Raw genomic sequence first — 57,671 nt, 5'->3', positions numbered from 1 at the left:
ATCAGAAGAAATTTTACCAATACTTAATATAGCAGGTCCAATAACCGGATTAATAGTTCAGCCAATTATCGGAGCTATATCTGATAAAACTTGGTCACCTAAATGGGGTAGACGTAAACCTTTCTTTTTAATAGGAGCAATTATAGGAAGCCTCTGTTTATTTGCTTTTCCGTTAAGTCCTACGTTATGGTTTGCAGTTGGGTTATTGTGGTTGCTTGATGTTGGTAATAATATGGCAATGGAGCCTTATCGTGCTTTCGTTGGAGATAAATTACCTGAAAAACAATTAAGTTTTGGGTATCAAATGCAGAGTCTATTTGTTGGCGGAGGAATTTTATTGGCGATGGGTTCTATTATTTTATTTCAAGATTGGTTTGGTGGTGATCCTGAAACTGCTGGGGCTATTCCTAAGTGGCTTTATTATTCATTTTTTATAGGTGCTGCACTGTCCATATTAACTATTTTGTGGTCTGTTTTAAAAACACCAGAGTTGCCTCCGTCAGAAGAAGAGTTGGTGGAAATTCAAGAACACAAAGCACTTTCGTTTGCAGAAAAGTTCAAAATGCCATTTGTTGAAATTTCAAACGCAGTAAAAGACATGCCTAAGTTTATGTGGAAACTCTCTGCTGTTTATCTTTTTCAATGGTATGCTTTATTTATTTATTGGCAATATATAACTCCAATGATTATGTCTACCATGGGTTATGATATTTCTAATGCAGCATCGCAAGCTGCAAAATTAAGTTTAACGTATAATATAGTAACCGTTGTAGTAGCCCTAGCATTAGTTCCATTAACACTCAAGTTCGGTGGCAAGAAAATTTATGCTGCGAGTTTATTGGGTACAGGAGCAGCGCTTTTAATCATACCCCATATTGCTGATCCGGTTCTAATTTTAGTTCCAATGGTATTATTTGGTATTGGATGGGCCGCCATGATGGGTATTCCTTATACCATGGTTTCTAAAATTGTACCACAAGATAGGAGAGGGGTTTATATGGGTATTTTAAATATGATGATTGTAATTCCTATGGGAATTGAAACTGTAACCTTCGGATTTATTTATAAAAATTTTCTTGGTAGTAATGCCATTAATGCCATCCTATTTGGTGGAGCGTTTTTTATTATAGCTGCTATTTTGGCAATGCGATTAAAAGTTCCTAAAACAGAAGAAGTTTAAAGAATTTAATCTGTTGATTATATAATTGAAAAATTTTAGATCAATATTTTAAGGGGATATTGAAAATTAAGCATTAATTAAAAGTTAATGCTTTTTTTATTTTAATAACCGTAAGACTTCTAAAGAATACGTGTAAATTTGTTTTTCAATATATTATTTTATGAGTAAAGAATCTAAACGTCGTGAAGCATTAGTCTATCACGCTAAACCACAACCCGGTAAAATAAAAATTGTTCCTACTAAGCCTTATTCAACACAAAGAGATTTAGCCTTAGCCTATTCTCCAGGTGTTGCAGAGCCTTGTTTAGAAATTGCAAAAGACAAAGACAATGTTTACAAATACACTTCTAAAGGAAATTTAGTAGCGGTAATTTCTAATGGTACAGCGGTTTTAGGTTTGGGAAATATTGGACCTGAAGCATCAAAACCAGTAATGGAAGGAAAAGGTTTGCTTTTCAAGATTTTTGCGGATATCGACGGAATGGATATTGAGGTAGATACCGAAGATGTTGAAAAATTTATAGAAACAGTAAAGATGATAGCTCCAACTTTTGGAGGTATAAACTTAGAGGATATAAAAGCGCCAGAGGCGTTTGAAATAGAAAGAAGATTAAAAGAAGAGCTAGATATTCCAGTAATGCATGATGATCAGCATGGAACAGCTATAATTTCTGCTGCTGCATTATTGAATGCTTTAGAAATCTCAGATAAAAAGATTGAAGACGTTCGTATTGTAATAAGCGGAGCTGGTGCTGCTGCGGTTTCCTGTACAAGATTATACAAAGCTTTTGGAGCAAAGGACGAGAATATTGTCATGCTCGATAGTAAAGGAGTAATCCGAAAAGATAGAGAAAATTTATCTGCTGAAAAATTGGAATTTGCCTCAGATCGTAAAATAGATACTTTAGATGAGGCCATGGTAGATGCCAACGTATTTGTTGGTTTATCTATTGCAGATGTGGTTACACCAGAAATGTTACTATCTATGGCAGAGAATCCTATTGTTTTTGCTATGGCAAATCCAGATCCAGAGATTGCTTATGATTTAGCGGTAAAAACAAGGAAAGATATTATAATGGCAACAGGTCGTTCGGATCATCCTAATCAGGTGAATAATGTACTTGGTTTCCCGTTTATTTTTAGAGGTGCTTTAGATGTTAGGGCTACCAAAATTAATGAAGAAATGAAAATGGCAGCGGTTAAGGCATTAGCAGATCTTGCTAAACAGCCCGTGCCAGAGCAAGTTAATATTGCTTATGGCGAAACTAGACTTGCTTTTGGAAAAGAGTACATCATTCCAAAACCTTTTGATCCTAGACTTATAGCCGAAATTCCACCAGCAGTTGCAAAGGCAGCAATGGATAGTGGTGTAGCAAAAAATCCTATTGAAGATTGGGATAAATATAAAGAAGAGTTATTGCAACGTTTGGGTAACGACAATAAATTGGTGCGTTTGCTGCATAACCGTGCAAAAATGAATGTTAAGAAAATTGTTTTTGCTGAAGCAGAACATTTAGACGTTTTAAAAGCTGCACAAATTGCCTATGAAGAAGGTATTGCCATACCAATTTTATTAGGTAATAAAGAGGTTATTTTAGAACTAAAAAAAGAACTTGATTTTGATGCTGATATTGAAATATTAGATCCAAAGGGTAAAGAGTCTTTAAGCAAAAGAGACCAGTATGCTACAAAATACTGGGAAAATAGAAGAAGAAGTGGTGTTACCTTGTATGGTGCCAAATCTAAAATGCGTGAACGTAACTATTTTGGCGCAATGATGCTTATGGAAGGCGATGCCGATGGTATGATTTCTGGGTATTCTAGAGCATATCCTACCGTAGTAAAACCTATTTTTGAAGTAGTAGGTCGTGCCGCTAATGTTAAAAAAGTAGCTACTGTAAATATTATGATTACGGATCGTGGCCCGCTTTTCTTAGCAGATACATCTATTAATATTGATCCAACTGCAGTTGAAATAGCCGAAATAGCAAAAATGACGGCCAATGTTGCAACAACATTTGGTTTTGAGCCTGTTATGGCCTTATTGTCTTATGCAAATTTTGGTTCTTCTAGTCATCCACATGCTACTAAAGTTAGAGAGGCTGCGAGAATCTTACATGAAACTAATCCAGAATTAATTGTCGATGGTGAAGTGCAAATGGATTTTGCTTTGAATAAGGATTTGCATGAATCTAAATTTCCGTTTTCAAAACTAGCCGGGAAAAAAGTAAATACGCTTATTTTCCCTAATTTAGAATCGGCAAATATTACCTATAAAATGTTGAAAGAACTAAATAAGGCAGATAGTATTGGCCCAATTATGTTAGGATTAAGAAAATCTGTTCACATTCTTCAATTAGGTGCTGGGGTAGATGAAATGGTGAATATGGTGGCTATCGCAGTGATTGATGCGCAAGAAAGAGAAAAGCGCAAAAAGGCGAAATAATAATACTAGGTGTAAAAAAATTAGTGCAAAACATAAGGTTTAAGAAAGACCAAAACGAATAACGAACAACAATAATTTATACTTATGATTCACCATTTGAAAGGGAAATTAGTCGAGAAAAATCCTACTCACGTGGTTATTGAATGCGGAGGTGTGGGGTATTTTGTAAATATATCACTTCACACCTTCTCAAAAATTACGGATGCTGAAAACATTCAGTTGTACACACATTTACAAGTAAAAGAAGATAGTCATACCTTATTCGGATTTTCAGAAAAATCTGAACGTGAAATATTCAGATTGTTGTTGTCGGTTTCCGGTATTGGATCAAGTACCGCAAGAACCATGTTGTCTTCCATGTCACCAATGCAAGTGCGCGATGCGATCGCCACAGGAAATGTTGCTGCAATACAAGCTATCAAAGGGATTGGAGCTAAAACTGCACAAAGGGTAATACTAGACTTAAAAGACAAAGTTTTAAAAATTTACGATATTGATGAAGTTTCCGCCATTTCAAACAATACAAATAAAGATGAAGCGTTATCTGCTTTAGAAGTTCTTGGCTTTGTGCGTAAGCAATCAGAAAAGATTGTGGACAAAGTTTTAAGTCAAGATGCTTCACTAAGCGTGGAAGACATTATAAAGCTTTCGCTTAAAAATTTGTAATAAGTTTGAAAAATAGGGCAAAACCAATACTTAAATCAGTAAGATTTAAGCTACTAATCGTATTTATTATTTTTTTCGGAGTATCGCATGTAACCTATGCACAAGATACTAACGAACAAGAAACAGATTCTGTAAATACAGGGTATGCTCTTGGTAATATTAGATTGAAAAGCCCAGCGAGTATAGTTTCTAAATATACTTATGATCCTAAGTTAGATCGTTATATCTACTCCGAAACGGTTGGAGAATTTGACATTAGTTACCCTATTATCCTTACTCCAGCAGAATATCAAGAATTAGTTCGTAAAGAGAATATGAAGTCTTATTTTAAAGATAAGATCGATGCGTATTCTGGTAAAAAAGAAGGAAGTGAAGAAGCCAGGAAAAATTTGTTGCCTAACTTTTATGTAAATAATAATTTTTTCGAATCGGTTTTTGGCGGGAATACAATTGAAGTAATTCCTCAAGGTTCGATTGCAATGGATTTGGGTGTTATATGGCAAAAAAACGACAATCCATCTTTATCTCCTAGAAATAGAACAAATCTGTCTTTCGATTTTGATCAGCGTATAAGTTTAAGTATGCTTGGCAAAATTGGTGAGCGTTTGCAAGTAAACGCTAACTATGATACAGAAGCTACTTTCGATTTTCAGAATATTGTAAAATTAGATTACACACCAACAGAAGATGATATTATTCAGAAGATTGAAGTTGGTAACGTAAGTATGCCTTTAAATAGCTCTTTAATTCAAGGAGCACAGAGTCTTTTTGGTGTTAAAACACAACTGCAATTTGGAAAAACTACTGTAACTGCTGTTTTTTCAGACCAGCAATCTCAAAACAATACAGTTGTAGCGCAAGGTGGAGGAACGCTTAATGATTTTTCTATCACGGCATTAGATTATGAAGAGGATAAACACTTTTTTCTTTCGCAATATTTTAGAGATACCTACGATCAGGCATTAGCAAATTATCCTTATAAAAATACTCCAGTTCAAATTACCCGTTTGGAAGTTTGGGTTACAAACAGAGGACAAATAACTACCAATGTTAGAAATGTTGTAGCAATTCAAGATTTAGGGGAGGCCGAAGTTGTAAAAACAAGAATAGGACGTTTAAATGGTAATCCTCCAGGTTTTTTTAATTCATCAAGCGCTGGATTATTGCCAAGAAACAATGCAAACGATTTTGATCCTGCATTAATTGGTAATGGAGGTGCATTAACGGATCAGATAAGAGATATTGCAACAGTGGAGGCAGGGTTTAATGTGCCTGGTTATCAAATAAATCAAGGGTTTGATTATACTATTCTTGAGAATGCTAGAAAATTAGAAGAGACTAGAGACTTTCAATTTGACCAGCAATTAGGGTATATTTCGCTAAACCAACGTTTAAGTAATGATGAAGTTTTAGCAGTTGCTTTTCAATATACCTATAAAGGACAAGTATATCAGGTTGGAGAATTTGCAAATGGTGGTATTGATGCAACAACGGTTACTACAGGTGTAAATCCTACAGTAAATAATAATACTTTGGTATTAAAGCTTTTAAAAAGTAATATTACCAGCGTAGCCGATCCTATCTGGGATTTAATGATGAAAAACATCTATGCTACAGGCGCTTTTAGATTAAGTCAAGAAGATTTTAAGCTTAATATTTTATATACAGACCCAACTCCAAGAAATTATATAACTAAAGTTAATGATAACGGCTGGCCTGCCAATTTAGAAGAGCGTATTTTACTAGATGTTTTTAATTTAGATCGATTAAATGTTTATAATGATGTGCAACCTGGTGGGGATGGATTTTTTGATTTTGTGCCGAATATAACCGTAGATACTCAAAACGGACGAATTATATTTACAAAAGTTGAGCCGTTTGGAGAGTTTTTATTTGAAACTTTAGGAGGCGGAGTTTATGACGTTGCCAACGATCAAGGTTATAACGACAACCAAAAAAAGTATGTTTTTAGAAACATGTATTCCTTGACAAAGGCTGCAGCACTTGAAGATGCAGATAAAAACAAATTCTTGCTAAAAGGGCGTTATAAATCTGAAGGTAATAACGGAATTCCTATTGGAGCATACAACGTGCCTCGTGGTTCTGTGCGTGTTACTGCAGGTGGGCGACAATTACAAGAAGGTATAGATTTTACGGTGAATTATATTGCGGGAACCGTTCAAATAATAGATCCGTCATTGCAAGCGTCTAATACGCCAATTAATATTTCTGTAGAAAATACAGCAGTATTTGGCCAACAAGCGAGAAGATTCACTGGGGTGAATGTGGAGCATCAAATTAATAAAAACTTTATTTTAGGAGGTACATTATTAAACCTTAATGAACGCCCACAAACACAAAAAGCAAATTATGGCGTAGAGCCCGTAAATAATACAATTTTTGGTCTTAATGGTAACTTTTCTACTGAGGTGCCTTTTCTAACGCGATTGGTAAATAAGCTTCCAAATATAGATACAGATGTTCCTTCTAATTTATCGGTTCGTGGGGAGGTGGCATTTCTAAAGCCAGGAACGCCTAAAAATGATGATTTTAATGGGGAAACAACCACTTATTTAGACGATTTTGAAGGAGCGCAATCGTTAATAGATATTAGATCTTCTTTGGGTTGGTCCCTTGCAAGTACGCCATTGGAATTTGTTCCTGGAGGTCAATTAGCAGGTTCTTCACCAGATGATCCATCAAATTTAGAAAATGGTTATGGCCGCGCTAAAATGGCTTGGTATTCTATAGATCCAATATTTTATACCAATCAAAGACCTTCAGATGTGAGTGATTCAGATATATCACAAAACAATACTAGAAGAATTTTTATAGATGAGGTTTTTCCTGAAGTAGATCAGGCTCAAGGGCAATCTAGAGTACAAACTACTTTAGATTTAGCATATTACCCTAATGCAAAAGGTCCTTACAATAACAACCCTAATTTTACAGGTGAGCAGCCTAATGAAAAATGGGGTGGTATTATGCGTTCACTAAGCAGTACCAATTTTGAACAATCTAACGTTGAGTTTGTTCAGTTTTGGGTGTTAGATCCCTATGTTGATGGGATTGCAACGAGCCCAGGAGAATTGGTTTTTAACTTAGGGAATATTTCTGAAGATGTTTTAAAAGATGGTCGTAAGCAATATGAAAACGGTTTGCCAGGTGTGGATAGCAATGACCTTGTGTCGACAACATCTTGGGGTGAGGTGCCAGCAACGCAGTCTTTAGTTTATGCTTTTGATGTAAGTGAGACCAATAGAGTATTGCAAGATGTAGGTTTTGATGGTTTAAATGATGCCGATGAAGCTTCCGTATTTACAAATAATCCAGGGAATGACCCGGCATTGGATAATTATCAATATTATTTAAACAGAGAAGGTAATATTCTTGAGCGTTATTTAGATTATAATAACGTACAAGGCAATTCACCAACGCAAGTAACCAATACAAACAGAGGTTCTACAACATTGCCAGATGTTGAAGATATTGATCGCGATTTAACTATGAATACCGTAAATAGTTATTACGAATATCGTATAGCAATTAAGCCAAATACAACTATTAATGATAAATATGTGACTGATATCCGTACCAATGTATTATCGGGCACTGAAATTCCTGATGGTTCTACGGTTAATAGTCGCTGGATTCAGTACAAAATTCCATTAAGTGATTTTACCAATGCTGTTGGTGGAATATCAGATTTTAGATCTATTAGTTTTATGAGAATGTACCTAACAGGGTTCTCAAGTGACGTTTCTTTACGTTTTGCTACTTTAGATTTAGTACGTGGCGATTGGCGTACGTATACAAAAACTTTGCAGCCAGGTGTAGATGATACCCCTAGTGATGACAATACACTACTAGATGTTAACACAGTAAACATTACCGAAAACGAAAATAGAACACCAATACCGTATGTGTTACCTCCTGGGGTAATTAGAGAACAATTAAATAATAACAACACGCTTATTCGTCAAAACGAGCAATCACTTTCGTTAACAGTTGAAAATTTAGAATCCGAAGATTCAAGAGGTGTATTTAAAAATATCAACATAGATATTAGACAGTATCAAAAGTTGAGAATGTTTATGCATGCTGAAGAAATATTAGATGGTGATTATTTAGATGGTGAGCAACCATTAGTTGGTTTTATAAGATTAGGAACAGATTTTTCGCAAAACTTTTACCAAATAGAAGTTCCTTTGTCATTTACGGAATACGGAGCAACTTCAGCTGAAGATATATGGCCCGAGGAAAATGAATTAACTATTGCATTAAGTGATCTAAATAAGGTTAAATCTCTAGGGATTGCAAACCAATCACTCGATGATATTAATTATTATGAAATTATTAATGGAGATGTTATTCCAGTAACCGAGTTTGCGCCAAGAACACCTGGAGTAAATCGTATTGGAATTAAAGGAAATCCTTCTTTAGGGAGTTTAAGAAGTTTAATGGTTGGGGTTAAAAACCAAGATTCGCAAGCCGCTCGAGGGGAAGTTTGGTTTAACGAACTTCGTTTAGCCGGACTAGACAATAATGGTGGTTGGGCAGCAATTGCTGCTGTAGATTTTAATCTTGCAGATTTTGCAGATGTATCCGCAACAGGAAGCAAAAGCACGTCCGGATTTGGTGCTATTGATCAAATGCCAAATGAAAGAGCTCGTGAAGATGCTATTTCGTATGATGTGGTTACCAATGTAAATATGGGCCAATTACTTCCTGAAAAGTGGGGAATTCAATTGCCATTTAATTACGGTATTTCTGAACAAGTAATTACACCAGAATTTGATCCTGTTTATGATGATTTAAAATTAGATGATCGTATTGCAGCGGAAACAACACAAGAGGGTAAAGATCAGATTTTAGAACAAGCAGAAGATTATACGAAAAGAACTAGTATAAATCTAATTGGCGTTCGTAAAAATAGAAGCGAAGAAGCCGAGGAGAATTTTTATGATATTGAGAATTTTACATTTAACTATTCTTATAACGAAACCGATCATCGCGATTTCGAAATAGCTAGTCTTAAAGAACAAAATGTTGCAACAGGGTTTGTGTATAATCATAGTTTTAAGCCTGTAACGGTGGCGCCTTTTGCTAAGAAAGATTCCTTATTTACGGGAGCTTATTGGAAATGGTTAAAAGAACTTAACTTAAGTTTATTGCCTTCAACCGTTTCTGTAAATTCTAATATTAATAGAAGTTTTAATCAACAACGATTTAGAGATGTTTTAGAGCCAGGTATCGAGGCATTAGATTTGCCATTGTTACAGCAACGTAATTATATGTTTAATTGGCAATATGCATTGAATTATACGTTAACCAAGTCGTTAAGATTAAACTTGCAAGCATCTAATAATAATATTGTTCGTAATTATTTTAATCAAGATGATAATTCCGCATCTTTAATAAATCAGGAGTTAGAACTTTGGGATGGTTTTTGGGATATTGGCGAGCCAAACAGGCATGCACAACAAATGACCTTAAATTACGAATTACCGTTTAAATTAATTCCTGCACTAGATTTCATAAATGGGCAATATACCTATACAAGTAACTTTGATTGGCAACGAGGTGGTGATGCTTTAAATGAAGTGGCTGGCGAAAATATTAATACTGTACAAAATGCCAGTACACATAACTTGTCTGCAAATATGAACATGCAAAAGTTTTATGATTTGGTAGGCTTAAAAAAGGTAACGGGTAACGCTAGATCAAAAGCGGCAAGCTCAAAATCAACAGATAAAGATGCTTCTTTAAATAAAACTAGTCCATTGTTTAACACTTTTGTAGATGTAGTTACAATGGTGAAGAGATTGAATGTTACGTATAGCCAAAATAGTGGTACGGTATTACCAGGGTACACACAATCTATAGGATTTATTGGAACAACCAGACCATCTTTGGGTTATGTTTTTGGTAGTCAGCAGTCCGATGTGCGTTTTGAAGCTGCAAAAAATGGTTGGTTAACAACGTTTTCAGACTTTAATGATCAATTTGTGCAAACCGTAAACAAACAATTAACCATAACAGCTACTGCGCAACCACTAAAAGATTTGACCATAGATTTATCTGCTGATAGGCAATATCAAAACAGATATGAGGAAAGTTTTAGGGTAGATGCTATTGGGCAGAATGATTATTTGTATGAAAATTTACTAGGAAATAATTATGGTAACTTTAGTATATCTACCGTAATGTTAGGTACAGTTTTTAGTAAAACAGATGAATTTAAATCTGAAGCATTCGAGACTTTTAAGCAAAATAGAATAACTATTGCGAATAGACTCGTATCAGATAGAGGTCAAACTCCAGGACCATTAGATGATGATGGTTTTCCAGAACAATATGGTAAAACAAGTCAAGAAGTATTATTACCTGCTTTCTTTGCAGCATATACGGGGCAAGATGTAAATAGAGTAAATCTTGATGCTTTCCGTGATATTCCTATTCCAAACTGGAATTTAAAATATACAGGTTTAATGCAGAACAAATGGTTTAAGAAAAAATTTAAGCGTTTTTCAGTGAGTCATGGGTATCGTTCCGCTTACAGTATAAATTCATTTCAGACGAATTTAGAAAAAGTACAATTAGTTAGTGAGGGCTTACCAGCGGTTAATGCCGAGAATCTAGATTTAATGCCGGATAATTTAATTAGTAATGTAGTTTTAACTGATGAATTTAATCCATTAGTAAAGGTAGATTTTGAAATGAAGAACTCCATGAGTGTTCTTGCTGAAATTAGATCAAGTAGAATACTATCCTTAAGTTTTGATAATAGTCTATTGACCGAAATTAATGGTAAGGATTATACCGTTGGTTTAGGGTATAGATTTAAAGATGTGCAAATGGTTACTAATATAGGTGGTCAGAAGACACGTTTAAAGGGCGATTTGAATATTAAGTTAGATGCTACCATGCGTGATAACATTACCTATATCAGAAATTTAGAATTAAATAATAATCAAATTACTTCTGGTCAAAATCTATTTTCTGTAAAGTTTAGTATGGACTATGCATTGAGTAAAAATTTAAACGCATTGTTTTTCTACGATCATTCATTTTCTAAGTTTGCTGTATCAACGGCATTCCCACAAACAACAATAAATTCAGGGTTTACTATCCGTTATAATTTTGGTAATTAAACCAATTTTATTTTTCTTGAATACCTAAGTTTAAAATTTTACATTTGCGTTTTAATACGAATAATCAGAAATTATGAAAATACCATCAGAATTAAAGTATACAAAAGATCACGAATGGGTTAAGATTGAAGGAGATACTGCAACCGTAGGAATTACTGATTTTGCCCAAGGCGAATTAGGAGATATTGTTTATGTTGAAGTGGAAACTTTAGATGAGTCACTTGCTAAAGATGAAGTTTTTGGCACTGTGGAAGCTGTAAAGACCGTATCTGATTTGTTTTTGCCTTTGTCCGGAGAAATTGTAGCCTTTAACGATGCTTTAGAGGATAACCCAGAAAACGTAAATTCTGATCCTTATGGTAAAGGATGGATGATTAAAATAAAATTTAGTGATTCTTCAGAAATAGATACGCTTTTAAGTGATGCCGATTATAAGGAGTTAATTGGTGCTTAAAAACTACCGATATACCATTTTATTTCTAAGCTGGCTGGTGTTCATAACATCACTCAGCTTATTTTCTATGTCTAAGTTTGGAGGAGTTTCTGGTTGGTTAAGGATACCTCATAAAGATAAAATAGTGCATTTTAGTTTTTATTTTATCTCTACAATACTAGGAAGCTTCGCATTAAGAGAGTTTTCTCAAAAAAAAATAAGCCTAAATAATGCAGCTGTAAAAATGTTTTTATTTTCCGTTGTTTATGGTATGATTATTGAGGTATTACAGTATAGTATTACGAAGGACAGGCATGGCGATTTTTACGATTTTATTGCAAATAGTATAGGCGCTTTCTGTGGATTGTTACTGGTTAAATATTTTTTTTCACAAAGAGTTTCTCAAAAATGAAAAAAATATTGTCATTTTAATAAATAAATATTTAAATTAGCTCACATTAAATTTACTCAATTATGGAATTAAAGAAGAATCCAAAGGCGGATATTGGTAGAAATAGCGGTCTTTATTTTGTAGCGGGACTTGCTGTTGTTATGTTAATAACTTGGCGAGCTTTGGAATATAAAAAATATGATGATGTAGCCAATTACGACATTTCGCAAAATGTTGATGATTTATTGGATGAAGAAGTTCCAATGACTGAACAGATTAAAACACCACCACCTCCACCGCCACCAGCTGCACCAGAAATAATTGAAGTGGTAGAGGATGAAGCTGATGTTCCAGAAACCGTAATTAAAGATACCGAAGCAAACGAAGATACTGAAGTAGCAGAAGTAGCTGAGATTGAGGTGGCTGAGGTAGAAGAAGATTTAGATATTCCTTTCTCTGTAATTGAGGATGTTCCAATCTTTCCAGGTTGTGAAAGCGAAAAAAGTAAAGGAGCAAAAGCGTTAAGAGATTGTTTCCAAGAGCAAATGTATAAGCACATTAGTAAAAACTTTAGATATCCTGAAATTTCTCAAGAAATGGGAGTTCAAGGTAAAGTAAACGTAATGTTCGTAATTCAGAAAGACGGAAGTATCGGAAGCGTAAGAATGCGTGGACCAGATAAAAACTTAGAGGCTGAGGCTGCTAGAATTATTAGTAAATTGCCTAAAATGACTCCTGGAAAACAAAGAGGTAGAGCGGTAAGAGTACCTTTCAGTATTCCAATTACATTTAAATTACAGTAAAAAATTACTTTTTATAAGTAAAAATCCAGAACCTAGGTTCTGGATTTTTTTTTGGTACGTTTCTTGTGTTTTAACAAAGTAGTAACAACATAAATATTTACTACAATGAAAAAAAGTACCACAAGTACTGCAGAGACCCACGGCAATGGGAATCACAGCGAAACGTCCAGTGTGTTAAATTCCAAAGGGACTAAACACGATGCAAATTTACGAAAAAACGGATTCATTCATTTTCAAATTGGCTTAATTGTCGCAATGCTACTCGTCTATTTTGGGTTAGAATATGCGGTAGATAAGATGACTCCGAAGGTTACGGTTCATGAACCTGATGCTACAGAGATTGTAGAATTTCATGCAGATGCTAATAATTTTAATGTCGAGAAAGACAAAGTTATTGAGCAGTCGGTAGAGAAAAAAACAAATCCTGATAAGATTAAAATTGTGCATGATGATGTAAATCTTCATCCAAAGTTGGAATTTAAATCTAGTGACGAGCCTACTAATGCTGAAATTGTCGATGTTAACAGTATTGAGGTTGCACCACCTATTGAAGAAGATATGGTTTTTCCAATAGCAGCAGTGGATGCTCCTATTTTTCCAGGATGTGAAAACGTTGAAAAATCCATGCAAAGAGCATGTTTTGAAGAAAAAATTCAAAAGCATGTAATTCGAAATTTCAGATATCCAGATACAGCAATAGAAACGCGAACTCAAGGTAAGGTTTACGTAATGTTTACTATCGGTAAAAATGGATTAATAGAAGATGTGAAATTGAAGGGGCCAGCGAAAGTGCTCGAAAATGAAGCTGGACGCATTATAGACAAATTACCACAAATGAAACCAGGTAAGCGGCTTGATAAGCCTGTCAAGGTTTCATTTAGTTTGCCTATTAATTTTCAGCTTAACTAATTTTTTCTAAAATTATTATTTAAAAGTCGGTTGTACTAACTAGTTATTACAACTGACTTTTTCTCGTTTTAAAGGGTTGATTATTAAATTATGATAAACATGTGTATTTCATTGCACAAATAGCATTCTGGCGTTATCTTTGCCAACCAATTAATTGTTAATGAAAACGGCAGTGAGTTCGGCAAATAAAAGCTCCTTGAGTTTAATTTTTGCTGATTTTAAAGAAATAACTAAAGCAAGGCTTTCTATAAGTGTTGTTTTTTCGGCAATTGCCGGTTATTTTTTGGGTGCTACAGAAATTCAATTAGTTCCTATTCTTTTATTAGCATTTGGTGGTTATTGTATGGTTGGGGCTTCTAACGCGTACAATCAGGTTATTGAAAAAGATCTTGACGCCTTAATGAATAGGACAAAAAACAGGCCAATTCCTGCAGGCAGAATGTCAGTTAAAACGGCATTACTAATAGCAGTAGTTTTAACCCTTATTGGTATTGTTTCGTTGTATGTATTAAATCCTAAAACTGCCATGTTTGGGGCAATTTCCATCTTTCTGTATACTAGTGCATACACTCCATTAAAAACTAAAACACCTTTGTCTGTTTTTGTAGGAGCAATTCCGGGAGCGATACCTTTTATGCTTGGATGGGTGGCCGCAACAAATGATTTTGGAATAGAACCTGGGACCTTGTTTATGATACAGTTTTTCTGGCAATTTCCACACTTTTGGGCACTTGGCTGGATGTTAGACGAAGATTATAAGCGCGGTGGATTTAAAATGTTGCCAACCGGCAAAAAGGATAAGAGTACCGTATTGCAAATAATAATGTATACCATTTGGATGATAGTCATCTCTGTGATTCCCGTTTTTGGTATTACTGGAGCATTAAAATTGTCAATACCAGCTGCTGTTTTAATTTTTTTAATGGGAATGGTAATGTTGATTTTTGCATTCAAACTGTATGAAAAACAAGATAATGCATCGGCAAGAAAGTTAATGCTTGCCAGTGTTAGTTATATTACTTTAATGCAAATAGTTTACGTAGTAGATAAATTTATATAAAGAATAAATGAATTTAACAGAAGGTTCAACAGAAGAAAAACAAGGTAGAGCTAAGAAGATGATGCTCTGGTTTGGAATTGCAAGTTTATTAATGACTTTTGCAGGATGGACAAGCGCTTACATAGTTAGCAGTACCCGTCAAGATTGGTTGAAAAATTTTGAATTGCCATCATCATTTTATATCAGTACAATATTGCTTATCATTAGCAGTCTTACGTATATTTTGGCTAAAAAGGCAATGAAAGAGAACAAGGTTAAACTTTGTACAAGTTTTTTAATCACAACCTTAATTTTGGGTTTTGCCTTTATATTGTTTCAGTTTCAAGGTTTTTCTCAAATTGTAGCACAAGGGTATTATTTTACTGGAGAATCTAGTTCGGTAACTACATCTTATATTTTTTTGATAGCCATGGTGCATATTTTCCATGTAATTGCAGGGATAATATCATTAATAGTGGTCTTATTTAACCAGTTTAAGGGTAAATATTCGAGTCAAAATATGCTGGGAATAGAGCTTGGAGCTACTTTTTGGCACTTTTTAGACTTACTTTGGGTGTATTTAATATTGTTTTTTTACTTCTATAAGTAAAAAAGTGGGGCCTATTAGGCTTATAATTAGTGGATTATTAGATTTCAAATAAAGAAATGAATAATTTTAAATTTTTTTAAAACCAATAATTTTGTTTGGTTAAAAAAAATGTAAATTTGTGAAAATTTTATTAACGCGATAATATATTTATGGATACTACGGTAACAACGGGTGAGGAACAAAATGTATGGGGTGGAGGTAACGAACCACTTGGAGCGAGTTATGGAAAAATGATGATGTGGTTTTTCATCGTTTCTGATGCTTTAACTTTCTCTGGCTTTCTTTGTGCATATGGTTTCTCAAGATTTAAGTTTATTGAAACATGGCCTATAGCTGATGAGGTATTTACTCACGTGCCTTTTTTTCATGGTAATTATCCAATGATTTATGTTGCGTTCATGACTTTTATATTAATTATGTCTTCTGTAACAATGGTATTAGCTGTTGATGCGGGTCATAAAATGCAAAAGAATAAAGTTATTTGGTATATGTTTCTTACCATTATTGGTGGAGCAATATTCGTAGGTTCACAGGCTTGGGAATGGAATACCTTTATAAAAGGAGACCATGGCGCACTTGAAACTAAAGGTGGTAGAATATTACAATTTGTAGATGCTAAAAGTGGAGAACATGTTGCTATTGCCGATTTTTCTAAAGTTATTGCAGGTGAACGTGAGCAGCACGAACGTAAAAATGGTATTTGGTTTATGCAGGAGGGTTCATTGCCTACGTATACCGTAAATGAAGTTGTGGAGGGTTTTAAAGCAAATCCAAACATATTAATTCGTGTAGAGAACAAAGATGAAAAAGGGCATAAAATAGTTTTGTCTAGAGAGGAGTCTTTAAAAAAGATAGCGGATGCCTCGCAAGTGGTAGAAGGAGCAAATCTTATTCATAACGAATATGGTAGCAGGCTTTTTGCAGATTTCTTCTTTTTTATTACAGGTTTTCACGGTTTCCACGTATTTTCAGGAGTTGTAATTAATATTATAATTTTCTTCAATGTTATATTAGGAACCTACGAGAAAAGACGTAGTTATGAAATGGTTGAAAAAGTTGGTTTATACTGGCACTTTGTAGATTTAGTATGGGTATTTGTTTTTACCTTCTTCTATCTAGTATAATATATTGTAAATCAATTTTCCGAAAGAATAAAAAAATAGCACAAAAATGGCACACGATCATAAATTAGAAATTTTTCGAGGTTTAGTAAAGTTTAAGTCTAACGTAAGTAAAATTTGGGGCGTTCTTATATTTTTAACGCTAGTTACCACAGTAGAGGTAATATTAGGGATTATAAGACCTGCTGCTTTAGTTGAAACTTCGTTTCTTGGAATGCACTTATTAAACTGGATATTTATTATTCTTACTTTAGTTAAGGCATATTATATTGCTTGGGATTTCATGCACCTTAGAGATGAAAAAACTGCGCTAAGAAGAACTATCGTTTGGACACCAATATTTTTGGTGTGTTATTTAATATTTATATTACTTTTTGAAGCTACCTATATTTTCGAAGTCTTTAAAGATGGCTTTGTAAAATGGAACTTCTAAAAAAGCATATTTAATAGTTAAAAAAGACGGTTTTAAAACCGTCTTTTTTTATTTTTGTACCATACAATTGCATCATGAAAAAAGCATTCGTTTTAATTATTCTTTTTGTTTTTCCTATAGTAGCCTACTTATTTTTTGCATCAGGAGTGCATAACTTTGGTAAGCTTCCTGTGTTGACTAAAAATGTAAAAGATGTTAATGTATATGACAATAATGTAACACTTGAAAATAAGATTACTATTCTAGGTTTTTTAGGTGCTGATGTCGATTTTAAAAAAGGGAATGCCCTAAATTTAAATCAAAAAATATATAAAGATTTTTACAAGTTTAATGACTTTCAGTTCGTTATGGTAATGCCTAAAGGTACCGAGCAAAATGTTGAAATATTAAAAAAGGAATTGTCGGAACTTGCAGACATTGAAAAATGGAAATTTATTTTTGCAGAACCTTCAGAAGTAACTTTATTATTTGACAGTCTAAAAACAGATCTAAAGCTTGATGCAAATTATAGTACTCCCTATGTTTTTATTATTGATAAAGACAAATCGTTACGAGGCCGAAATAATGAAGAAGATCACGAAACTATTTATGGTTTCGATGCCACTTCAGTTGCGGAACTCACAAATAAAATGATTGATGATGTTCGCATAATTTTAGCAGAGTACAGAATGGCATTAAAAAAGAACAATTCAGACCGAGATATCTAATGAAAAATAATTATACATACGTTTGGGTGTCTTTTATTGTACTGGTTTTTGGAATTATTTTTATTCCTAAAATAATAGATAGAGTTAAAAGCGGAACCATTGTTCAGAATGATCGACTCAACAAAGAAAAGAAAGCAGATGGCTTGTCATTCATAATTTTGAATGGTGAAAAAAGGAAAGTTCCAGATTTTGCCTTTTTAAATCAAGATAGCTTACTTATTACCAATAATGATTATAAGGGTAAAGTTTATGTGGTAGAATTCTTTTTTACAACCTGTCCTACCATTTGTCCAATAATGAACGAGAATTTAATTCAAATTCAGAATAGGTTTACGAATTTTGAGAATTTTGGTGTGGCCTCTTTTACAATAAACCCTGATTATGATACGCCTAAAATTTTAAAAGAATATGCTGAAAAGTATGGCGTAACCAATCTTAATTGGAATTTAATGACAGGGGCTTCTCAACAAATATATGATTTAGCCAATACAGGTTTTAATATTTTTGCCAGTCAATCGCCAAATTCACCTGGTGGATTTGAACATTCGGGTATGTTTGCATTAGTAGATAAGAATGGATTTATAAGATCTCGAGTGGATGATTTTGGAAATCCTATTATTTATTACCGTGGAGCAATTTCTGAGAAGGACGGTGTTAACGATCATGGAGAAAAAGAACAAATAGGGATTTTAATAGAAGACATAACTAAATTATTAGAGGAGAAGTAATGAATACGATTGATTTAAAGGAGAAGAAGTTTAATAAGCTAATAACTATTATTTCTATTATAGTACCGCTTGTGGTAGTGGTACTTTTTAATGTACGGATACCTAATGTTGAACCTTTAGGTTTTTTACCTCCTATTTATGCGGGTATTAATGGTTTAACTGCAGTTTTATTAGTAGTAGCAGTAATTGCCATATCAAAAGGGAATAGAAAACTACATCAAACACTAATGACAACATGTATTGCACTTTCCTTGGTGTTTTTGCTTATGTATATTGCTTATCATATGACGTCTGATCCTACTAAATTTGGTGGTGAGGGCATTTTAAAATATATCTATTATTTCATATTAATTACACATATTGCATTGTCCATTGCCATAATTCCATTGGTGCTAAAAACATATGCAAAGGCCTATTTGGAGAATTTTGAGGCACATATAAAAATTGCCAAAATAACTTTTCCTATTTGGTTGTATGTAGCTGTTACTGGTGTCATTGTTTATTTAATGATTTCACCTTATTATATACATTAGTTCTGAGATGCAATCTGATGAAAAATAAAATAATTAGGCTCTTTTTTGTTTTTATATGCTTCCCAATAATATCTTTTGGGCAATGTGCTATGTGCCGTGCTGTTTTGGAAAGCGAAGAAGGTAAAGGTACTGCAGAGGGTATTAATAATGGTATTGTTTACTTAATGGCAATCCCTTACATTTTGGTGGGCGTATTGTTTTATTTCGTTTATAAAAAGATGAAGAATTAATCCACTTCTTTTTTTAACATTTTTTTAATGTTTTTACTGTAACAAAGGTCTATTTCTTTTAGTCTATACTATTGACGACTTGTGTTTTTCTTTACAAAGCACACCAACCAATAGCGACTATATGTTCGATTTAGAAAGATGGCAGGAAATTTTTGATACTATTCGCAAGAATAAATTACGCACATTTCTTACTGGGCTTTCTGTAGCTTCAGGTATTTTTATTCTGGTAATATTACTGGGTTTTGGGCAAGGCATGCAAAATGGTATTGCACAAGAATTTGAAAGTGATGCCGCTACAAGTGTTTGGATATGGACCCAAACTACCCAAAAAGAATATAAAGGCCTAAATCCTGGTAGACAAATTCAGTTTAGAAATGAAGACTACACTACAATAGTCGATAAAATGGATTTGAATATTGAAAACAAATCTAGATTCTATCGTCCACAAAATATTACCACGACTTATGGCAATGATGCTTTAATTTATCAAGTTCTTGGAACAACAAGCGAAGTGCAGTTTTTAGAAAATGAATCTATGGTTTTTGGTCGTTTTTTAAACGAAGAAGACGAGAATCAATCTAGAAAAGTGGCTATTATAAGTGCTAAAATTAAAAAAGAAGCATTTAAGACAATTGATAATCCCGTTGGTGAGACAATCAAAATTTCAGATATTCCTTTTACTATTGTTGGTGTTTATAAAGATAAGGCTGGGGATCAAGAAGAGAACCGTATTTTTATTCCAATATCAACTGCTCAAAAAGTCTTTAATGGTGCTGATAAATTAGATAACCTAGTGTTTTCTTTACCGCCAGTCGAAGATTTTGATCAAGCTGTTGCACAATCTATAGCATTTAAAAATAAGGTAGAAACGTACCTAAAGCAAAAACATACTATTGCCCCTGATGATGAAGGTGGTGTGGGAATTTTTAATCCCATGGAAGAGGCTAAACGGTACTATAGTCTTACAGGGAATATAAAATTTTTCTTTTGGTTTGTTGGGGTATGCACTATAATAGCGGGTGTTGTTGGCGTAAGTAATATAATGCTTATTGTGGTAAAAGAACGTACCAAAGAAATTGGAATTAGAAAAGCACTGGGCGCCAAACCATGGTCTATTATTGGTATGATCATACATGAAGCTATTTTTGTTACCGCAATTTCAGGATTTACTGGATTAATATTTAGCATGGGTTTATTAGAAATTGTAGGCCCTAATATTGAAGTAGATTATATTGTTAATCCTTCTGTTGATTTTAACGTAGCCCTCGCAACAGTTTTTCTTTTGGTTATAGCAGGCGCGGTAGCCGGTTTTTTTCCAGCATGGCGAGCAGCAAGTATTCACACTATAGATGCACTACGAGATGAATAAGAAAATAGTTAGCTATGTTTAATAAAGATCGGTGGAAGGAAATTATCGAGGTTCTAACAAGTAACATGTTTAGAACTATTCTAACTGCCTTTGGTGTTTTTTGGGGGATACTTATTCTAATAATCTTATTGGCGGCAGGAAAAGGATTGGAAAATGGTATTAAAACTGATTTTGGAGATATAGCAACCAATACTATGTTTATGTGGTCGCAGGCTACTTCGAAAGAATATCAAGGATTGCCAAAAGGTAGACGATTCAATTTTAAAATAGAAGATGTAGCATCGCTTTGGGAGAATATCCCTAACCTTCGTTTTATTTCTCCTAGAAATCAATTAGGAGGTTTTAGAGGCGGTAATAATGTGGTGCGCGGAATAAAAGTTGGTGCGTTTAATGTGTATGGTGATTACCCTGAAATTATAAAACAAGATCCAATGATGATAACTTCTGGACGTTTTATAAATCAATCAGACATCAATGAGAAACGAAAAATTGCCATTATTGGTGATGGCGTTAAAACTGCTTTATATGAAAAAGATGAGGAGGTATTAGGTTCTTATATAAAAATTCAAGGTGTAAATTTTATGGTGGTCGGCACCTATAAAAAGAAAAGTAATAATGGTGATGGGGAAGAAGGGCAGAAAGAAATATTTGTACCATTTTCAGCTTTCTCACAAGCCTTTAATAGAGGAAACGATGTAGGATGGATGGCAATTACAGCCGTAGACGGAGCATCGATAACTAATTTAAAAGAAGACATCATAAGCTTAATGAAAACCAATCGAAAAATCCATCCGGAGGACACAAGGGCTATTGGTAATTTTGATTTGTACGAGCAATATAATAGGGTAGAGAGTTTATTTGTTGCTATGCGATTAATTGCATATTTCGTTGGGATTCTTGTGCTTATTTCTGGGATTATTGGCGTAAGTAATATAATGTTGATTGTAGTAAAAGAGCGAACAAAAGAAATAGGTATTCGAAGAGCTTTAGGAGAAGACCCTTGGTCTATTAAATTACAAATATTAATGGAGTCTATATTTTTAACTATTATCTCTGGAATGGCTGGTATTATAATGGGTGCATTATTTATTTACGGTATAAATACATTGTTAGATTCAGTAGGGCCAGTAGATATGTTTTTAAACCCAAGTGTTAGTGTTGGTGTGGTGGTAACTGCTTTAGTAATACTAGTAGTTTCAGGTTTGCTGGCAGGATTTATTCCCGCACAAAGTGCAATAAAAGTAAAACCTATTGATGCTTTAAGGGCAGAATAGATATAAAATTAATCAATCAAAAATCACGACAATAGTCGCAATTAAATCAACTTAAAATGAAAAAACGAGTAACCATTATTATTTTACTTTTAATAGTTGTCTGCTTTGGGGGTGCAATGTATTATTTATACCAAAAAAATGCAGAAGACCCGATAACTTATGAGACAGAAAAACCATCAACGCAAACTATAATTAAAAAAACCGTTGCCACTGGTAGCATTTTGCCGTTGGAAGAGGTGCTTATAAAACCTAATATTTCTGGAGTAATTGAAGAAATATATGTGGAAGGTGGCGATTATGTAAAATCAGGAGATCTTTTGGCTAAAATTAAAATTGTGCCGAATTTAAATGCGCTTAATGATGCTAAAAATGCTATTGACGGAGCTATAATTGGTCTAGATGATCAAAAGAGAAACTACGAGCGTCAAAATGCTTTATTTCAAAAAGGAGTAATTTCAAAAGTAGATTTAGAGCGGGCAGAAGTAGCATACGATCAGGCGCGACAATCATACAATGCGGCAAATAAAAGGTATGATATTGTAAAAACTGGAACTACAAAAGGGTTTGGTAATTCAGCAAACACCTTAATTAGATCTACCGTAAATGGGATGGTTTTAGATGTGCCTGTGGAAGTAGGGAATCAAGTTATAGAAAGCAATAATTTTAATGAAGGAACCACTATAGCTGCTATTGCTGATGTGGACAAAATGATTTTTGAAGGTAAAATTGATGAATCTGAAGTTGGGAAAGTAAAAGAGAATTTACCATTAGAAATTACAGTTGGCGCAATTGAAAATAAAGTTTTTCCAGCTGTTTTGGATTATATAGCTCCAAAGGGTAAAGCAGAAAATGGCGCTATACAGTTCGAGATTAAAGGAACATTAAAAAAGCAAGATTCGGTTTTTATTAGAGCAGGATTAAGTGCTAATGCATCAATTATATTAGCAAAGGTAGACAGTGTGCTTTCTATAAAAGAGGCATTGATTCAGTATGATGATAAAACAAAAAAACCATTCGTTGAAATAGAAACAGGGGAACAAAAATTTGAACGTAAAGACATAGAATTAGGTATTAGTGACGGAATAAATGTGGAAATTAAATCGGGTTTATCATTAAATGATAAAATAAAAGTCTGGAATAAAATTGAGTCAGTCGAGAATAATGATTAATATTATAGAGTAAATGTCCAATGATTATAACGCATTCAAGATTTTAACATAATTTTTTGATTTAATCTTGTAACATATACAAAAGGAGTAAGTCTAACAGACGGAGTAAAAATCCAAACAATTAACAAAGCAACCATGATTGAAATAAAAAATCTTCATAAATCATATAAAATGGGAAGCAATTCCCTTCATGTATTAAAAGGGATAAATTTTTCTGTTGAAGAAGGTGAACTAGTTGCAATTATGGGTTCTTCAGGATCAGGAAAATCTACATTACTTAATATTTTAGGAATGTTAGATGAGTTGGATGAAGGTTCATACGATCTAGATGGAGTTCCAATTAAAAATTTAAATGAAACTAAAGCAGCGCAGTATAGAAATAAATTTTTAGGATTCATTTTTCAGTCCTTTAATTTAATTAATTACAAAAGTGCTGTTGAGAATGTAGCATTGCCACTGTACTATCAAAAAGTTGGGCGTAAAGAACGCCATGAAAAAGCCTTAAAATATTTAGAACAAGTAGGCCTAAAAGAATGGGCTACACATCTACCAAGTGAACTTTCAGGGGGTCAAAAACAGCGTGTAGCTATTGCACGTGCTATGGCGGCAGAGCCAAAAGTGTTGTTGGCTGATGAACCTACTGGAGCTTTAGATAGTAAAACTTCTTACGAGGTTATGGATCTAATTCAAAAAATTAACGATGCCGGAAATACCATTTTGGTGGTAACTCACGAACCTGATATTGCAGATATGTGTAAGCGAATTGTGCATTTAAAAGATGGTGTAATCGTAGAAGATAAAAAAATTGAGCAAGTAAGAGCATCACAATATGTTTAGTAGAGATAACTGGCAAGAAATATTTGAAACCATTCAAAAAAATAAACTACGGACTTTTTTGTCTGGGTTTACCGTAGCCATTGGTATCTTTATTTTTGTTGTCCTTTTTGGTTTTGGCAATGGCCTTACAAATACTTTTAATAAATTTTTTGGCGATGACGCTACCAATGTTTTCTTTATTTTCCCAGGGAGAACAACGGTTCCTTATCAAGGCTATAAGGCAAACCGTAGAATCGAGTTTGATAATAGCGATTTAGCAGACATCAAAAAAGATTTTCCAATGTTTCTGGAATATATAACCCCAAGAATATCTAGAAGCGGATTGGTTAAATATAATAATGAATCTAATAATTATACTACCCGAGCTGTTGCACCTTCGCATCAATTAAATGAGAAGACAATTATAATGTTTGGACGTTATATCAATGAAAGTGATATTCAAGAAAAATCAAAAATAGCGGTTATAGGAAGATTAGTAGGGCAAGATTTGTTCAAAGACAAAAATCCTATTGGTGAGTTTATTGATATTTCTGGAAGTTCTTTTAAAGTTGTTGGTGTTTTTCAAGATGACGGAGGAGATAACGAAGAGCGGACTATTTATATTCCATATACCACCAGACAGCTTATTGAAAAAAACACTGACAAAATAGACCAAATAGTAATTGGCTTTAAACCGGAAATAGGATATACTGGTGCAATGGCTTTTCAAAGCAGTTTAGAAAAGTTTTTAAGAAGCAAAAAGTACATAAGTCCACAAGATAAAAATGGAATATTTGTGCGAAACATTGCGGACCAATTAAAACAGAATCAACAATTAGCTGTGGTTTTACAATGGATTGTTTCATTAGTAGCTTTTGGTACAATCATAGCCGGAATAATTGGTATTAGCAATATTATGGTGTTTGTGGTTAAAGAACGTACTAAAGAATTAGGTATCCGAAAGGCTTTAGGTGCAACACCAAAATCTGTCATAGGAACAATTCTACTAGAATCTATCTTCATTACAACAGTATCTGGATTTGTTGGTATGATGATAGGTATTGGCGTGCTAAGTTCATTAGGGAAATCATTAGACGATTATTTTATTACCAATCCATATATAAATATTGGAGTAGCAATTTTCGCCACCATTGTGTTGATAGTTTGTGGAGGGATTGCTGGCTATGTGCCCGCGAGAAGAGCATCTAAAATTAAACCAATTGTAGCACTAAGAGACGAGTAATATGAAATTTATATTTGATAGTAATACTTGGCAAGAAATATTTGGTTCTATTGGTAAAAATAAAACCAGAACAGCAATTACAATTATTGGGGTTCTTTGGGGTATTTTTATTTATATAGCACTTGCCGGTGCCGCAAAAGGATTGGATAACGGATTTGAACGCGCTTTTGAGAGTGTAGCCATGAACAGTATGTTTGTTTGGGCGCAAAGTACGAGTATGCCTTATGAAGGTTATAAAACAGATCGTCAGTTGCAACTAAAATTATCGGATGTTGCTACCTTGCAAAATAGATTGCCCGAAATACAATATATAGCTCCAAGAAATGCAAAAGGAGTATTTGATGGTTCGCCAGCAAGTGTTGTAAAAGGGATGAAGTCTAGTACTTCTCCTGTTTATGGAGATTATCCGGTATACACCAAAATTGCCACAAAAAAGATTTATGATGGTGGACGTTTTATAAATGATGAAGATATTCAGCAAGCCAGAAAAGTTGCTGTTATTGGCGAAAGAACGCAACAAGATCTTTTTGAGAAGGATGAAAATCCAATAGGAAATTTTATCAAGGTAGATAATATTTATTTTCAGATTATAGGTGTACATAAATTTGTGCCTGGCGGTGGTTTTGAAAGTGATACAGATATTTATATTCCTTACACTACCTTTAAAAAACTATATAATACAGGGGATAACGTGGATTGGTTAACAATTGCGGCGTATAATGATGCCGATGTAGTACAGGCAGAAACCAATGTTAAAAATGTATTGAAAAGCATTCATAAGGTAAACCCAAAGGATGAACGAGCATTTGGAGCATTCAATCTTGGAGAAATATTTAATAGAATTACTGGTTTCGCTAAAGGACTTACCTTTTTGTCGCTGATCGTTGGAATTGCAACAATTTTAGCCGGGGTGATAAGTATTGGAAATATATTATTGATATCTGTAAAGGAACGTACTAAAGAACTTGGAGTACGACGCGCTCTAGGGGCAACTCCAGCAGAGGTGCGTAACCAAATAATATTAGAATCAGTTTTTTTAACTGTAATAGCAGGAATTTTAGGAATAATCTTAGGAGCAGGCGTGCTAAAACTAATTGATGTTTTAACCCAAGGAACAGATTTTCCATATACCAATCCAACATTGCCAATTCCTTATGTACTAGGAGCCTTGGCCATTATGATAATACTAGGTACTTTAATAGGATTAATACCGGCGCAAAGAGCAGTAAGTATAAAGCCTATTGATGCATTAAGAGAAGAGTAAACTAAACCAACATAAAAGTAAATATATCACAAATGAAAAAAGCATTAAAATACGTTATAATCGTTGTTCTAGTATTAGCAGCTTTGTGGGCAGCAATGTTCTTTATTAAAACAAATAGTAAGTCTGCAATTACTTATGATACACAGCAGCCATTCATTTCTAATATAGAAAAGAAAACGGTGGCAACGGGTAAAGTAGTGCCTGAAGACGAAATTGCTATAAAGCCTCAAATATCAGGGATTATTGAAGAAGTGTATCTTGAGGAAGGTGTAAAAGTTAAGGCAGGAGACTTAATTGCAAAAATTAAGGTAGTACCTAACGAACAGTCATTAAACCAAGCAAGTGGTAGAGTAAGAAATGCCCAATTATCCGTAAATAATGCTAAAATAGAATTTGACAGAAATAAGGCTCTTTTTGAAAAAGGCGTAATTTCAAGTCAAGATTTCAATAATTTACAATTGCAATATAATCAGGCAACTCAAGAACTGAATAATGCACAAGCAGATTATCAAATTATTCGTAAAGGATCTGCCGGAGGTTCATCTACAGCAAATACCAATATTAGAGCTACCGTTTCTGGTACTATTTTAGAAATACCAGTAAAAGAAGGCGATCAGGTAATACAAAGTAATAACTTTAATGACGGTACCACAATCGCAACTATAGCAGATTTATCAAAAATGATTTTTGAAGGTAAAGTGGATGAAGGCGAAGTTGGCAAATTAAAAGTGGGTACTCCATTAGAAATAAATTTAGGAGCTATAGAAGACAAAAAATTTAATGCCAAGTTAAGATTTATTGCACCAAAAGGGGTTGAAGAATCTGGAGCAGTACAGTTTAAAATAGAGGGAGAAGTAGATGTTGATGATGATGTTTTGATTAGAGCTGGGTATAGTGCTAATGCATCTTTGGTATTAGAAAGTAAAGAAAATGTGTTAGTAATTCCTGAAGCACTTTTGCAGTTTGATAAAGTAACCGACATGCCATACGTCGAGGTGTCCGTTGGAGATCAAAAATTTGAAAGAAGAGATATTAAAATAGGAATCTCTGATGGCGTAAATGTTGAAGTTGTATCTGGATTGACTGAAAAAGATAAAGTTAAAATTTGGAATAAAACTGAGCCAATAAAGAAAAATGTTGACGAAGAAGAAGAGAAGAAATAATAATTTCATCGATAAAAAGTAAACAATCAAAAAACAAGGATCACATGAAATTTAAAATCATATTAACCTTACTATTATTTTCAGTCGCATTGTCTTTTGGGCAATCAAAAAAGTGGACATTAGAGGAATGTGTTGCTTATGCTGTAGATAACAACTTAACCATAGAGCAGTTTGAGCTTGATTTGGAAACAATTCATCTTGAAAAATCAGACGCTATTGGCGACTTTATTCCTAGTTTAAATGCATCTTCTACGGTATCTGGTAATACAGGATTGTCTTTTGATCCTACCACAAATCAGGCTGTAACAACTACAATTTTTACAGCTTCTGGAGGGATATCATCAAATGTAACGTTGTTCGATGGTTTGCGTAATATTCACAGGCTTAATCGTGCAAAATTAAACGCAATTGCCAGTCAATATCGTTTAGATAATTTAAAAGATGATATACGTTTAAACGTAGCAAATTCTTATTTGCAAGTATTATCAAATAAGGAGTCATTACGTGTTTTTAAAGCTCAATACAATGTTACACAGCAAGATTTAAAACGCACAAAGGAGTTGGTAGATGCTGGGGTGGTTCCAAGTGGTGATTTATTGGAAATTGAAGCTACGGTAGCTAATCAAGAACAACAAATAGTGAACTCGGAGAATCTAATCTTAATTTCAAAAATTAATTTAGCACAGTTGCTTCAAATCACAGATTATGAAAATTTTGATATAGCCGATGAAACTTTTGAAATTCCACCTTCAGAAATATTAACCTATACACCGAAAACAATTTTTGAAAAGGCCTTAACTTTTAGAAATGACATTAAGTTTTCGGAAGCAAACATAGGCATAGCTGAAAAAGATTTACAAATTAGTAAAGGTGCATTGTTGCCAAGCCTTGGAGCTTTCTTTAATTATAATACTAGGTATTCTGGCCAACAACAGGATCTAAATTTTACAGACCAGTTATGGATAAACGATGGTATATCGTACGGTGCGCAATTAAGTATTCCTATTTTCAATGGTTTTAGTGTAAAAAATAATATTAAACGATCTAAGATTAATATTGATAGAGCAAACAATCAATTAGAGCAAGATAAGTTGGCATTGGAAACAACTATAAATCAAGCTTATGTAGATGTAAAAAGTTTTGCTAAGGCTTATGAAGCAGCACAGAAAACTGCCGACGCTCGTCGTTTAGCGTATAATTATTCAAAAGAAAGATTTGATGTTGGATTAATGAACTCTTTTGATTTTAGTCAGTCACAAGCAAGAGTAGATGACGCTGAAGCGCAGTTGGTTAGAACCAAATACGATTATATCTTTAGATTAAAAGTATTAGAATTCTATTTTGGCTTGCCAATATCTTTAGATTAAAATAAAATACCTGTTCGAGTAGTATAGACCCATAATTAATTGTGGGTCTTTTTTTTGTATTTTTTTAAGGCTAGCATGTATATTTGTACTCCATATGGCAATACTATTAAATTTAGAAACCGCTACAACCAATTGTTCAGTAAGCCTTGCAAAGAATGGGGAATTATTGGCCTTGAAAGAATTTGATTCTGCTAATTTTTCACATGCAGAGCAGTTGCACTTATTTATAGAGGCGGTTTTACAAGAAGCGAAGGTTTCATTGCAAGAATTACAGGCTATTGCTGTAAGTAAAGGCCCAGGATCCTATACAGGTTTGCGTATAGGAGTTTCTGCAGCAAAGGGATTGTGTTTTTCTTTAGACTTGCCTTTAATTGCAGTGCCTACGTTAGAAAGTATGGCTAATCAGAATACAGATAACAAACTGGCCTATATTATTCCTGTTTTAGATGCTAGGCGAATGGAAGTTTATTCTGCAGTTTATGATGCTGATTTAAATGAAGTAAGAGAAACAAAAGCTGAGATTATTGACCACAACTCTTTTTCGGAATACTCAGAAAAAGGATCGACATTAATAATAGGGAGTGGAGCTGAAAAATGCCAAGAATTTTTAAGCCATCCTAACTTTACATTTAATACCACCGTAGTTCCTTCAGCCAAAGAAATGGCTAAGTTATCTTATAAAAAGTTCAAAGCAGGCAAATTTGAAAATGTTGCCTACTTTGAGCCTTATTACTTAAAAGACTTTATTCTTCAGAAAAAGGGATAAGTTTATTTGTTGTATTGTACCACTTGTGGGAATGGAATTTCGATACCTTCTGCATCGAACCTAAGTTTTGCTTCTTCCATTACGTAAAAATGTGCTTCCCAAAAAACACTATTATTTGCCCAGAAACGTAGGGTTAAATTCACCGCACTATCCGCTAACTCATCTACATAAACAACAGGTGCTGGATCTTTAAGAATATTTGCATTTTCTGCACAAATTTGTAGTAAAATATCTTTTGCTTTTTTAAGATCAGAACCATAACCAATTCCAATATTTATCTTATCTCTACGCGTTTCTTGTGCATTGTAGTTAATAATGTTGTTATTGGATAATTGCCCATTGGGAATAATGGCAACTTGATTGCCAAAGGTTGATAGTTTTGTTGTGAAAATAGAAATTTCTAGAACGGTACCGTCTACACCTTGTGCAGAAATAAAATCGCCTACTTTAAATGGTTTAAATAACAAAATTAAAACACCGCCAGCGAAATTTGATAAGGAACCTTGTAACGCTAAACCAATAGCTAAACCAGCAGCACCAATGATAGCTACTAATGATGATGATTGTACGCCTAATTGGGTGATGACTAATACAAAGAGCATAATTTTTAGCCCAATGTTTATTAAACTCTGTAGAAAAGTCTCTAAAGATTCGTCATAATCCTTTTTATCGAAAAATTTTCTAACCATTCGGTTTATAAGTCGAATAAACCAAAGTCCAATAAAAAAGATAAGGACGGCTAATATTAAATTGGGTAATGCTGACCAAAGCCAAGCTATTGCATTGTCTATGTGCTCTTGATAATCTGTAAGTTTCTCCATGTTCAATCGTTCAATTTTTTATTTACAATTGCAAAGTAAATCAAACCTTTTTTTAATTCCTACTTTAGAAATGGATTACGGCAATAGTAATTTTTATAGAGCAACAGCTGTAATTTTTAGGCATAAAAAAAAGCGCAATAATGCGCTTTTTAGAACGTTTCGCGATCGTATTATTTTACTTCAAAAGTAATTTTTACGTTTACACGATAGTCAACAATTTTACCATCATCAACGGTAGCACTTTGTTCATTAATATAAACCGATCTAATGTTTTTTACGCTTTTAGCTGCTTGAGCTACTGCATTTTTTGCTGCATCTTCCCAACCTTTGTTAGAATTTGCTAATACTTCAATTACTTTTAAAATTGCCATAATGATTATTTATTTTGTGTTTCTATAAATTTAAGAAAATAATAATCGTTCAAAGAATGCTAAGCAATAAATTAACCATTTAAGGCAACTACATTTTGTACTTGGTCGCCCATCATGTTTTTTAACATGTTTTCAATACCGTTTTTTAAAGTAAAGGTAGAAGAAGGACATCCGCTACAAGCACCTTGTAAAATGACATTTACCGTTTTACTTTCTTTATCATAAGACTTAAAAAGTATATTACCACCGTCGCTAGCAACGGCAGGTTTTACATATTCTTCTAAAATGTCTATGATTTTTTTCGAGGTATCATCTAAATTGGTGTTTTCTAATTGCGTTTTTGGTGCTTCAGCTTTCTTTTTCACAACGCTTTCAGAACTAACTACTTCATGACCATCGGCAATAAAATTTCTAATAAGTTCACGAATATCATAAGTAACTTCGTTCCAATCGGCAACATCATATTTTGTTACAGAAACATAATTTTCATCAAAAAACACTTCTTTTACAAAAGGTAAATGGAATAATTTTTTAGCTAATCCAGAGTCTTTAGCTTCATCAATATTTTTAAACTCAAACGCTGTTGGTACAATAGTTTTGTTAGATACAAACTTCATAACTGCTGGATTGGGAGTACTTTCTGCGTATACTGTTGCTGGGATTTTTTTGGGATCTTTATTTTCATACACAACTGGTTCTCCGCTGTTTAGGTATTCCACGAGTTGTTGCGCTACTTCATCTTTTACATCATTCCATTCTACTATACTATAACGCTCTAAAGCAATAAAATTTGCAGAAATATATACCGTTTTTACAAATGGTAAGTAAAATAATTGCTGCGCTAAAGGAGAATTTTTAGCCTCATCTATATCTTTATATTCGTAATTAGTGCTCTGTGTTATAAAGTGATTGGTATCAAATTTTAATATGGCAGGATTATTTGTTTCTACTATTGTTATGGTAAACTCCTTCATCTGAATAATTTTTCAGCAAAAATACAAAGTTATTGCCACTATTACTATATATAATAATGTTGGATTTATGCCGTTATACTTTATATTTGGAAAAATCTAGAACGCTATCACTCTTAAATCTTAGAAATGAAAAAGATTTACTTTTCTTTACTACTAATCCTTGTATTTACAATAAAGTCTTGGGCACAAGAAGGTATACCTGTTTATTTTGATTATTTAGCGGATAATTATTATTTAGTTTACCCGTCTATGGCCGGTATTGGAGAAGGAGGAAAAGTAAGACTTACTGCAAGAAAGCAATGGTTTAGTGTAGACGAAGCTCCAAATATGCAAACACTCAATGCCCACTTTAGAGCTGGAGAAAAAAGTGGAATTGGGGCTATTATTTTTAATGATGCTAATGGCTACCATTCGCAAACAGGAGTAAAATTAACGTATGCGCATCATTTACGTTTTGGAGAAGATATCCGTAGTCTAAATCAACTTTCATTTGGATTAAGTGGTACTATGTTACAAAGTAGCTTAGATGAGACTGAATTTAGATCAGTTACACCAGATCCTTCCATTGTTGGTTCAAAAATTAGCGCTTCCTACTTTAATGTAGATTTAGGGATGTCTTATAATTTCTTAGAATTCTATGCTCATGCAGCTATTTTAAACATGATGAGTAGTAAAAGAAGTTTGTATTATAAAGATAGAACAGACAACCCAAACCAATTAGAAGTTGATAATTTAAGAAGATATTTATTTTCTGTAGGTTATGTTTTTGGACGTGGAGATTGGCAATTAGAACCATCTGTATTATTTCAAATGACAGATTTTACGCAAGAAAAAGCTATGGATTTCAACGCTAAAGTGTACAGAGATGTAGATTTTGGGAAAGTATGGGGAGGAATATCGTATAGAAGAAGTTTTGATGGCGCACAATATGCCACAAATAACTCTTTCGGAGAACAAAGATTACAATTAATTACGCCAATTGTGGGGGTTAATTATAAGAACTTTATGGTGTCTTATAACTACTCTTATCAAATGGGAGATATTCGTTTTGATAATGGAGGATTTCATCAAATTACGATAGGGTATGACTTTTTACAATCGGAAAAGCGTTATGATTGTAATTGTCCTGCTGTAAATTATTAAAAAGACGATAAACATTTCAAAGAAAACCCTGTGATAGCTATCACAGGGTTTTTTTCGTTTTCAACTATGTTACTTATTCATCCCATTTGTAATTTTTCTTTTCTGCTTGTTTTTTAATAGCATTCAACATGGCACTTTCCAGGTCGCCAGTGGCATTTTCTTTCTGGTTTTTGGCAATAAAAGAATCTCTTTGCTTATTTAATTCTATAATTTCTGATTGTATTTTTTTTCTTTCGTTCTTCTTAGCTTCGATATAGGTTTCAATCTCTTTATCAGTCTTGTTTTTAAGTACTTCGGGTAGTTGCTCTTTGTCAATTTTCTTTACATCAAAATCTTTGTCATCAGATGCATCTACTAAATCCCAAGTTGGATTATTATATAGTCTAGAGCTTTTGCTTACGGCTCTCTTTACAGCTACAGCTTCTTCTACTTCCATTGCATTAGAGTCTTGTAAATATTGCTTTTCTAATTTTGCTTTTCCAAGCGTTCCATACGACACATATGTTGTGTTTAGTTTAGAATTTAACTGTACAATTTTTGCATCATAAGGTGTGTCAATATGCACTACATGTTTATTGTGGTCAATAGCAATATAATCTCCACCTGTTAAAACTGCCCCATTTTTCCATTCAGTTGAGACTCCTTGCTCATAATTACCACAGAAAATGGTATTGACGATAATATTCTTCTCTTTAGCATTGGTAACCGCATCTTTATAATTAATTTTTCCTTGAGTAAAAGGTTCATTGCCTGCAATAAATATCATTTTAAGATGATCTGGATTTTTACCCCAATCTAGTTGGTTTAATGATGTTTGTATAACGGTACCGCAATATTCTTCTCCACCATTGGTTTTTAAGGAAAATAATTTTTCTGATATTTCATCTAGATCCCCACTAAAACCTAAAACTTGCTGAATATACCCTTCGTTGGACGAAAGCTGATCATTGCCGTACTGGTATAGCGCTATTTCTAAATTTGGACGTATGTAATCTGGGTTCGGATCATTACCACAGCGAGCCTTTACGTAAGCGAATTTATTTACAATATCCCATAATTGCGATTTTGCTTGGTCTATTAATCCATCCATGCTATTACTAGTATCTAATAAAAGTGCAATTTTTACGGTATTGCTCACATGTTTATGTGGTGGAGTAATAGAAACTTGTGTAATTAGTGTTTCTTTTTTATTCTCGAAAGCACAACCATACATGGTTCCAAATGATAGTGCGAATAAACTTAGTCCTATTGCTTTTTTAATATTTTTCATAATTACTTTGTTTTAAATTCTGGTCTAAAACTAGGCCTAAAGTATCTTTTAAAAAATCGATTTTGAGTAAACAGGTCTTTTGAATGAGTGAACTTGACGATTGAATGTGTAAAAGAGGAAAAATAGAAGCGTTTAAAGCTATTCTAGCAAATTATTCATTTTTTAATGCCATTAAAATCAATTAAGTTTATCATCTATTTAAGGGGTTATGCGTAAATACCAAGGCATTTTATTAATTTTCTTTCTGTCGTGTTTTGTGAGCTTTTCACAAGGCATACAATCGGAGTATAGTTTTGATATAAAAGGAACAGTTAAAGGCAAAGAGAATAGAGAGGCTATATCTGGAGTAACGGTTACGACCACCAGTGGCGGCTATACCGTGACTAATGGACTTGGTGAATTTAAAATAAAAGCAATTATAGGAGATCTTATTCAGTTTGAAAGTGTTGAATTCCAAACGGTAAGTCATCGCGTAAAAAGTTCTGAAGATGTAGATGTTTTGGTAGAAGGTTATGAACCTTTTTATAACACTAATTCTAAATCAAATTCGAAAAGGAGTAGCGTGCAATCGCAATCGTATTTAGATTCGGCGATATATTATAAAAAAACAGATTTTAAGAAAAGTATAGATTTTGTTACCAAGGCAATTTCTCAATTAGGAAGAAATGGTAACAAAACAGAAATAGCCAATTCATACACTGTTTTAGGAGAAATTTACCAATACTACAAACAATATGATTTAGCTATTAGCAGCTATAAAGAAGCCTTGTTATCTGAGAAATCTACGAAGACAGAATTGCTTTTAGGGAAAAGTTATCTGCTAAATAAATCGTACAAAAACGCAGAGACTATTTTCCTATCCATTCAAAAGAAATCTGGAATTTCGGCTTACGAAAAAACACAAGTTTATGAAGGCTTAGGCGATGTTTATATAGGTTTAAACAATACAACTAAATCAATAGAAAATTACAATCAAGGTCTTTCAATAGCTCAAAAAAATTCTATTAAATCTAAAATAACCGATCTTAACTCTAAAATAGCAGATGTATTTGCTTCAATAAATAAGGTTGAAGAGGCTAAGGCGTATTACGATAATTCATTGGAATTATCTAAAAAGGAAACGCCTCAAAGGGCAGTTCAAGAAAAAGAGAAAGTTGCTGATTTTTATAATAGAAATAATGAATACGATAAAGAAATATCGCTACGCAAAAAGAGTTTAAAAGATTTTCAAGAATTAAGTCAGAATACAAGTCGCGTTCCAAAATCTACAAATCAGACCATCACCTCAGATTCTATTTCTACACAGCGTATAAAATATAAAATTGGAAATGCGCTATTGTCTCAAGAAAAGTATGCTGAGGCTATTCCATTTTTAGAAGAAAGTATTAAAGAAGCTGGCGATGATAATGATTTATTAGTTCAGAAAGATGCTACACGCAAACTATCGGAAGTCTATGAGTATCAAGGTGATTTTACTAAAGCTTTTGAAACCTATCAAAAGTATGTTGCAGTCGTAGATACATTATATGTTCGTAAAGAGCAAGAATTATCGCAAGCGGCTAGATTTAATAGGGAAATTGCTTTAAAACAAAGTAGAATAGCAGGTTTAGAAAAAGAGCGAGAATTGTATCAAAGTAAGTTTGATTTGGCTTTGACAAGTGAGCAATTAGTAGATCGCCAAAAGTGGCTTATTTATTCCTTAATTTTTGGAATGCTATTATTAGGCTTAACTGCATATTTCTTCTATCGTAGTAATAAGCAGCAGAAATTGGCTAATAATTTATTGGCACTCAAATCATTACGTTCTCAAATGAATCCGCATTTTATTTTTAATGCCTTAAATTCAGTCAATAATTTTATTGCAAAAAGTGATGAAAGGAGTGCAAACCGATATTTAACAGAATTTTCAACCTTAATGCGTGCCGTTTTAGAAAATTCTGAAGAAGATTTTATTCCGTTAACAAAGGAGTTAGAACTATTGGAGCTCTATACCAAATTAGAGCATTCTAGATTTCCTGAGAAATTTGATTATGAAATAACGCTAGACGAGCATATTGATGTTGACGCGTATCAAATTCCACCTATGCTGTTGCAGCCATATATAGAAAATGCTATTTGGCATGGATTGCGATATAAAGATGAAAAAGGATTTTTGAAAATTGATATTAAAGAAATCAATAAAAATTCTATCGAAATTAGCATAGCAGATAATGGTGTTGGAAGAAAAAAATCTGCAGCATTAAAAACAAGCAATCAAAAAAAGCAGAAGTCAAAAGGAATGGGAAATATCAAGAAAAGAATTGATATTTTAAACGATATGTATAAAGATAAATTGGCAATTTGTATTACCGATAATGATGAAGATGGTACGGGTACTAAAGTTGTTTTTAATTTAAAAAAAGACCAATAATTTCCATTTAAATAACACACTAATGAAATTAAATGCAATTTTAGTTGAAGATGAGGCTAATAGTAGAGAGATACTTCGGAATTATTTAAAAAAGTATTGTCCAGCTGTAAATTTAATTGGAGAGGCGGCAACCATAAAAGAAGGACTAGCTTTAATTCAAACCAATAAATTAGATTTAGTTTTTCTTGATGTAGAAATGCCTTTTGGTAATGCTTTTGATTTATTAGACCAAGTACTAGATCGTACTTTTGAAACCGTATTTGTTACAGCATATAATCAATATGCCATGGATGCTTTAAACAATCATGCGGCCTATTATTTAATGAAACCCATTAGTATAGATGAGCTAATAAAAGCGGTAGATTATGTTTTGGAAATTAGGCAAAAGGAAGATGCTTTAGAAGATCGTATACTAAAACCTAAATTAAAAAGTGTTGATGGTAAAATAACCATTCCGCAGCAAGATGGTTTTCAGGTGTTAAATGTTTCTGATATTATCTATTGTAAAGCTGATGATAATTACACCGAAATTTATTTAGAAAAGAAAAAAATAGTAGTGAGTAAAACCCTGAAGTATTTTGAAGATGCGTTGGTAGATTTTGCGTTTGCTCGTATACATAAATCCTATTTAGTAAATGTAAATGAAGTTGTAAAGTATGTAAAGGGTAAAGGAGGAAGTGTAATAGTTTCTAACGGTAAAGAATTGTTAGTGTCTTCTTCTAAAAAGTCAACACTATTAGCATTTTTTGAGTAAAATATTTAGTTCATAATAATTAAGAATTCTATGATTACAAAAACAATAAATGGCAAAACGCCAATTATAGGAGATGATTGTTTTATTGCAGAAAATGCAGTGATAGTTGGAGAGGTTACCATGGGAAGTCAATGTAGTGTTTGGTATAATGCGGTTTTAAGAGGTGATGTGCATTTTATAAAAATGGGTAATAAAGTAAATGTTCAAGATGGTGCGGTTATTCATGCAACGTATAAAAAATCGCCAACTACCATCGGAAATAACGTTTCTATAGGTCATAATGCAATAGTCCATGGATGCACTATTCATGATAACGTATTAATAGGAATGGGGAGTATTGTTATGGACGATTGCATTGTGGAGAGTAATAGTATAATTGCGGCAGGAGCTGTAGTGACAAAAGGCACACATGTTCCTTCTGGCACTATTTTTGCAGGAATGCCTGCGAAAAAGATTAAAGATATTAGTCCAGAATTAAGTGCAGGAGAGATAGACAGAATAGCAGAAAGTTATGTAATGTACTCGGGTTGGTTTAAGGAATAATGCAATACAGATAAAATAAATATTATCACTATTTTTGCCGTTACTAATTGAATTTTAATACGATGAACGCATATATATTTCCAGGTCAAGGAGCACAATTTGTAGGAATGGGTTTAGATCTTTATGAAAAGTATCCTATTGCCCAACAATTATTTGAACAAGCCAATGATATTTTAGGTTTTAATATTACCGATATTATGTTTGAAGGTACTGCAGATGCTTTAAAAGAAACTAAAGTAACACAACCTGCCATTTTTCTTCATTCTGTAATTATGAGTAAAGTAATGGGTGATGCTTTTAAACCAGATATGGTAGCAGGCCATTCTCTTGGAGAATTTTCTGCGCTCGTAGCAAATGGAGCCTTGAACTTTGAAGATGGACTTAAATTAGTGTCTCAAAGAGCATTAGCAATGCAGAAAGCTTGCGAAATTAAGCCAAGTACAATGGCTGCAGTTTTGGCTTTAGCTGATGATGTTGTAGAAAAAATATGTGCTAATGTACCAGGTATTGTAGTGCCTGCAAATTATAATTGTCCCGGACAATTAGTGATTTCTGGAGAAATAGATGCAATTAATATTGCATGTGAACAGTTAAAAGATGCGGGTGCAAGAAGAGCTTTAGTGTTACCAGTTGGTGGTGCATTCCACTCGCCATTAATGGAGCCGGCAAGAGAAGAGTTAGCTTCTGCAATAGAAAATACCTTGTTTAGCACTCCTTCTTGTCCAATTTATCAAAACGTAACAACAACAGGAGTAGTAAATCCTGAAGAGATTAAGAAAAATCTAATTTCCCAACTAACTGCTCCAGTAAAATGGACGCAAAGTGTCCAAAATATGATTAAAGATGGAGCCACTTTATTTACTGAAGTTGGTCCAGGTAAAGTTCTTCAAGGCTTAGTAAAGAAAATTGATGCTAATGCAGAAGCTGTTTCAGCTGAATTAGCTTAATAGTAAATAGACTAATTTTAGAGCTAATTTTTACACCGATTAAAGACGCATTTTAGCCCTATAATTGGCTATTTACCCAATAAATTAAGTAATATTGAGGTGAACTTTAAGCATCCATTAAATTTCAATCCTATGAAAATCAATAACCTGCATAAAAATTTTTCCAATTTGGTTTCTATTTTTACTGAAAATAGCGTGTTATTTTTTATGTGGTTTTTATTGCTACCTCTTTTAGGTGTAAGCCAGTCGACCGTTGTTGTAACCGCGACTGATGCTATTGCCACTGAAGGAACCCCCGCAAATGATACTGGAATATTTCTTATAGATTTGGGCTCAACAAATAATACCGGCGGCAATGTTACGGTCAATTATTTATTTAGCGGCACAGCAACTTCTGGTACAGATTATACCAGTTTAGGTGGAAGCGTTATTATAGGTAATGGTGCTAGAACAGTACAATTAACTGTTGTGCCAGTAGATGATAACTTATTTGAGGGAAATGAAAACGTTCAAATTAGGCTTGCAAGTACAGATAATGCAGCTTTTACTGTTGCAGGTAACTCAAGTAGTAATGCAAATATTACAATTGTAGATAATGATGGCTGTAGTGCAGGACCAACGGCACCAGCAATACAATCAATTATTCAAACACGCTATTGCTCTGGTGTAGAGGTAGATTTATCAAGTTTCGTAACTAAAGCAGCGCCGTCGGGTACCACTTTAAGATGGAGTACTAGTGCAACACCTAATCCTAATGACTCGAGTTCTTTTTTAGCTTCTTCCATAATTACAAGTGGAGGTAATTTTTATGGGTTTTATTACGGAACTGAAAATGGCACCGCTTGTATTTCCCCAGTAACAAGTTTGCCTACTATTACTTTTGATACAGCTCCCTCTTTAGGAACGCTTAGTAGTGATAATCAAGCTTGTAATCAATCTTTCCTTGGATTAGGAGGCATTCATGATTTGGATGACGCATTAATAGGCCAAACAACGGGTGGAGTGTGGAGTTTAATAGAAGCGCCTTCTGGAGAAACTACTGTTATAGGAAGTGGAAACCGCGTAAACTATGATGGGCAACCAGCGGGTTCCTATATTTACACGTACACTCCAAATTATGCAGGAGCGCCATCTTGTCCAGTAGAAAGTATTGAAGTTACTGTTTTTGTAACTGCCTGTACCCCGTGTGATGCAGGTACAAGCCCACCTAAACTTAATGAAGGTATTCCAACCATTTTCTGTGTTGAAGCAGGAGCTACATTTAGCCAAGATTTATTGGAGTACTCTAGTGATGGAGGACCAAATGGAACTAAATTAATATGGAGTAGAAGTAATGATTACACTAGAACAAATGTATTTTTAAGTAATACTGTGGTAACACAAGAGGGTACTTATTATGCATTTTTCTTAGATGAGGCTAATAACTGTGCTAGTCCAGTTTTGTCTGTTTCAATAATAATTAATCAAAAACCGGTAATTGATGTTGTTGAGAATGCGTTGTGTTCTGAGGGAATTATGACCTTAAGTGCTACAGCTACTTCAGGGAGTACCATTAATTGGTATGCCTCGGCAACAGGCACAACACCAGTTCAAGAAAATTCTTCAACTTTTACTACGCCAAATTTAACCACAACTACCACTTATTATGTTGAAGCAGTTTTGGCTGGTTGTACGTCGGATAGGAAAGCTGTTGTGGCTACTATAAATCAAGAACCTGTAGTGCAAGCGGTATCCACGCCATTAAATGCATGTAATATTAACAATGGAGAATACCCTAACGTTTTTAATTTAAATTCCGGACTTACACAGAATGTTTCGGGAACTTGGGTAAAAACTTCAGATCCATCAAATGCATTGGTAATTTCAGCTACAAATACTGTAGATTTTTTAAATGCACCAACAGGTAATTACACCTTTACGTTTACAACGAATACGGCTGTGGCGCCATGTGCTGATAAATCAGTTACCATAACAGTAATGGTAGGTACGTGTATTGTAGATTCTGATAATGATGGTTTAAGTGATGAAGATGAAATTACAATTGGAACTAATCCAAACAATAATGACTCCGATGGCGATGGAATTTTAGATGCTGAAGAGGTAGGTGATGATATTGCCAATCCACTTGATGCCGATGCTGATGGCATTATTGACGCCTTAGATTCTAATGTTTTGGATACCGATATGGACGGTGTTGTGGATCAACTTGACCCAGCAAATTCTAATCCATGTATACCAGATAATACAGTTGGGATGTGTGATACCGATGGAGATGGTATTAGTGATGGTGATGAAATGGCAAATGGCACAGATCATTTAGACCCATGTGATCCGAATTTAACACCCGATTGTGCCCCAGACCCAATAGATTTAGAAATTACAAAAACTGTTGATATACTGCGTCCTAAAGTTGATGATATTATTGAGTTTACCGTAACACTTACTAATTTAAGTATGGATCGTGTAATTGCTATTTCAATTAACGAAATACTTACTGCCGAAAGAGGATTTGAATATGTATCACATACTGTTACTGCGGGGCAATATAATGTTGCAAATGGTTCTTGGCAAATTCAAGAAATTCAGGGTGAAGAAGTAAACACACTTATAATCAGGGCTAAAGTTTTACCAGAAGGCGATTATTTAAATACCGCTGAGGTTGTTGCTAGTTTCCCTCGAGATAATAACGCACAAAATAACGTAGCGACTATTACGGTAGAAGTACAAAAACGCTCTAATGATGACTGCGGGTTCATGTTTAATCAGTTTTCACCCAATAATGATGGAATCAATGATTATTTGATTATAAATTGTATCACTAATTATCCTAATAATACTTTAGAAATTTTTGACCGTTACGGTAACCAAGTTTATAAAACCGTTAGATATGATAATAATTGGAATGGCTCAGGAAAAAATGGTGACCTACCTAAAGGCACTTATTATTATGTCTTGGATTTAGGTGATGGTTCTCCAATCACAAAAGGATGGATTCAAATTATTAGATAATATGGTAGATACAAGTACAATGAATAATTTGAATAAACTTCCTCTCTTTTTTTGTATATTCTTTTTTGGTATACTAATTAGATGTTATGGGCAGCGAGAACCCCAATATACCCAATATATGTATAATATTGGAAGTTTTAACCCTGCCTACGTTGGTACTGTTGAAAATGCCGAAATAGTAGGGGCTTATAGAGCACAATGGATTTCGGTAGATGGTGCTCCAACAACCATGCGTTTTGGGGTAAATTTGCCTTTTAGTAATGAAAAGAATGGTTTGGGTTTTAATATAATTCATGATCAATTAGGGCCATCTGCACAAACATACTTTGATATTGCTTACTCTTTTCAAGTGAATGTATCAGACAATACTAAATTATCTTTTGGTGTTGATGCAGGTGGTGCTTTATTAAATGTTGATTATACAAAAGGTAGTTTTGAAATTATTAATGAACCTTTATTAAATACAAATTCATTCAATAATTTTTATCCCACCATTGGTGCTGGATTATTTTTATATGGTGAAAATTGGTATACAGGTTTATCTGTTCCTAATTTTTTAACTGATGTTGTTTATAATGATGAAGTCTCTGTTTTTATTGAAGATAAGCCACAATTTAATCTTATTGGAGGTTATGTTTTTAATATTTCAGATGGCTTAAAATTTAAGCCTGCATTTCTTTTAAATTATCTTGATGGTTTGCCACTGAATGCCAATATTTCTACCAATTTTTTAATAAGTGATGTGGTAACCCTCGGAGCTTCATATAGGTTTGATAATGCTGTAAGTGGTATGGCGGGCATTCAAATATCTAATAGTACCTTTTTGGGCTATTCTTATGATTACAGTACAAATGGTTTTTCAGGCTATAATGATGGATCACATGAAGTAATCCTTAAATTCTTTTTAGGAAAAGGTGGTAGCACTAAAGATAAAAATGCAAAAAGTGGTAACACAAAAGGGAAGCCAAAGCAAATAGATACTCCAAGATTCTTTTAAATAGAAACATGAAAACGAAATTCAAACATATTATTCCATTATTTCTAATCTTTAGTATATTTTCATTTGGACAAAAAGATTCCAAGGGAGATTACTATTTTTTCGAGTATGCTTATAAAAATGCTATACAAGAGTATAACAAAGAGGCAATTAAAAAAAGGCTAACACCACAGCAAAGTTTAAACTTAGCTGATTCCTATTTAAAAACGGGAGCATATAAAAAAGCAGCAGAGATTTATTCGAATAGCTATGAAAAAGATTCAACGCTGTCAAGTACCTATTTTAATAAAATGCTGCAATCAATTAGTCGCATAGATAGTATTGATAAAGTAAAGGCTTATTTGGAAAATTCTAAAAATTACTTATCTCGAGAACAGTTAGAAAATGCAGAATTTAATTTTGAATTATTAGAAAAAAATCAGAATGGGCATTTAGATTTTTATGTGTTTAACTGCTATTTAAACAGCCCTCAAGCGGATTTTTCTCCTGCTTTTTACAAAGATCAAATATTATTTACTAGTGGAAGACCAAAGGGTAAAAGAGAAATATATGAACCTTCTGGTGAAGCATATTTAGATATATATTCAGGAATTATTCAGCCAGATGGGGATGTAACGGTTCCAAAATCTTTTAGTAAAATACCTAATTCTAGTTTTCATAAAGCCACTCCTTTTTATTCTGAAAAATTAGACGATATTATTTACATGCTTTCCAATGCAAATGGAGATGACTTGTTGTTTGATTCTAATGGTAAAAATACCTTGGCGATTGGCAAAGTAAATGATAAAGGAAGATTTGAGTACTTACTGCGTGATTTGAGTACATCATTCTACTATCCTTTCTACGAAGAAGCAACAGGAAAATTATATTTTTCAGCAAATTTTAGTGGAGGATATGGTGGTACCGATATTTATTATGTGTATACAAATAGTGGGCAAATAATGTCTGCTCCAGTTAACTTGGGACCAAGAATAAATTCCCCTGGTAATGAAATAGCCCCTTTTATTTTTCAAGGGAGTCTGTATTTTTCTTCAGATATATTTTATGGTATAGGAGGAATGGATATATATACTTCAAATATTGAATCGGATGATTCATTTAGTATTCCTATAAATTTAGGTGAAGGGATTAATAGTAGTTATGATGATTTTGGTTTTATCATTAAAAATGATGCCAATGGTTTTTCGGGCTATTTTTCTTCAAACAGAGAAGGTGGTAAGGGTAAAGATGATATTTATGGATATAAAGTCTCTGAAAAACCTGGATTAAAGACGATTGCAATTAAAGGAACTGTTGCTAACAGCGCAAGTAGAATAAATATTGAGAATGCTAAGATTGTTCTTTTAGATGAAAATGAGGAAGTATTAAAGGAAACTAATACTGATGAAAATGGAAATTTTCAGTTTGAAATTCCCTACAGAAAGTCATACGCTATAAAAGCATCTAAAAAAGGACATGGTATTTTTTTTAAAACATTCGGAAACGAGGATGAAGCTGCTTTATCTAAGAAAAAATTGGCTATTGAATTGCCATTTATTCAAGATGTGGTTGAAGAAAAAGAGGGTAAAACGGTTCTTAAAATTAGAAAATTTTACTTCAATGCAGGGTCAAGCCAGCTTACTCCAGACATTAAATCAGTACTTGATAATGTGGTGGCAATAGTGGGTAATTTTCCAGAAATTAAACTGAAAATAGAATCCCATACAAGCAGTCGTGGTAGCGATTCTAAAAACTTAGAGCTATCAACAAATAGAGCTAAGGCCATACAGCGTTATTTAATGGAGAAAGGTGTTTCACAAAATAATATTGATGAAGCTATAGGGTATGGAGAGAGTATGCTCGTAAACCAATGTAAAAACGGGGTGTTTTGTTTAGAATTTCTACACAACCAAAATGATAGGTCTTTGATTTCGGTATTGAACCTTGATGCCCTAAATTAAAAAAGAACAATCCAGAAATAATATAGGGAGAAAAGGCTTAAAAAAATAATCCCAGAATAGGTTAATATTTTTAGGGGTTTGTTGGGCCTATATTCTAAAGGCAAATCATCACTGGTTACATTTTTATAATTCATATAACCAATTAAAGGTGCAACTATAAAAGATACAAAAGTAGCTAATGCTACTAATTGCCCCATATTAGCCCCAAAGGCAGAAATGACAGTAAAATTAATGCCTGCTAACAAAACTATTATTATTGGGGTGGTATATTTTTCCGTGGATTTTTTTAAATCCGGTCGTATTAAGGTAAAAATGTCTACGCTGACCCTTGCTATGGCATCGTGAGCCGTCATACAGGTACTAAACATTGTTGCAAAGGCTGCAATGGCGATTAATATATAGGCCCAAGAACCTATGTTGCTTGTGAACAATCCAACCAATTGATCAGCAAAAATAATTGCACTGTCGCTGAGAATGGTATTGGTTCCATATAAGGTCATCCAACCAATGATTAAAAAGAAAATAGCAAATACTGCGGTTAATATGTAACCTACGTTAAACTCTAAAAGTGCATCTTTAAGAGTTGGCTTTTCAGATGAAATTTTAAATTTTTCGATACTCCAGAGGCTTACCCAACTAGATGCTTCGACCGTTGTAGGCATCCAACCCATGAGTCCGATTAAAAATAAAATTCCAGCATCGTTAAAAATAGGTGGAGCCTTAAAATTAGTTACAGGCGCTGTTTGTCCATTAAATAGTACTAAAGCTGTTGTGGCTATTAGTGCTACAAATAATATGGTAACGATCATTTTTAGTGATAATTCTAGAAACTTATATTTTCCAATAATTAGAAGTCCACTAATGAAGATAAAAAGGCCTAATGAAACCTGAATTAATGTAAAATCAAATATTTTAAAAAGATTAATAAATAAGCCTGCGGTAACGGTATACAGTGCCGCTAATATGGTAAACGTAGATATGAAAGTTATGAAGGCATAGAAATATAAATACGCCGTCCCTCTTTTTAAATAACCTTCTATTAAAGTTAAATTGGTAATGTTAGTATACCGAACACCAAATTCAAAAAATGGATATTTAAAAATGTTCGCCAATAGAATTGGAATGACCATAATCCAGCCATATTGTGCGCCTGCTTTTGTAGATAATACTAAATGAGACGTGCCTATAGCCATACTTGCAAACAAAAGCCCTGGTCCAAGATTTTTAATAAGTTTCTTGATCGTATTCATGCTTTTACTTGTTGTTAAATAAAGAAAAAAGTGTTATTTAATATCAATTTTTTCACCATAGAATTTGGGCTGCTTATTGGTTATAAGGTCTAGAAATACCTTTACTCTAGCAAAATACTCTCTAAGTTGCACTTTAAAACCATTGGAGCCAGATAAATCTTTGGCGTTAAACCCTATAGCATTGAGTCCCTTCTCTTGGGCAATGTAAATTGCTCTATCGTTATGAAATTCTTGAGAAATTACAGTGACACTATCCAATCCAAAGACATATTTTGCTCGGATCATAGAATCGAATGTTCTAAAACCGGCATAATCTAAGAATATTTTATCTTCTGGAATTCCGCCCTTTATTAAATCCTTTTTAATGGCTTTTGGTTCATTGTAATAAATGCTGCCATTGTCACCACTTACTAAAATAAATTCAATTTTTTGCGCATTGAATAAGGCAATAGTGGCCAAAATTCTATTCGTGTAATATGGATTAGGAGATCCAGAAGTTAATTTTTTTGCTGTTCCTAAAACCAGACCAACTTTATTTTTTGGTATGGTATTGAACTTGTCAAACGTTTTGCCTTCTGTAGCGTTATTTATAATAGCATTACAAGAAAAAATGGTGATAACAGATAGTAGAATAAGGGCAAAAATGGTATATAAAATTTTCTTCAGCATACTATTAAACTTAGTATTAAAGATAATTAAAACTTAATAGCTTCTTTAAGTTTATTGTAAAATAGTATTTTCATGGCATAAATATTGTTGACTAGCTCAATAACAATTTTAATCTTATCTATCTCATAGCATCATATTATGAATAAATTCTTAGTCCTTGTATGGGCAATTTTATTGTCTTCCTGTGTTAGCGTTAAAAAACATAATGCTGAAATCGCGAAGCTTCATCAAGTTAGTGAGCTACAAAAAGATGTAGATGTTGCTTATCATAAATTAAGAAAACTGCATCCTAAATTATATCAATTTATATCAGAGGAAGCCTTAGATTTTAAATTTGATAGTTTAAAAAAGAGCATTAAGGAACCAATGACTAGTGCTGATTTTTATTTGAAATTAGCACCTGTTGTGGCAGAAGTGCGCCAGGGACACATTTCTATCGGCGCTCCAAGTAAGAGATTTACAAAAAAAGAACGAAAAAGTAATGCTAAAAAACAATTTGATATTGCTAAATTAAAATTTGAAAAGGTAGCTGATGCAGTCATAATTAAAGAAAGCTTTGGTAAAGATAGTACCTTGGTTGGTTCAGAAGTTTTGCTGGTTGATAATGATTCTATAACTGAAATTACTGAAAAATATAAAAAACTTTTTTCTTCCGATGGGTACAATAAAACGTTTCAAGATAAATTTATAGCACTTAATTTATTAGCATTTTATTCAAAACATAGCGGCTATCTAGATAGTATTTCGCTTACTCTTAAAAAGCAGGATTCTGTATTTACTAGAAAATTTTTAAGAGTACCTAAGGACTCAGTAAATAAAAAAACTACGGAAGTAGATTCTTTAAAAAATACGACCATAGCACAGTTGACAAAGGCTGAAAAACAATTAGCTCGTAAAAAAGCTAAATTGAATAAAAAGAATAATAGAAAGTATGGATTTATTAGTGGAACTACCCAGTATACACGAAATTTTAAGTTTGTAGGTGCAGATAGTTTGGTTGCATACATGAAGATTAGAGGTTTTGGTAATGGTAATTATAAGAAGTTTTATAAAGAGGTTTTTGCTAAAATAGATTCGTCTAAATCTGAAAATTTGATTATTGATTTAAGAGATAATTTAGGGGGTCGACTTGATGAAATAGCTTATTTGTACACGTATTTAGTTTCGGAGGAGCATCAATTTATTGAAAAAGCACAAACTTCTACAAGGCTACCGTTCTTAAAATCTACCATATCAAGTAGAAATCCGTTTATGTATAATTTTTTAGGAGTTTTGGCATCACCAATTATAGTGCCAGTAGAACTGCTATTCGGAAGCAAAAAAAATGGAGTGGTTTATTATAAACTTCCAAGTTCTAAGCGGCATAGAAAGCCTAATCCTTTAAATTTTAAGGGAGACATTTATGTATTAATTAATGGTAATTCATTTTCGGCTTCCTCAATTATATCTACAAATTTAAAGGCCTCAAAAAGAGCAGTTTTTGTTGGAGAAGAAACAGGAGGTCATTATAATGGAACAGTAGCAGGGCGTTATAAGTATTTGCGATTACCAAATACTAAAGTTGCTTTAAATTTTGGATTAATGCAAATTCAGGCGCCTTACCAAACAGCTGAAAATGGTTATGGTATAAAGCCAGATAAGGAGATTATACCAACAAAAGTAGATCGCTTAAAGGGTATAGACCCTGAATTAGAATGGGTATTAGCACAATTGAAAAAATTAGAATAATAGGTGGTTTTTGTTGTGAATTTTTTATAAAAATATACTAATTAATAAGAAAATTTTATTTATCCATAGTTTTAAAATATCGTTTTTGTTTAAATAAAAGTACAATAATGCTAAACGTTTTATACTTTTGTTCATAAGAATTTACATTTTAGTACTTTTAAATTTGCTTAACAGTCCGAACTAAAATATGTTTGGTAGCTAAAATGTAATTGTTTATCTTGTTTTTTGCTTCCTCCAAAATTTGGATACGTTGCTTAGAAAGAGAAAATTTATTAATTATAAAAGAATACAGCTATGGATGCAATGGAAAGAGCATTAGAGTTTGAAAGCCGAAAAATGTCAGGAATGACAACTAGTGATAGGGTAGAAGCTTCTAGAGAAGTTAAGGCGCTAATATTAGAACTTAATGAAATATATAAGAAAGATAAAAGCGAAGAAATAATGGATGTTATGAAACGCTTAACAGCTAAAAAACGTAAAATCGAAAAACGTTTATTAGGTAAGCCAACGGCTTAGCGCTAATTAAGAATTTATAAAATTTAAAACCTCTTTAGTAATATACTAAAGAGGTTTTTTTATGTTATGCTTGATTTGCTGGTGCGTTTTATGTCGGAATTTCTACGGCATCTGTTGTAATATGTACTATGGCATCACCCTGATTTACAATGGGAGATTGATTAATACAAATTACATAACCAGCGTAGGTAGATTTTTGTTTTTTTTCAAAAAATCCGAACGGATCTGATAAACTGCCTATATCATCTCCTTTTTTAACATATTGGCCTAGTTGCACTGTCGGGTGAAAAAGTCCTGAATATTTTGCTCTTACCCAAGCAGATCCTTTAACTAAATAACTATGGTCATTGGTGTTTTTTAAAAGTGCTAATTCTTTTTGGAAATTACGTATGCCTAGCTGCTGCATAACTTTTAAAGCACCTGCAATGCCAATTTTAGTGACATCATTATTTATGTTTAACGATTTTCCACCCTCAAACAATAGGACTTTTTTATTTAAATTGTACAGGGTTGCACGGAAAGATTTTTCTCTTTTAGCAGATTTAATTACAAATCGGGTTCCAAAAGTTTTTGCTAATTCTAAACTTTCTGTGTCGTTTTTGCCAACACGTATTTGGGGTGCATTAAATCTGCTATCTCCGCCTGTATGAAAATCTATGCAATAGTCTATGTGAGGTACAATTTCTTTAACAATATGGTAGGCAAATCTACTTGCCAAAGATCCTCTAATACTGCCCGGAAAAACCCGATTAAGATCTCTTCCGTCTGGGAATTCTCTTGTTTGACTCAAGAATCCGAATACATTCACTACCGGAATGCAAATAACCATTCCTGCATTTGGAATATGGTATTTTTCAGCAATTAATTTACGGACAATTTCCACTCCGTTTATTTCATTTCCGTGAATACCACCAATGAATAATATGGTTGGCCCAGGTTCTTTGCTTCTTGAGACAATAACAGGAACTTCAATAGTTGAACCAGTATGTAATTTGGCAATATCTAAAGATAATTGGTGTGTTTCGCCAGGTGATATAGCTTGTCCTAGAATTTTTACTTTTTTACTCAACATTTCTCTCTAAATACTTTATAATTTGACCAGCAATATCAGTTCCGGTGGCATTCTCAATACCTTCAAGTCCGGGAGACGAATTCACTTCTAAAATTAACGGACCTCTTGCAGATTGCAACATATCTACTCCAGCAATACCTAAACCTAAAGATTTAGCAGCCTTAATGGCTGTGTTTTCTTCTTCATCTGTAAGTTCAATAATATTGGCTGTCCCGCCACGATGTAAATTAGATCTAAACTCACCTTCTTTACCTTGCCTTTTCATAGCGCCAACAACTACACCATCTACAACAAAGGCCCTGATATCCGCGCCCTTTGCTTCTTTAATGAACTCTTGCACAATTACCCTTGCTTGTAGCCCATTAAAAGCCTCTAAAATAGATTCTGCAGAATTTCTATTATCAGCTAAAACAACACCCAAGCCTTGGGTGCCTTCAAGTAATTTAATAACTAATGGTGCGCCACCTACTTTATCTATAATTCCACTAACTTCTTTAGAGTAATTACTGAATACTGTTTTTGGTAAACCCAAACCGGCCCTAGATAATATTTGTAAACTTCTTAATTTATCTCTTGATCTAACTAGAGCCTGTGATTCTGTGGCTGAAAAAACTTTCATCATTTCAAATTGCCTTACCACAGCAGTGCCATAGAAAGTCACAGATGCACCTATTCTTGGAATCACGGCATCTACGTTGGTTATTTCTTCTCCTTTATAAATTATACCTGGTTTCTTTTTTTCAATAACTAAATCGCATTTTGTGTGGTTTATAACCAACATTTCATGCCCCTTTTTCTCGCCCGCTTCTACAAGCCTTTTTGTTGAATATAAGTTTGGATTTGCGGATAATATTGCAATTTTCATTTTAGAATATATTTGATTTATTGTTATTTTAAATAGGAGGTTAATGATTTTCGAGTATGGAAAATCATTTTACACTTGTGGATAAGTGCATAAATAAAGTGTTTGTAAACTATATGTAACTATTTACTTGAATACAATTAATTGGGAATTGATAATAAAAGCCAATTTTTTAATAATGATAGCCTTGTAGATGTTTTGTGTACTCAAATTTTTGATTTTATTAAATGAAGTTTGAGGGAAAAAATTATGAAGTTAATGGTTTTAAACCCTCTTGGATAAGGTACAAAAAAAAACCTTTATTAGGAAGTTTCGCAGTGCATTTAATAAGTTTAAACTAAAGTATAGTTAAATTTTATTGAAGAAAACAAAAAACCCTTGAAAATCATAAGATTAACAAGGGTTTTTGTACTCGAGGCGGGAACACAACCTAGTCAAGTTTAAATTATTTATAATCGTATCTAATGCACATGAAATATTAAATTATTCTAATAAAACCAATACGTTAGATGAATTTCAAAATTCATTGCTTATTTAATGTTATTTAAAATTATCTAATATTATCGTGATTTGGTTGGCAAACGGTTGGCAAGATTTAATATATTGACTATATTTGATTTGTTCAAATATTCATAATCATGGCAACAATAAAATTGCAATTAATAGGCAAAGCAGAAAATGTGCCTATTTATTTAAGACTTTCCGTTAATAGAAATTTAACCCCTCGAGCAAAAACAGGGCTTTTTATTAATCCTAAAGATTGGAGTTCGACAACTGGATTACCAAAGCAAACCACTAGTGCAAACAAAAATCTTTCAACCGATTTACAAAACTTAAAAATTTATATATTCAAAAAGTTTAATGATGCCAGTAGTGAGGGTGTTGAAATAAGTAAAGATTGGTTACAGCATAATATTGATGTTTTCTTTAGTCGTAAAAATGAAGAAAATTTAAGTGAACTTTTGACGGATGCCATTCAAAGCATTATAGATGAGGTTGCAACTCGTAAAAATGCCAAAGGAGGTTTAGGCTTATCTAAAAGCAGAAAAGATGCTTATATTTCTTTAAAGAATGTTCTTATTGAATATCAAAAAGAAAAACGATATAAGGTTAAAGATGTTAATTTAAAGTTCGGTAAGGATTTTCTAAAATATCTACTTCACACTAAAAAGTATCAAAAAAGTACAGCATTAAAAAAGTTAGCCGATTTAAAAACGGTTTGTAATGATGCTGAATTAAACGGTATTGAGGCAAATATCCAGTATAAGAAAATAGAAAGCAGTAAACCGAACAATGAAAATATTATCTATTTAACGCCTTTAGAACTCGAGAAAATACAAAAGGCTGAACTTATTAATGAAGCACACCAAAATGCCCGCAAATGGCTTTTGTTAGGGTGTAACTTGGGGCAAAGAGGGGGCGACCTATTGCAATTAAATGAAACAAATTTTGTTAAACGTAACGGATTAGAAGTAATTGAATTAAAGCAACAGAAAACAGGTAAAAATGTAACTATACCAGTACTAGAAACTACAAAAGAAATTATTGCAAGTGGATTGCCTTATAAAATATCAATTCAGAAATTTAATAAGTATATCAAAGTAATCTGTAAAAAGGCAGAATTAAATGATATGATAAAGGGCAGCAAAATACAAGTTACTGTTAAGGGCCAAGGCAACAAGAAAAAAAGAAAGATTGATGGTGTTTATCCGAAATGGGAATTAATGGCATCCCATGTATGCCGTAGGTCATTTGCATCAAATCTTTACGGAATACTGCCAACGCCTTTAATAATGCAAATAACACAACATTCTTCGGAGCGTTTGCTGCTTAACTACATCGGGAAAAACACACTGGACTACGCACAACAGATTGCGGACTTCTATACGTTGCAGGCATTAAAGGATAAAAAAGAACCTCAACTTACTGTATTAAAAAATGTTATTAATCAATAAATATATTTTATGGAAAACAAACCGCAAAACCATATCGCAGAGATCAATGATATGCTTCAGATATACAAAAAACTAAAAGTTTTAAAAATGAATTCTAATCTAATGAACCCTGAGGAATATTCATTAGAGTTAGAAATTTTGAAACTTTCATTAACGCTAAATACTGAGGTGTATGAAAATGATCAGTTAGCATTAATTCTTAGAAAATCCGGCATTGCTACTAATAATTAAAATATATAGAAGATCAACAAAACGCCAACCCTTTTAATTAAATCTTAAAGGGTTTTGTATTTTTATAAAAGCAACGTATAAAATTGTTCAAACCTGATGAGAGAATATTATTTAAATAGTATTGATTACGAGTATTACCCTCCTGAATTTATACAGTACTCTATAAAAAATTTAGTAAATAATAAAACATTTTTTGAAAGTGATGAACAAGCATCATTTTACAAACCCTACTTGTTTGCGCACTACTTAGGTAAAATAAAAAATGATATTCAATTAAATAATACTATTGATTTATATAAATCAGGTGGTTGGTTGAAAAAAGAAAAAATAGCAACTCAATATCTGATTGAAAATGTATTGTACAAACTTATTTATTCTAAAGAAGATTGTACAAAAATTAGGGCAATTGTATATTCAGGAATGATGGAGTACGAAATACTAATAAAGACTTATAAATCCATTATTAAAAGAGATATTCCAGAATTTAAGTTTGAAGTAAAAGATAAGGTTGTTATTGTTAATTCTGACGAACTATTACATTTTATTGGAATCGAAAGTAGAAATACATTTTTAAACCAATTGGATAGAAAGAACAATTACCAAGAAAAAATATATCAAATTGAAAATTTAATTTCCGTACTAGCAAGGATTGATTACCAAAATGGAACCTCATTTTTTGATAAAGAAAAATTAAACTTAACATACCTAAAACAAAATATAACAAGAAGCATTCAGACTGAAAATATTCACCCTTTTAAAATTATTGGTGCAAAAGAGAATTTTTTGAAATATACAGCCTTACATATAATAGATGCTTATAAAGATTATAGTTTTTTGTATAACATGATGCTGAACAAATCTTTAATAGAAAAAATTGGGCATAAACAATTTATTAAATGGCTTCATAAAAATGATTACATAAAGGAAAAAGACTATGAAGTATTAATTAGCAAAGAACAGTTGATAAGTTTAAAAAATTCCAGATCAGAACAGAGACTAAATAATTTCAATAATATTTTTTTTCCTTCAAACTGAACCCATTTAAACCATTACCTAATATCAGGTAAAAACCTCTTATGATAGGGGGTTAAATCTATTGAAATTTGAATGTTATTAATCTTAAATAATGTTCAAAATGAAACAAATTCAATTCATTGGCACAACACCAACCGCATTAATTGACCTAATCGATGAAACCGTTAAAAATCGATTAAACGACCTTAAAAAACATCTACAACCTAAAGAGCCTAACGTTTATCTTAGTCGCAATGATGTCGCCGAAATGCTTCAAATTGACTTGTCAAGTGTACACAACTGGACTAAGAAAGGAATATTGACCGCATACCAAATTTCGGGGCGTGTTTATTATAAGCGTGATGAGGTCGAAAACGCAATTGTTGAACTTAAAAAGTAAGACAATGTATATAAAAAATATCCCCGAAGTTTATACTTACAGAAGATATGCTTCAAACGGTAGTACCTCAATTTATCACAGTCAAGATAAATTCAGTGTTTTTGACGATCAACTTAAAATTGCTCCTGATTTAGGAAGATCAAAAGCCAAGGATAAGCCTATTTTTTGGATGAATCAAATAGATGAAATGTCGTTCAAGCCCACTACTGGGCTAAAAAAAACATCATCCCCAAGATGGTTCTATGGAGATCAGAAAAGAAAAAAAGATCATTTGATTTTTGAGTTTAGGGAGGATAAAGAATACTTAATAATACATTTCTTCAAAGGCTTTAAACCTATTAGCCCTAAACTATTTACAGAAAAATTTATAAGACTATAAAAAAAGGGAGGTTGTTCAAGCCTCCCGTATTTGTTCAAATGTTGAGGTTCACAGCAACGTAACACCTCGACGTAAAGATACTAATTAATGGTAGATTTAATTCAAATTATTACTAAAGACCCAGTCACATTAGAATCAATATGGGGTAATCCGCTATTATCTACAATGCTTCAAGTGTATAAAACTAGCAAAAGAACAGGAGAGATATACAATAAAGACCAAAAAGAATATAAAGGCATTATTTTTAAAAGAGAACCGCATTTTCCTCGCAATGACAAAGAAGGAAAAGAGCGCATAAGGATTGTATTTAAACCACATTACTTTTTTAATAACAATAACCATAACTCCAATGATTTTAATGTAGTTAATTGCATTAATACAATACAAGAATTTATTGATTTATTTGATTTCCATGATTTTGATAAATATCCAATAAACCATTTAGAGTATGGAGTAAACTTTATTCTTGATGGATATGGTAAAGAATTAATTTCTTATGACTCCTATTTTCAAAGAAGGCAATTTATTCTTGATGAAAGCCTTCAGTATAGTAAAAAGGCTAAAAAATTTAATCGTAAAACGGGTGAAATCTTGAAATATCTATCAATCAAATTTTATGCTAAAGGTTTTCAATTTCCAGAATTCTGCAATCCAGACACTTTAAGATACGAGGTGTCTACTCTTAGCCCATCGAAATGCAAGTATTTAGGAATTCATAATATAGGCGATTTACTAAAAGTTGAAGTTTACGAAAACTTAAAAGAAGATATTCTAAAACATGCAAAAGATACTCTAATTCTTGAGCCTAGACCAAGATTAGATTTTCTTAAAAAGAGAGATAAAAAAAGTTTAATTAATGATTTTAATACATTTAATTGGTACGACGCAATGCAATCTAATAGGAGCGCAGATTTTAATGATAAAAAAAGCAGGTACTTAAATATATTAGACAAAACAGGTTTTAATATTAACAATGAATTTTTAAAAACAATTGATATAAAACTAAATTCTTTATTCCCTGAAAAGCGTAACTATTTACCCCAAATAGAAAATATTGAAAACCGTAACTATTTAGATATAGATAAAGGGGAAATACTTACGAATACCAATAGAAGAATATGCCCTATTACAAACCTAGATATTTCCATGCAAAAAAGAGGCAGTAATTTACTTTCTAATACTGGTTTGAAATATTATGAAAAAAAAGAGCCTGAAACTTTTAAGAGAATTGCTGCTGCATTATTAACTGGTCGCTATAATGAATTTGAAAAGAGTATCTATGATAAAATATCAAAACAGATACGTAATAGGTATTATAATAATCTAAGCGATTTTTTTAACAACCAATTAAATTTATTCTAAGAACTAGTTGGCACCAAAATTGAAACTATAATTGAAAGAAAAAAGTCAAAAATTTATTCGAAATCCTTATTAAATCAACGGGCGTGGGGTTAAATATCCGAGTTTTCCTGTTCCGGATGTTACTTAATTATATGTATTCCAAACCTTCAACATTATCATATTCAATATTTTAGTATATTTATTTATAATAGTTATTTTACATGTATAGAGTTTTACTTTTGTTTGTTATAGTTATAGCGACATCTTGCACTAATATTCGAGATACTAAAATTAGCGCTCCTAATTCACACAAAGTACTTAGTAAAATTTGCCATAAACTGGATAGTAGTTCTGCAAAAAGTTTGAAATATAGATATCGTTTAATTTTAATGGCATACGAGGATTTAGAGACACGAAAAAATATTATAAAATTATATGGAATCAGATATGAAGACATAACCTTTCAAGATTTGATTGAGCATAAGAATATCAGTAAATTAAAAAAATAATTAATTAATGAAAGACAAGGATAAGAAGCCATTGAAAATGACGGAGAACGAGAGAGCGAGGATCCAGGCATTCAAGAACGTACAGGAGAGAAGAAAAGAACAAGACAAGGCCCAAATAAAGAATTAAAATTGCTAGAAATAGGTCAAAATCACCTATTTAAAACAATCAATTTTTTTTATGTAAAAAATTGATTTTAAACAAGTTGGGTGCTTTGTTAACGGTTATTTATGGGGCAACACTTAAGAATCAATAAAAGTGTTAATAAAATGTATTATATAGGTTCTGAGGTCGTATTTTAATTGGTTTAAATTAATTCTATAATGTTCTCACCTTTAGACGCGAGTAAAAGAAAAAAAAATAATAAATATTAGATATGAAAAAGCAGGCGATTTACATATTGTTAATGTTATTCTTGTTTGATGCAAACAGTCAGCCAAGTGTTATTAATCAGGAGTGTAAAGAACTAAGATCAAAAGTTTCTGAATATGGGGTTCGTGACGCTGCGCTTTATTCATATCAATTACAGTCATCATACCTAGAATTTATTTTCTTTTATACTTACAATGATAAAAATTATATTTTCGTTTCGTTTAAAACAGATTTAAACAACTTGTATCTATACTGTGATTTACCTATTAAGGTAATTGAGCAGTTTTTGGCAAATCCTGGTACCTATGGTGAGAAATTCAATAAATATATTACACCTTACAAATGTGATTGCTCCTAGGTGTTGTTTTTATAGTTTAATTAA

Annotated in this window: 50 protein-coding genes (1 of these 50 only partly in view); 42 read left to right on the top strand and 8 right to left on the bottom strand. The window is 32.9% G+C overall.

The window, feature by feature from the left end; all coding sequences use genetic code 11:
• The 25 genes from B8963_RS01560 to tsaB form a co-directional block, all read left to right on the top strand.
• Positions 1 to 1,180, top strand: partial view of an MFS transporter gene (locus B8963_RS01560; protein ID WP_084059618.1) — the 3' portion only. It extends 128 nt beyond the left edge of the window; 1,180 of the gene's 1,308 nt are visible here — the last part of the coding sequence; the start codon falls outside the window, past its left edge; the stop codon is at positions 1,178 to 1,180.
• 160 nt (positions 1,181 to 1,340) lie between these two features.
• A complete protein-coding gene (locus B8963_RS01555; RefSeq protein ID WP_084059616.1) occupies positions 1,341 to 3,626 on the top strand; it encodes an NADP-dependent malic enzyme in 2,286 nt (761 codons plus the stop codon).
• 84 nt (positions 3,627 to 3,710) lie between these two features.
• Entirely contained in the window at positions 3,711 to 4,292 is a 582-nt protein-coding gene (gene ruvA, locus B8963_RS01550; protein ID WP_084059614.1) for a Holliday junction branch migration protein RuvA, read from the top strand.
• Positions 4,293 to 4,297: 5 nt separating this feature from the next.
• A complete protein-coding gene (gene sov / locus B8963_RS01545) occupies positions 4,298 to 11,446 on the top strand; it encodes a T9SS outer membrane translocon Sov/SprA (protein WP_084059613.1) in 7,149 nt (2,382 codons plus the stop codon).
• Positions 11,447 to 11,519: 73 nt separating this feature from the next.
• The gene (gene gcvH, locus B8963_RS01540) at positions 11,520 to 11,900 is read left to right on the top strand and encodes a glycine cleavage system protein GcvH (RefSeq protein WP_084059612.1); all 381 of its coding nucleotides are present in this window, start codon (positions 11,520 to 11,522) and stop codon (positions 11,898 to 11,900) included.
• 67 nt (positions 11,901 to 11,967) lie between these two features.
• Positions 11,968 to 12,291 carry a VanZ family protein gene (locus tag B8963_RS01535; protein ID WP_084059611.1) on the top strand — a complete coding sequence of 108 codons (324 nt, stop codon included), beginning with the start codon at positions 11,968 to 11,970 and terminating at the stop codon, positions 12,289 to 12,291.
• A gap of 62 nt (positions 12,292 to 12,353) precedes the next feature.
• Positions 12,354 to 13,073: an energy transducer TonB gene (locus tag B8963_RS01530; RefSeq protein ID WP_084059610.1), complete on the top strand. Its 720-nt coding sequence runs from the start codon at positions 12,354 to 12,356 to the stop codon at positions 13,071 to 13,073.
• Between the two features lie 105 nt (positions 13,074 to 13,178).
• Positions 13,179 to 13,982 carry an energy transducer TonB gene (locus B8963_RS01525; RefSeq protein WP_084059608.1) on the top strand — a complete coding sequence of 268 codons (804 nt, stop codon included), beginning with the start codon at positions 13,179 to 13,181 and terminating at the stop codon, positions 13,980 to 13,982.
• A 160-nt stretch (positions 13,983 to 14,142) separates the two neighbouring features.
• Positions 14,143 to 15,042, top strand: a complete 900-nt coding sequence (gene cyoE, locus B8963_RS01520; RefSeq protein WP_084059607.1) for a heme o synthase — start codon at positions 14,143 to 14,145, stop codon at positions 15,040 to 15,042.
• Between the two features lie 7 nt (positions 15,043 to 15,049).
• Positions 15,050 to 15,631 carry a cytochrome c oxidase subunit 3 gene (locus B8963_RS01515; protein WP_084059606.1) on the top strand — a complete coding sequence of 194 codons (582 nt, stop codon included), beginning with the start codon at positions 15,050 to 15,052 and terminating at the stop codon, positions 15,629 to 15,631.
• 149 nt (positions 15,632 to 15,780) lie between these two features.
• Positions 15,781 to 16,755, top strand: coding sequence for a cytochrome c oxidase subunit 3 (locus B8963_RS01510; protein ID WP_084059605.1), 975 nt, complete (start codon positions 15,781 to 15,783; stop codon positions 16,753 to 16,755).
• A 46-nt stretch (positions 16,756 to 16,801) separates the two neighbouring features.
• Entirely contained in the window at positions 16,802 to 17,185 is a 384-nt protein-coding gene (locus B8963_RS01505) for a cytochrome C oxidase subunit IV family protein (protein WP_084059604.1), read from the top strand.
• A 74-nt stretch (positions 17,186 to 17,259) separates the two neighbouring features.
• Entirely contained in the window at positions 17,260 to 17,892 is a 633-nt protein-coding gene (locus B8963_RS01500) for a hypothetical protein (RefSeq protein WP_084059603.1), read from the top strand.
• A complete protein-coding gene (locus tag B8963_RS01495; protein ID WP_084059600.1) occupies positions 17,892 to 18,620 on the top strand; it encodes an SCO family protein in 729 nt (242 codons plus the stop codon). Before B8963_RS01500 ends, B8963_RS01495 begins: the two co-directional genes overlap by 1 nt.
• Positions 18,620 to 19,153: a DUF420 domain-containing protein gene (locus B8963_RS01490; protein WP_084059598.1), complete on the top strand. Its 534-nt coding sequence runs from the start codon at positions 18,620 to 18,622 to the stop codon at positions 19,151 to 19,153. Before B8963_RS01495 ends, B8963_RS01490 begins: the two co-directional genes overlap by 1 nt.
• Before the next feature lie 17 nt (positions 19,154 to 19,170).
• Positions 19,171 to 19,383, top strand: a complete 213-nt coding sequence (locus tag B8963_RS01485; protein WP_084059596.1) for a hypothetical protein — start codon at positions 19,171 to 19,173, stop codon at positions 19,381 to 19,383.
• Between the two features lie 121 nt (positions 19,384 to 19,504).
• Positions 19,505 to 20,752, top strand: coding sequence for an ABC transporter permease (locus tag B8963_RS01480; RefSeq protein WP_084059594.1), 1,248 nt, complete (start codon positions 19,505 to 19,507; stop codon positions 20,750 to 20,752).
• A 14-nt stretch (positions 20,753 to 20,766) separates the two neighbouring features.
• Positions 20,767 to 22,026 carry an ABC transporter permease gene (locus tag B8963_RS01475; RefSeq protein ID WP_084059593.1) on the top strand — a complete coding sequence of 420 codons (1,260 nt, stop codon included), beginning with the start codon at positions 20,767 to 20,769 and terminating at the stop codon, positions 22,024 to 22,026.
• A gap of 56 nt (positions 22,027 to 22,082) precedes the next feature.
• A complete protein-coding gene (locus B8963_RS01470) occupies positions 22,083 to 23,195 on the top strand; it encodes an efflux RND transporter periplasmic adaptor subunit (protein ID WP_084059591.1) in 1,113 nt (370 codons plus the stop codon).
• 135 nt (positions 23,196 to 23,330) lie between these two features.
• Positions 23,331 to 24,032 (top strand): ABC transporter ATP-binding protein, encoded by a 702-nt coding sequence (locus B8963_RS01465; protein ID WP_084059588.1) that lies wholly within the window; start codon positions 23,331 to 23,333, stop codon positions 24,030 to 24,032.
• Complete coding sequence (locus B8963_RS01460) at positions 24,025 to 25,254, top strand: ABC transporter permease (RefSeq protein ID WP_084059586.1); 1,230 nt, start codon at positions 24,025 to 24,027, stop codon at positions 25,252 to 25,254. Before B8963_RS01465 ends, B8963_RS01460 begins: the two co-directional genes overlap by 8 nt.
• Position 25,255: 1 nt before the next feature.
• Positions 25,256 to 26,518: an ABC transporter permease gene (locus B8963_RS01455; RefSeq protein ID WP_084059584.1), complete on the top strand. Its 1,263-nt coding sequence runs from the start codon at positions 25,256 to 25,258 to the stop codon at positions 26,516 to 26,518.
• A 32-nt stretch (positions 26,519 to 26,550) separates the two neighbouring features.
• Complete coding sequence (locus tag B8963_RS01450; RefSeq protein ID WP_084059581.1) at positions 26,551 to 27,681, top strand: efflux RND transporter periplasmic adaptor subunit; 1,131 nt, start codon at positions 26,551 to 26,553, stop codon at positions 27,679 to 27,681.
• A gap of 44 nt (positions 27,682 to 27,725) precedes the next feature.
• Entirely contained in the window at positions 27,726 to 29,048 is a 1,323-nt protein-coding gene (locus B8963_RS01445; protein WP_084059579.1) for a TolC family protein, read from the top strand.
• 94 nt (positions 29,049 to 29,142) lie between these two features.
• Positions 29,143 to 29,814 (top strand): tRNA (adenosine(37)-N6)-threonylcarbamoyltransferase complex dimerization subunit type 1 TsaB, encoded by a 672-nt coding sequence (tsaB, locus tag B8963_RS01440; RefSeq protein WP_084059577.1) that lies wholly within the window; start codon positions 29,143 to 29,145, stop codon positions 29,812 to 29,814.
• 2 nt (positions 29,815 to 29,816) lie between these two features.
• Here tsaB and B8963_RS01435 read toward each other — a convergent pair whose 3' ends face one another.
• From B8963_RS01435 to B8963_RS01420, 3 genes are all read right to left on the bottom strand, one after another.
• Positions 29,817 to 30,635 (bottom strand): mechanosensitive ion channel family protein, encoded by an 819-nt coding sequence (locus tag B8963_RS01435; RefSeq protein ID WP_084059575.1) that lies wholly within the window; start codon positions 30,633 to 30,635, stop codon positions 29,817 to 29,819.
• A gap of 170 nt (positions 30,636 to 30,805) precedes the next feature.
• A complete protein-coding gene (locus B8963_RS01425) occupies positions 30,806 to 31,006 on the bottom strand; it encodes a dodecin family protein (RefSeq protein WP_084059569.1) in 201 nt (66 codons plus the stop codon).
• Between the two features lie 71 nt (positions 31,007 to 31,077).
• Complete coding sequence (locus B8963_RS01420) at positions 31,078 to 31,980, bottom strand: NifU family protein (protein ID WP_084059566.1); 903 nt, start codon at positions 31,978 to 31,980, stop codon at positions 31,078 to 31,080.
• Positions 31,981 to 32,106: 126 nt separating this feature from the next.
• Here B8963_RS01420 and B8963_RS01415 point away from each other — a divergent pair, with 126 nt between their 5' ends.
• Positions 32,107 to 33,123, top strand: a complete 1,017-nt coding sequence (locus tag B8963_RS01415; protein ID WP_084059563.1) for a PorP/SprF family type IX secretion system membrane protein — start codon at positions 32,107 to 32,109, stop codon at positions 33,121 to 33,123.
• Between the two features lie 73 nt (positions 33,124 to 33,196).
• On the opposite strand, the gene B8963_RS01410 is transcribed toward B8963_RS01415, so the two are convergent.
• Positions 33,197 to 34,393, bottom strand: a complete 1,197-nt coding sequence (locus B8963_RS01410; protein ID WP_084059560.1) for a vWA domain-containing protein — start codon at positions 34,391 to 34,393, stop codon at positions 33,197 to 33,199.
• 208 nt (positions 34,394 to 34,601) lie between these two features.
• On the opposite strand from B8963_RS01410, the gene B8963_RS01405 reads away from it, so the two are divergent.
• From B8963_RS01405 to B8963_RS01375, 7 genes are all read left to right on the top strand, one after another.
• A complete protein-coding gene (locus tag B8963_RS01405) occupies positions 34,602 to 36,803 on the top strand; it encodes a histidine kinase (protein ID WP_084059558.1) in 2,202 nt (733 codons plus the stop codon).
• 22 nt (positions 36,804 to 36,825) lie between these two features.
• Positions 36,826 to 37,557 carry a LytR/AlgR family response regulator transcription factor gene (locus tag B8963_RS01400; protein WP_084059556.1) on the top strand — a complete coding sequence of 244 codons (732 nt, stop codon included), beginning with the start codon at positions 36,826 to 36,828 and terminating at the stop codon, positions 37,555 to 37,557.
• Positions 37,558 to 37,587: 30 nt separating this feature from the next.
• Positions 37,588 to 38,100, top strand: coding sequence for a gamma carbonic anhydrase family protein (locus B8963_RS01395; protein WP_084059552.1), 513 nt, complete (start codon positions 37,588 to 37,590; stop codon positions 38,098 to 38,100).
• A 62-nt stretch (positions 38,101 to 38,162) separates the two neighbouring features.
• Entirely contained in the window at positions 38,163 to 39,047 is an 885-nt protein-coding gene (fabD, locus tag B8963_RS01390) for an ACP S-malonyltransferase (protein WP_084059549.1), read from the top strand.
• A gap of 132 nt (positions 39,048 to 39,179) precedes the next feature.
• Entirely contained in the window at positions 39,180 to 42,056 is a 2,877-nt protein-coding gene (locus B8963_RS01385; protein WP_084059546.1) for a T9SS type B sorting domain-containing protein, read from the top strand.
• Positions 42,013 to 43,053 carry a PorP/SprF family type IX secretion system membrane protein gene (locus B8963_RS01380; protein ID WP_394334727.1) on the top strand — a complete coding sequence of 347 codons (1,041 nt, stop codon included), beginning with the start codon at positions 42,013 to 42,015 and terminating at the stop codon, positions 43,051 to 43,053. Before B8963_RS01385 ends, B8963_RS01380 begins: the two co-directional genes overlap by 44 nt.
• An 8-nt stretch (positions 43,054 to 43,061) precedes the next feature.
• Complete coding sequence (locus tag B8963_RS01375; protein WP_084059544.1) at positions 43,062 to 44,993, top strand: OmpA family protein; 1,932 nt, start codon at positions 43,062 to 43,064, stop codon at positions 44,991 to 44,993.
• Here the strand turns inward: B8963_RS01375 and B8963_RS01370 are convergent.
• Both B8963_RS01370 and B8963_RS01365 read right to left on the bottom strand, forming a co-directional pair.
• Positions 44,990 to 46,243 carry an NRAMP family divalent metal transporter gene (locus B8963_RS01370; RefSeq protein WP_084059542.1) on the bottom strand — a complete coding sequence of 418 codons (1,254 nt, stop codon included), beginning with the start codon at positions 46,241 to 46,243 and terminating at the stop codon, positions 44,990 to 44,992. The two genes, B8963_RS01375 and B8963_RS01370, sit on opposite strands and share 4 nt — an antisense overlap.
• Positions 46,244 to 46,276: 33 nt before the next feature.
• Positions 46,277 to 46,912 (bottom strand): SanA/YdcF family protein, encoded by a 636-nt coding sequence (locus B8963_RS01365; protein ID WP_084059539.1) that lies wholly within the window; start codon positions 46,910 to 46,912, stop codon positions 46,277 to 46,279.
• 138 nt (positions 46,913 to 47,050) lie between these two features.
• Here B8963_RS01365 and B8963_RS01360 point away from each other — a divergent pair, with 138 nt between their 5' ends.
• Together B8963_RS01360 and B8963_RS01355 are read left to right on the top strand one after the other, a co-directional pair.
• On the top strand, positions 47,051 to 48,640 hold the full coding sequence (locus B8963_RS01360) for a S41 family peptidase (RefSeq protein ID WP_084059537.1): 1,590 nt from the start codon (positions 47,051 to 47,053) through the stop codon (positions 48,638 to 48,640).
• Between the two features lie 294 nt (positions 48,641 to 48,934).
• Positions 48,935 to 49,156, top strand: coding sequence for a hypothetical protein (locus B8963_RS01355; protein ID WP_084059535.1), 222 nt, complete (start codon positions 48,935 to 48,937; stop codon positions 49,154 to 49,156).
• An 88-nt stretch (positions 49,157 to 49,244) separates the two neighbouring features.
• Here the strand turns inward: B8963_RS01355 and B8963_RS01350 are convergent, their stop codons facing one another.
• Together B8963_RS01350 and rimK are read right to left on the bottom strand one after the other, a co-directional pair.
• A complete protein-coding gene (locus B8963_RS01350) occupies positions 49,245 to 50,228 on the bottom strand; it encodes a succinylglutamate desuccinylase/aspartoacylase family protein (RefSeq protein WP_084059532.1) in 984 nt (327 codons plus the stop codon).
• Complete coding sequence (gene rimK, locus B8963_RS01345) at positions 50,218 to 51,093, bottom strand: 30S ribosomal protein S6--L-glutamate ligase (RefSeq protein WP_084059530.1); 876 nt, start codon at positions 51,091 to 51,093, stop codon at positions 50,218 to 50,220. Before rimK ends, B8963_RS01350 begins: the two co-directional genes overlap by 11 nt.
• A 635-nt stretch (positions 51,094 to 51,728) precedes the next feature.
• On the opposite strand from rimK, the gene B8963_RS01340 reads away from it, so the two are divergent.
• The 7 genes from B8963_RS01340 to B8963_RS01305 all read left to right on the top strand — a co-directional run bounded on the left by B8963_RS01340 (position 51,729) and on the right by B8963_RS01305 (position 57,647).
• On the top strand, positions 51,729 to 53,045 hold the full coding sequence (locus B8963_RS01340) for a tyrosine-type recombinase/integrase (RefSeq protein WP_084059528.1): 1,317 nt from the start codon (positions 51,729 to 51,731) through the stop codon (positions 53,043 to 53,045).
• Between the two features lie 87 nt (positions 53,046 to 53,132).
• Positions 53,133 to 53,276 (top strand): hypothetical protein, encoded by a 144-nt coding sequence (locus tag B8963_RS15905; protein ID WP_159447264.1) that lies wholly within the window; start codon positions 53,133 to 53,135, stop codon positions 53,274 to 53,276.
• A 96-nt stretch (positions 53,277 to 53,372) separates the two neighbouring features.
• Entirely contained in the window at positions 53,373 to 54,311 is a 939-nt protein-coding gene (locus B8963_RS01330; protein WP_084059524.1) for a hypothetical protein, read from the top strand.
• Positions 54,312 to 54,411: 100 nt separating this feature from the next.
• Complete coding sequence (locus B8963_RS01325; protein WP_084060685.1) at positions 54,412 to 54,690, top strand: helix-turn-helix domain-containing protein; 279 nt, start codon at positions 54,412 to 54,414, stop codon at positions 54,688 to 54,690.
• Between the two features lie 4 nt (positions 54,691 to 54,694).
• The gene (locus B8963_RS01320; protein WP_143312435.1) at positions 54,695 to 55,069 is read left to right on the top strand and encodes a hypothetical protein; all 375 of its coding nucleotides are present in this window, start codon (positions 54,695 to 54,697) and stop codon (positions 55,067 to 55,069) included.
• An 87-nt stretch (positions 55,070 to 55,156) separates the two neighbouring features.
• Entirely contained in the window at positions 55,157 to 56,431 is a 1,275-nt protein-coding gene (locus B8963_RS01315) for a hypothetical protein (RefSeq protein ID WP_084059519.1), read from the top strand.
• A gap of 862 nt (positions 56,432 to 57,293) precedes the next feature.
• On the top strand, positions 57,294 to 57,647 hold the full coding sequence (locus tag B8963_RS01305; RefSeq protein ID WP_143312433.1) for a hypothetical protein: 354 nt from the start codon (positions 57,294 to 57,296) through the stop codon (positions 57,645 to 57,647).
• Positions 57,648 to 57,671: the final 24 nt, after the last annotated feature.

Source organism: Cellulophaga tyrosinoxydans (genome assembly GCF_900176415.1).
Taxonomy (GTDB): Bacteria; Bacteroidota; Bacteroidia; order Flavobacteriales; family Flavobacteriaceae; genus Cellulophaga; species Cellulophaga tyrosinoxydans.
This window is presented reverse-complemented; position numbering and strand designations above follow the sequence as displayed.

Excerpts from the sequence above, each read along its gene's own strand:
- B8963_RS01330 (WP_084059524.1), top strand. The coding sequence starts at position 53,373 with ATGAGAGAATATTATTTAAATAGTATTGATTACGAGTATTACCCTCCT.
- B8963_RS01470 (WP_084059591.1), top strand. The coding sequence starts at position 22,083 with ATGAAAAAACGAGTAACCATTATTATTTTACTTTTAATAGTTGTCTGC.
- B8963_RS01490 (WP_084059598.1), top strand. The coding sequence starts at position 18,620 with ATGAATACGATTGATTTAAAGGAGAAGAAGTTTAATAAGCTAATAACT.
- B8963_RS01505 (WP_084059604.1), top strand. The coding sequence starts at position 16,802 with ATGGCACACGATCATAAATTAGAAATTTTTCGAGGTTTAGTAAAGTTT.
- B8963_RS01525 (WP_084059608.1), top strand. The coding sequence starts at position 13,179 with ATGAAAAAAAGTACCACAAGTACTGCAGAGACCCACGGCAATGGGAAT.
- B8963_RS01485 (WP_084059596.1), top strand. The coding sequence starts at position 19,171 with ATGAAAAATAAAATAATTAGGCTCTTTTTTGTTTTTATATGCTTCCCA.
- B8963_RS01370 (WP_084059542.1), bottom strand. The coding sequence starts at position 46,243 with ATGAATACGATCAAGAAACTTATTAAAAATCTTGGACCAGGGCTTTTG.
- B8963_RS01445 (WP_084059579.1), top strand. The coding sequence starts at position 27,726 with ATGAAATTTAAAATCATATTAACCTTACTATTATTTTCAGTCGCATTG.
- B8963_RS01460 (WP_084059586.1), top strand. The coding sequence starts at position 24,025 with ATGTTTAGTAGAGATAACTGGCAAGAAATATTTGAAACCATTCAAAAA.
- B8963_RS01375 (WP_084059544.1), top strand. The coding sequence starts at position 43,062 with ATGAAAACGAAATTCAAACATATTATTCCATTATTTCTAATCTTTAGT.
- B8963_RS01480 (WP_084059594.1), top strand. The coding sequence starts at position 19,505 with ATGTTCGATTTAGAAAGATGGCAGGAAATTTTTGATACTATTCGCAAG.
- B8963_RS01435 (WP_084059575.1), bottom strand. The coding sequence starts at position 30,635 with ATGGAGAAACTTACAGATTATCAAGAGCACATAGACAATGCAATAGCT.
- B8963_RS01455 (WP_084059584.1), top strand. The coding sequence starts at position 25,256 with ATGAAATTTATATTTGATAGTAATACTTGGCAAGAAATATTTGGTTCT.
- B8963_RS15905 (WP_159447264.1), top strand. The coding sequence starts at position 53,133 with ATGAATTCTAATCTAATGAACCCTGAGGAATATTCATTAGAGTTAGAA.
- fabD (WP_084059549.1), top strand. The coding sequence starts at position 38,163 with ATGAACGCATATATATTTCCAGGTCAAGGAGCACAATTTGTAGGAATG.
- B8963_RS01495 (WP_084059600.1), top strand. The coding sequence starts at position 17,892 with ATGAAAAATAATTATACATACGTTTGGGTGTCTTTTATTGTACTGGTT.
- rimK (WP_084059530.1), bottom strand. The coding sequence starts at position 51,093 with ATGAAAATTGCAATATTATCCGCAAATCCAAACTTATATTCAACAAAA.
- B8963_RS01515 (WP_084059606.1), top strand. The coding sequence starts at position 15,050 with ATGAATTTAACAGAAGGTTCAACAGAAGAAAAACAAGGTAGAGCTAAG.
- B8963_RS01350 (WP_084059532.1), bottom strand. The coding sequence starts at position 50,228 with ATGTTGAGTAAAAAAGTAAAAATTCTAGGACAAGCTATATCACCTGGC.
- B8963_RS01340 (WP_084059528.1), top strand. The coding sequence starts at position 51,729 with ATGGCAACAATAAAATTGCAATTAATAGGCAAAGCAGAAAATGTGCCT.
- B8963_RS01385 (WP_084059546.1), top strand. The coding sequence starts at position 39,180 with ATGAAAATCAATAACCTGCATAAAAATTTTTCCAATTTGGTTTCTATT.
- B8963_RS01420 (WP_084059566.1), bottom strand. The coding sequence starts at position 31,980 with ATGAAGGAGTTTACCATAACAATAGTAGAAACAAATAATCCTGCCATA.
- B8963_RS01415 (WP_084059563.1), top strand. The coding sequence starts at position 32,107 with ATGAAAAAGATTTACTTTTCTTTACTACTAATCCTTGTATTTACAATA.
- B8963_RS01555 (WP_084059616.1), top strand. The coding sequence starts at position 1,341 with ATGAGTAAAGAATCTAAACGTCGTGAAGCATTAGTCTATCACGCTAAA.
- B8963_RS01465 (WP_084059588.1), top strand. The coding sequence starts at position 23,331 with ATGATTGAAATAAAAAATCTTCATAAATCATATAAAATGGGAAGCAAT.
- B8963_RS01450 (WP_084059581.1), top strand. The coding sequence starts at position 26,551 with ATGAAAAAAGCATTAAAATACGTTATAATCGTTGTTCTAGTATTAGCA.
- B8963_RS01535 (WP_084059611.1), top strand. The coding sequence starts at position 11,968 with ATGTCTAAGTTTGGAGGAGTTTCTGGTTGGTTAAGGATACCTCATAAA.
- B8963_RS01325 (WP_084060685.1), top strand. The coding sequence starts at position 54,412 with ATGAAACAAATTCAATTCATTGGCACAACACCAACCGCATTAATTGAC.
- B8963_RS01475 (WP_084059593.1), top strand. The coding sequence starts at position 20,767 with ATGTTTAATAAAGATCGGTGGAAGGAAATTATCGAGGTTCTAACAAGT.
- B8963_RS01425 (WP_084059569.1), bottom strand. The coding sequence starts at position 31,006 with ATGGCAATTTTAAAAGTAATTGAAGTATTAGCAAATTCTAACAAAGGT.
- B8963_RS01315 (WP_084059519.1), top strand. The coding sequence starts at position 55,157 with ATGGTAGATTTAATTCAAATTATTACTAAAGACCCAGTCACATTAGAA.
- B8963_RS01355 (WP_084059535.1), top strand. The coding sequence starts at position 48,935 with ATGGATGCAATGGAAAGAGCATTAGAGTTTGAAAGCCGAAAAATGTCA.
- B8963_RS01395 (WP_084059552.1), top strand. The coding sequence starts at position 37,588 with ATGATTACAAAAACAATAAATGGCAAAACGCCAATTATAGGAGATGAT.
- B8963_RS01410 (WP_084059560.1), bottom strand. The coding sequence starts at position 34,393 with ATGAAAAATATTAAAAAAGCAATAGGACTAAGTTTATTCGCACTATCA.
- B8963_RS01380 (WP_394334727.1), top strand. The coding sequence starts at position 42,013 with ATGGTTCTCCAATCACAAAAGGATGGATTCAAATTATTAGATAATATG.
- B8963_RS01320 (WP_143312435.1), top strand. The coding sequence starts at position 54,695 with ATGTATATAAAAAATATCCCCGAAGTTTATACTTACAGAAGATATGCT.
- B8963_RS01365 (WP_084059539.1), bottom strand. The coding sequence starts at position 46,912 with ATGCTGAAGAAAATTTTATATACCATTTTTGCCCTTATTCTACTATCT.
- B8963_RS01360 (WP_084059537.1), top strand. The coding sequence starts at position 47,051 with ATGAATAAATTCTTAGTCCTTGTATGGGCAATTTTATTGTCTTCCTGT.
- B8963_RS01510 (WP_084059605.1), top strand. The coding sequence starts at position 15,781 with ATGGATACTACGGTAACAACGGGTGAGGAACAAAATGTATGGGGTGGA.
- ruvA (WP_084059614.1), top strand. The coding sequence starts at position 3,711 with ATGATTCACCATTTGAAAGGGAAATTAGTCGAGAAAAATCCTACTCAC.
- tsaB (WP_084059577.1), top strand. The coding sequence starts at position 29,143 with ATGGCAATACTATTAAATTTAGAAACCGCTACAACCAATTGTTCAGTA.
- B8963_RS01405 (WP_084059558.1), top strand. The coding sequence starts at position 34,602 with ATGCGTAAATACCAAGGCATTTTATTAATTTTCTTTCTGTCGTGTTTT.
- B8963_RS01500 (WP_084059603.1), top strand. The coding sequence starts at position 17,260 with ATGAAAAAAGCATTCGTTTTAATTATTCTTTTTGTTTTTCCTATAGTA.
- cyoE (WP_084059607.1), top strand. The coding sequence starts at position 14,143 with ATGAAAACGGCAGTGAGTTCGGCAAATAAAAGCTCCTTGAGTTTAATT.
- B8963_RS01305 (WP_143312433.1), top strand. The coding sequence starts at position 57,294 with ATGAAAAAGCAGGCGATTTACATATTGTTAATGTTATTCTTGTTTGAT.
- gcvH (WP_084059612.1), top strand. The coding sequence starts at position 11,520 with ATGAAAATACCATCAGAATTAAAGTATACAAAAGATCACGAATGGGTT.
- B8963_RS01400 (WP_084059556.1), top strand. The coding sequence starts at position 36,826 with ATGAAATTAAATGCAATTTTAGTTGAAGATGAGGCTAATAGTAGAGAG.
- B8963_RS01530 (WP_084059610.1), top strand. The coding sequence starts at position 12,354 with ATGGAATTAAAGAAGAATCCAAAGGCGGATATTGGTAGAAATAGCGGT.